Here is a 57,671-nt window from a genome sequence, read left to right as displayed (position 1 = left end):
TGAGCCAGAGCATCGTCTTCATGTGTATTTAAGTAATTTACTTAAAGCGATACGTGAGCACGAGAGTGTTGAAGTGATGTGTCATCCTGGCTATCTTGATTTCGATTTATTTGAAGGATCAGCATTATTAAAGAATCGTGCGTATGTAACGCAATTTTTAATTCACTCCGACTTTGCAAAAAAATTAAAAATGGATGAAACGATTTCGTGTGTTACCTATGCGGATATCTAAATCTTCGATAAAAAAGAGCCTGATTCAAGTCAGGCTCTAAATATTGATGTCACGTTTTTGGAAATGATACATCCCGAAGCAGAAAGTACCGATTGCGAGCAGACTCCATAAGCCAATGGAAAGGAAATCTACAGTACCCGCGTAAATTTGATCGGGCATGCTCGTATGTAGAATTGAGATGAATTTTAAAGGTTCGAGTGCCTCTACCATTTGTGCCATCATTCCCAAGACATACGGAATAAATACAACCGCCATAGCAACACCCATTGTGGATAAAGATGTCGGAAGCAATAACGATAAGCCAGTACCTAAGACTAAAAATACTTCGGCAAGGATCCAAAAAGAAGCAAAGACGGGGAGTGATTGCATCACTAAATCATTCAGAAAAATACCGGTTGGAAGAAAAATTGCAAAAGTAAGACAACTTACCAAAATCATGACGGTGGTAACAATTGTTAGAACGAGTGTGTTGGCTGCCAGTTTTTGGAGTACAAGTTCCGAGCGTGTGATTGGCTGCGCATACAGAAATTCAATCGTGCCATCACGAACTTCCTTACTAAATGTATTCAACCCCAAAACAATGGCATAGACTGCAATTCCCATCATAATGTACTGCATAATATAACCGTAAAAAACCTCTATCTTACTAAAATCAGGGAAATGATCAAAACCAAGTACTTGTAACATTGAATCCGGGACGCCTTGGATGAGTGCTTGCATCGAAGTATCGGCCATAGTTGGATAAAAGGCCATAAATCCAACAATCATTGCGGATAAGGTAACGATCCAAACAACCATACTTTTCATGTTGAGCTTAAAGTGAAGTTTCATGAGTGTTCTCCTTATAGTATTCAATGAACTGATGTTCGATGGACACATCCTCAATGATTAGGTCTTGTAGGTCACGGTTGTGCAATGTTGTCATTAAGTCATTAAGAGGTAAAGTAAAAATTGCAGCAATACTTGTTGCGTCTTGAGATAAAACTTGGGATGCCAATGCTTCCAAACCTCGAATATCTCCTTTAACCTTGACAAATTTTCCTGATAAAGGAAGTGACTTCAGATCAATTGTCTGGATAATTTTTCCTGACTTGATAAAGATTGCGCGGTCACAGTGTTCCTGAATTTCCCGAAGATTATGACTTGAGATGAGGATTGCCGTGTTTTTAGACGCTGCATGTTTTGTGTATTGAAATAACATTTTTTGAATGAGTGGATCAAGTCCGTTGGTTGGTTCATCCATGATTAGGACTTGAGGCTCAATTACTAAAGCACACACAATCGCAACTTTCTTCTTGTTTCCTAAAGAGAGTTCCTTCATACGCTTGTGGGTATCAACTTGGAAGTCGTCACACAAAGTATCACGTAATGTAATGTTGGTACAGTTATGGGTACGCATGGTGTGGTTTATGACCTCCAGTGCTGTGAATTCAGGATAGAAATTCACTTCGCTAGGGACATATCCAAGCACGTGCTTAATTTCCTTCGATTTAGCGACACAAGACATATTCAGAATTGAGGCATCACCGTGGTCAGCAAAAATGTAGTTTAGTAATACTTTTATGGTTGTTGATTTACCTGCACCATTCGGACCAATAAATCCAACAATTTCTCCAGGATGGACGTCAAAGGATACATTATCAATGGCTTTTGTTGTGTGGTAGGATTTACTAATGTTGTGAATTGAAATCATACAAGAACCTCCTGATAGTTTTATTATAGTCCGTTGAACTCATAATACAATTACTTTCGTGTTATAAAGAACAGATATTTAGGTTGGCGATTATGAAGAAAACGTATACAAAGATAATGTTTGTGTATGGAATTGCAATTATCTAAAATTATTGTGATATTTATGTGAAATTAGATGTGAATTACTGTGAATTGGAATAGTTAGGGTTTATGATAGACGTATACATAAGGGGGAAAACAAAATGGAATATACAAATGAAAAAGATAACAAATTAAAGAGTGTTATTGTCGGTATTTTATATGTCATCTTTGGAATCATCGTTGTGATGAATCCAATGACAACACTTTTATCAATTTCACTAATTATTGGGTGGGGAATGCTTGCTGTTGGAGCAGTCCTAGTATTAAACGGAATTCGCTTACGTGCGTTCCCACAGATTTCAACTATGAATACAATTGAAGGAATCTTGTTATTGCTCTTAGGGGTTATGTTCTTATTTACAGACTTCATTAAGAGTACGCAAATTCTTGCATACCTCATGATGTTCTGGATTATTACAGATGCAGCATTACAATTACAGTTCGCATCAATGATCCGTACCGCATGGGCACGTTATGTTGTTATTATTGTGGATGTCATCGTGATTGTTTATGCCGTTTCAATGTTATTCAATCCATCAGCAGTTGAGAGCTTCATGGTTCTCATGCTTGGATTTGGATTTATTGTTCAAGGTGTGAACCGCGCATTATCATCACTTTAATCGATAAAGATAAAAGGAAGTACGACAGTACTTCCTTTTTTTTTTTTTTTGTTTGCTCATTCAAAGAATTTTTCAAATTTCAATTGTTTCTTATGTGATGCATAGTCATTGTGTTGATAAAAACCATGTGCATTGACGCGGTTTTCTGACGATAGCAAGCGAATACCAACTGTCTGCTGTTCGCGCGCCCATAATTCCGCCGCATTGAGCAGTATCTTTCCAATACCTTGTCCCCGATAATTTTGATCAACGGCAATTGCCATGATATTAGTCATTGCAGGACCAAGCAATGAGTCGTAACGATTCACATGAAGAAAACCGACCACTACATTTTCAAGCACTGCAACCTGTATCTTATGATTTGGGTCCGTTCGTAGTATTCGGAAGTTAGACTGAAGGGTATCAAAATCATAATCATATCCAAGTTCAATTCGCGAGAGATTGTGAATGGTTGCAAGATCTTCCATGGATGCAGGCCGAACGAGTACTGTATTAGTCATTGATAAACCTCCATATTCTATATTAAAATTGTAACTCAATTTGCATCAAATAGCACCCCTAACAAAACTGTATTTTTCTGAAAACATTTCACGCAATACACACATAAAGCGGTTACAATTGAACTTGCAGAATAAACTTGCTAAAATGTATAAGCATTAAATACACAGTTTAATAGAAAAGCGATTTACGCAGAGCTCAAGTAGTTCTTTTTCAGTCATAAAAGGAGAAAAATATGATTAGACAAGCAACGAAGCAAGATGCAGAAGCCATTAAGCTTATTGTCATGCTCGGATGGGAACAAGCGTACAGTGACCTCATTCCCCAAGATGTGCAAGAAAAATTTATGGAACGATTCTATACAATCGAAGCCATCAAAGAGCGCATTGAAACACAAGAATTTGTAGTGGCAACGCAAGATGACTATGTTGTCGGATTCGCAAACTATGATATTCGTGAGGAAGACACCCGTCTGTTATCCCTTTATGTGTTACCGACCCACCAAAAAGATGGTATTGGAACACAACTTATGGATTATGTTGAAAATGATCCCCGCGTTCAACATCGAATCCTTGTGGTAGAACTCGAAAATGGTAATTTTATTGGTGAGACGTTCTATAAACGTAAAGGCTTTGAAGAACTTGAATATTTAGCTGATGATGTCTTTGGATATCCAGTTAAAACAATCATTTTAAAGAAAGCAATCAAATAACAGAAACTAGAGGAAGTTATGAACAAATTGGTTCGGTATGGATGGCTCTGTTTAGGGGCATTTTTGTCTGGATGTGGTATTGCGATTGCAATGAATACAGGTTTGGGTGCGGACCCAATAACAGTATTCTTTGATGGTTTATCCAAAACGTTTGGGATAACAGTTGGCATGGCTAGTAATTTTACAATGATGGGCATGGCACTGATTGCCCTTATCCTTGATCGTAAACAAGTAGGAGTTGGGACCCTTATAACACCATTTTTTGTCCAAGCGGGTATTGATCTTACCATGCCTCATTTTCCTCAGGTTCAAATGTTGCCATGGAATTACGTCATGATGTTTACGGGGTTGGCGGTATGTGCGTTTGGGATTGCGATGGCAATCTATGCAAATGTCGGACAACAAGGGACCGATGCGATGATCTTGTCATTGAGTTATCGTTTGAATCAACCGTATCATCGGATTCGTTGGGGAACAGATTCCAGTCTCCTCGTAATTGGTGTGCTCCTTGGTGGTCAATTTAATCTTGCCACCGTGTTGGCGACTTTAAGTCTTGGAAAAATGATTAGCTTCATTTACTCCAAAGTCTTTGATCAAAATCATACAATTTAAAACGACCTCAGTGGGGTCGTTTTTTGCGTGTGAACATGTTTAACGTTAACACAGAATTATCAATGTTTTTTCTTTGTATTCTTTGACTATACAAGGTTCATTTGATAGAATTATAAACATAAAGGGAGTAGAAGCCTGTCATACAGGTCGCGTTGTCGTCAATACGACTGATAAGTCCGGGAGCGCGTTCAATTCGAGACTTTATCCATGTATTAAGGGCGCGGATAGAGTTTTTTTTATTGCTATCCAAGTTGAAAGAAGGAGGTTGCCCATGGAAGATAAAAAACTATATACGAAATCCTTAGACGAATTGTCTAAAGAGATGGATCTCGTAAACGGTTTGACTGAACAACAAGTCATTGAATCCCGTGAAAAAAACGGAGAGAACAAACTTGTTGAGCAAAAACGTCGTTCACTTGCAATGCGTTTTATAGATCAGTTTAAAGATGTAATGATTATCATCTTACTTGTTGCTGCTGTAATTAGTGGTATTGCAGGTGAAGGTGCTGATGCAATCATTATTATCGCAATTGTTGTGCTAAATGCAATTATTGGTTTGGTACAAGAGGATAAAGCAGAAAAATCATTGAAGGCACTACAAGATATGTCGACACCCCATGCGAAAGTCATTCGCGGTGGACACGAACAAACAATTAGTTCACCAGAATTAGTGGTTGGAGACATACTCGTTCTCGATGCTGGGGACTTAGTTGCAGCTGATGTTCGGGTTATTGAGTCGAACTCACTCCAAGTGCAAGAAGCATCCCTGACTGGAGAAAGTGTTCCAGTTGAAAAAGAAGAAGACATCGTGTTGCCAGAAGATGCAGTCTTAGGAGATCGTAGAAATATGGCGTACTCCTCAGGAACTGTAACTTATGGTCGTGGTCGTGGCGTTGTATCGGCAGTAGGAATGAATACCGAAGTTGGTAAAATTGCGACACTTCTAAATGAAACCAAAAATGATCCAACACCACTCCAAGTTCAACTGAACCAATTAGGTAAAGTCCTTGGTATTGGTGCAGTGATTGCATGTAGTGTTATTTTAGTGGTTGGGGTGATGAATAATCATGACCTTCTCGAAATGTTCCTTACAGCCGTTTCTTTAGCTGTAGCGGTTGTTCCTGAAAGTTTACCAGCTGTTGCGACCGTTGTCTTAGCTTTAGGTGTTAACCGTTTGGTTGAACGTAATGCAATTGTTCGTAACTTGCCATCTGTTGAAACACTGGGATCTGCAACGGTCATCTGTAGTGATAAAACGGGAACGTTGACACAAAATGTTATGACAGTGCAAGAATTCTGGACTGAAAACAGTCAAGAAGAACTTTCACGAGGATTGCTCCTTTGCAATGACTCACGTAAAATTGATGGAAACTGGGTTGGTGATCCAACTGAAACAGCACTTTCTGTTTGGGCAGAAGTTGTTGGCCTAAATGCTACGGAGCTACTTGCAAAACATACACGTTTAAACGAAGTTCCATTTGATTCAGGACGTAAACGTATGAGTACCATTAACGATATTGACGGTGTCAAAACAGTCTTCGTTAAAGGTGGTGTTGATGAAATTTTAAGTGTTGTGAAGTACATGGAAGTTAATGGAGAAATTCTTCCAATTTCTGATGACTACATTGCACGTATTCAAGAAAATAATAAAGCAATGGGTAGCAAAGCACTCCGTGTCCTTGCACTCGCTAAAAAAGTTGTGAACGAAACAGAACTTGAAGCATCCGAAATCGAGTCTGATCTCGTATTTGTAGGGATTGTAGGGATGATTGATCCGCCACGTCCAGAAGTTACAGAAGCGATTGCATTAAGTAAAAAAGCTGGAATTCGTGTTGTTATGATTACCGGAGACCACGCTACAACTGCAGAAGCAATTGGACGAGATATTGGCTTACTAGAAGATGGCCAAATGGTTGTGACAGGTAAAGAAGTTGATGAAATGTCAGATGATGACTTATTCAATCAAGTCCAACACATTGGTGTTTATGCGCGAGTTTCACCAGAACATAAGATGCGTATTATCTCAGCATGGAAACGTCATGGCGATATTGTTGCGATGACCGGAGATGGTGTTAATGATGCACCAGCATTGAAACGTGCTGATATTGGTGCTGCGATGGGTGTTGTTGGAACGGAAGTTGCGAAAAGTGCAGCGGATATGGTCTTAACTGATGATAACTTTGCGACAGTTGTTGTTGCGGTTGAAGAAGGTCGTCGTATTAAAGATAACATTATCAAATCGATCGCATACCTTCTATCCTGTAACATGGGTGAATTAATCTTACTTATGGTTGCAATCTTAATGAACTGGGATTCACCATTATTACCAATTCACTTACTATGGATTAACCTAGTCACAGATAGTCTTCCAGCATTGGCACTTGGTGTTGATGAAGCGGAAGATGATATCATGGATCGTGCACCAGACCGCAGTAACTCAATCATGTCAAAAGAATTGATGTGGCGTGTTGCTTACCAAGGAATTGTTGTTGGTGGCGCTGCATTGTTTGCTTACATGTATGGTGCTGGTTTACTTTGGGAAGCTGGAAATACAGAAATGGGTCGTACTATGGCATTTATAACATTGGGATTCTCTCAATTAATTCATGCATTTAGTGTTCACTCCAAATCTAAATCAGTCTTTACATCATTCTGGAAAAACAAATACCTCATTGGGGCTGTTATCTTGAATGCAGCAATGATGTTGGGTGTTCTCTTCATACCAGCAGTTAATGATGTATTCTCATTAGGTTACTTAGATGCTCACCACTGGCAAGTTGTGTTAACAATTATGTTCGCACCTCTAGCTATTGTAGAAATCATGAAATTGTTAAAATTGAACGGAAATAAATAAGTTAACGAGCAAAGTGTCATAATTAAGGCACTTTGCTTTTTTAATTAACAGATTACACATTAAATTCATACACTATTAATAGAATTGTGATATATAATTGTAGTATAGAACAAATCACCTGGGGGGGTAAAAGATATGAAAAAGACTTTTAGAACATTATTGTCATTTTTTCTTGTCGCAATGATTGCAGTATCATCGATGAATGGTATCGCTGCAGATAATACGCCACAAGAACCAAAAACAGTCAATGTTCGTTTCACAATACCTACAAGTATTGCGAAGAAAAAAACGAACTATACATTCTCAATTCGAGAAAAAGGTAAGCAAGATTGGACGTTCCATGGTCTGTATGAGACAAGTGAAGGTCTACAAATAAACCTTAACGTGTCTGAGAACACAGACTATGAATATGTGCTTAACTATTTTGATAACAGAACTTACTACAAAGTCATTGGCGATACGTTGTCAGTTGATGGTGAAACTGCCATCACGAACACGACACGCGAAAATGGATTAGTGTCATCAGAATTAGTGAAAAACGAAAATGAGTCGTATTGGAACTTAAAACAAGAAAGTCATCCAGTCACGAATAAGTTTGAAGCAAATAGCATGGTGATGCTTTCGGTGGACCCAGAAAATGCGACACCGTACTTAAATGTTTATGATTACGACGGGTCGTTAGTTCCTCTTGAACGCGGTTACCGTTATACCTTCTATAAACCATCATATAAGAACATGCCTGATGGGGTTGATTTCCGATATGAAATAAATGCACCCGGTTACGAACTTGCGACTGGTGCAATTCATTACAATCAAGGAAATGATGGAACCGGTACATTTATTGACACTGTAGGCCATGAAGCTGTATTTTCTGGTCCTTTCGCAACATTTACATTAAAACGAAGCAATGTAAGTGTTGATGTAATTGTCCCTAATTTGTTAAATGACACAGAGGTTGCAACGTCTTCGCTCAAAGATACGACAACAGTTAAATTTGAACAAGACCGCTTCAACATTGATCTAGGTGGTCAAACAGAAGATACAGTTACAATGACGTTTGTTCTCGAGAACTATGTTCCTGTGACAATGATCGTGAATGTCAAATCAGATGGTACCGTTACGGTTATCAACGAAAATGAGTTGTCCACTGCTGTTAAGAATCTCAACATAGTTGACAATAAAATCTCATTCAATCAACTTCGACAAGGCCCAATTACAGAAAATCCTGACGGGTCCGGTGTTGTTGCTTTTGGCAACCTAAAAGAGTATTTTGGAAGTACAGGTAGTGTAATTCCTGGACAGGTTAACTCACATCAATTCCGAATTACAAATCCAAGCAATAACCGTTACCGTATCATCGGTGCAGAACTCTTTGCTAATAACGATGCAGTATTTGCAAATGGTATGTATCGAACAGAATCAAAAATCATCAAATCGTACTATGAGCACTTTAATCCAACTTACGAGCTTAAAGAAGGCAGTGCAGCCTACCTTTTTGATTTTGAAGCCATTAATGGTATCTCACTTTACGATGGAATTTTAAAAGAATATCAACGTACAAAGCCTGAATTGGAACGTCTTGAAGATCTTCCAGCAGATGAACTGTTGAATATCTTTACAATGAATTTTGAATTTGACAGTAGTGTATGGGAAGGAAATCCCAATGCAGACTATGCTGTGCAAGTATCTCCGGGTCAGTTCGCGATTCGTGAACAAGATCCGAAAATGCTGGCATTGGGTCAACATCACCTTTTCAACAATGCCCTATACCTATCGTTTGATCAATCCTTGTATCCATTAAGTTCAGTCGCTTCAGGTATGGCAAGCAGTTTACAATTTAACGAATATCTTGAAGGTACACCTGAAAATCGAGAAATGACCCAAGCAATTTTTAAAAACATTGGCGTCATTGAAAGTGGAACCTATGTTGATTTTGACAATTTCGGATATGTATTGGATGGAAACATGGTTCCTAACGCATATAAGCCAACCTTTAATTCTTTTGATTTTGGTTTTAACCTTCAGTTAGGAATCGTAGGAATCGATGGATATGCCTTCCATGATTCGGATCGTGATGGTTATCAAGATGAGAATGAAACGGTAATGGCAGGCGTAGAGCTTGAGTTACTCTCAAATGGCGTAGTTGTTGCATCGTCGCAAACCTCAGACAGTGGCTATTATGCATTCCCAAATGTGGATCCAGGGAACTATCAAATTCGGGTGAAGATTCCGGAAAATTTCAATATCACAAGCAAAGTGAATGCGTTGTTAGGAAACCGTTTTGATGCTTCAGGATTGTCGGATACAGTTACTGTTGTCGATAACGAAAACTATCACTACCGGGTTGGTTTTGTTTCGCCACTACCTGTCGTGAATGGGACAGTCGAAGCCAAACATGTTCTTGTTGACGAAACGGGAACAATTGTTGAAACGTTGGATGTTGAAACAATAACTGGAAAAGTAGGAAGTGCTTATTCATTAAGTCCAAAAACATATGATGCATATGAGTTTGTCCGTCATGAGGGAGCACCGGCAAATGGATCATTTACCGTCGACAGTCAGAATATGACATTTATTTATCGTAAAAAGGCTGCAACATTGATTGTTAATTACGTTGATGAGAATGGTAAAACAATCGTCCCAACAACAACATTAACTCACAAAATTAATGATACTTACACGGTCTCGATTCTTGATATTGATGGCTATACCTTTAAATCGATTCAAGAGGGGTCAGCTCCTTTAAGTGGAAAATTAGGAGCAGGGGATACGGTAGTAACCTTAGTTTACGCACAAAATACAGGTCCGGTTATTCCCGATGCTGTTGTTCTTGAAGTGAACTATCGTGATGAAAAAGGACATGTTATTGCACCGCAAGTGCAAACAACACATGACTTAAACAGCCCTTACGTTGTAACGCCGATTGCTATTAAGGGATATACATTCAAACGCATTGATGTGACTTCAGAGCCGTTGGAAGGAACACTCACAAAACCGAAAACAGTTGTAACATTGGTTTACGAAAAGAATGAAAGTGATAAAAAACTTCCGAATACAGGAGTGTCTCAATCTCATCTTGGATTTATCTTAGTGGGTGTGGGTCTTGTAATTATCGGTATGAAACGTCGCAAGCGTGAAACTGTCTAGATTTATCAATGATCAGTCGTGAATGGCCATCATTAGGAAAGCGCACCAAACAGGTGTGCTTTTTTTTATCTTACGGATATTTCAGACTTTTGATTTGTGATATTATCGACATAAATTATCCACATACTTCATATATAAAGCCTATATAAATTAGGAAATTTTGTTCAAATCATAATTTGTAGTCTTACTAGAATTCGCATATAGTTTATATATAAAGGAATTGGTGAAAGTATGAACATGCAAAGAAGCAAACATGCCCGTCAATCTGGTTTATTAACAATTGTCTTGGTTTGGGTTGTTCTTCTGACCTATCATTACTCATCGGTATCAGCGAAAACTCCCGATCCGTATAATCAAGCCTTAAACTCAGTTGAAAGAAAACAGAAGATGGATGATGACCCCATTGAATTAGAACGTATCCTGACAATTGCAGGAATTGGTATTGCAATGGTTGGTGTTGGTCAATATCTGATATCGCATGGCAAGTATCGTATTCGTTAAAAAAACATAGCAACGCTATGTTTTTTTATAGGGATGAATAAAAGCTGTCAGTGGTTCCACAATATCTTTAAAAGCAGTGGTATCGATCTCGTGGATGCGTTGCGTGCTGTGATGGAGTTCAGCGTGTGGTGCATGGTCAACGATGTATTTGGATTCACGGAAGGGGACATCAGGATCGAAGATGCTATGCCAAAGAAATGTCGGAGGCAAGAGTGTTGGGTCGATCGATGGGGGTGTGGTTTGAAGTTGCTGTAACCATGTTCCTGTTTGTCGTGCGTTTACATACAGTGCGTATCGCGATTCAACCGTTGATCGATATGGCGGAATCGTTTGAATCATGCGTGCTAATGATGAGGGGTTTAGTGTTGGGTATTGCATGTAATGTTTGTTGGGCTCTAGAAGCCATTGGCGATCACTAATCGTATAGCCATAGAATGCGATAATAAATTCAGGTGCAAAATAACGGTGTAATTGAAAGGCGAGAAATGCGCCTGCAGAACGTCCGAAGAAACTATATTGCGTCAGCGCGTCGGTGTCGATACATAATCGAATCGTGTCCCTTAATGATTTAATAATATCGTCTAAGGTTGCTTCAGGTGCCAAAGGGTAATCAATGGCGATGATATCGTAACCGTGTTGGTGCCAATAGTCGCGAATATCTTGCGGCAAATCGTCGCGATTACCAAACATCAATCCGCCACCGTGAAAATAAAACAGGGTTGCATGTGCATGTGGCGCGCGAAAGTATGTTGTGTGATTGGGTGTCATAATCAAAAACCATCCTTATACACGATATCATAATCCTAATTAAGATGAATGCCCTTAGCCATTTAAGGGAAAAAAACGAAAGATATTGCATGTTATGAGCAATGACAGCATGTTTTTTTAGCTCTAGTGTATAATTAAGACTAAGGACAGGTGATTGTATGATTTATAGAGTCAAAGATGTACTTGATATTCCATCACTTCAAACCGCAACGTTACTTTCGGGTAAAGAGGGGTTATACAATGAAGTGAGTGATGTGATCGTCATGGAAGCACACGATATTGATAACTGGTTAAAGCCAGGTCAACTTGTGTTGAGTAGTTTGTATTCATTGCAAGAAAGTACACGTCAGGAATATACTGATTTTGTGGCGGGCTTACGTAAGCATGGTGCAAGTGGCATTATCGTGAAGATGGGGCGCTTCATTGATGAAATTCCTGCGGGACTCATCGAAGGGTGTTCTGATCAAAATCTTCCGTTAATTCAAATCGATGCAACGGTATCGTATCGTAATATTATCTTGGAAATCATGCAAAACTTGATAAATCAAAAAGCAGATATGCTTGATGTATACCAAAATGTCCACCATGAATTCAAAACGCTCGCAATGAAAGAACCAGAATATGTCGATGTTATCAAAGTCTTAAAGAAAATAATTGGTCGTGATGTCTCGATTTATGACGAAAACAATCATTGTCTTGCATCCACAGAACTTCACCCGATTGACTTTGAAATTACCAATGCTCGCGAGTTGTTTCCTGAAAAATATATGCATTACGACTATTCGCGTGAATTGGTGATGGTGTCCGATACGTTACAGTCACGTCTAATTTGTAAAGTCCCAGGTATGGATGGCCACACAATTTTCTTAGCGATTCGTGAAGCACAAACATTTGTGGAAATGATCGACTATATGGCAATTGAAAATGCAGCAAGTACCCTTCAATTTGAAAGTATCAAACAAGTTGCATTGTCGCGGGAAAAAGAAAGTCATATTAATGACGTTGTGGACCACATCTTAAACGGTAAATACAAAAATACGGAAGAATTGAATGAGAATGCCTTAATTCTCAAGTTATCGCTTGATAAAAAATATCGGGTTGTTACGTGGCAACATTTCCAAGGAAAAGTTGCCAGTGGAAAACGCTCATTCCAGGAACATACCGATTATATGGCATGTACGACGGGATTAATTCATGCAATCAGTTCAATATGGCCAAAGAATGCCTATCGTATCTTCTCGAATCGGATTACGTTGATTGTCGAGGATAATTTTACGACAGATCAATCGTTCAAAGATTATGTTCAAGAAACACTCAAGCCCATCTACGAAAATCATAATAAAGGGGATTTAGTATTACGTGTCGGGATTAGTGATCAAGGGCAACTGAGTGATATTCCTAAACTTGCAGCACAACCGTTGCGCGTCGTGCAACTATCAAACATGATTAAGCAGGATGCCTTTGTGATGCTTTATAAAGATCTAGGAATTTATCGTATTCTGTTGGAACTATCGAAAGAAAATGACTTAAACGATTATATTTCCGACAAGATTCGTATGCTTCAAGAATATGACCCTGAGTATTTTGAAACAGTTCGGGTATTTTTAGATTCAAATCAAAACTATAAACAAACATCAGACATACTCTTTGTTCACCCGAAAACAGTGCGCTATCGGATCGAAAAAATCAAAGAGTTAACCAATCTCGATTTTGATAATCCCGATGAAATGTTGCAAGTGATGATTGGGATACGTATCTCGCAACTCTTAGGTAATTACAATAAAGACTGAACTGTTCATGATTGAACAGTTTTTTCACATTATCCATAATGGACAAAAAAGAGATTTTTTTTATCTTAATACGGAAAAGCAATAGACCAGAACCTAGGATAGAATAAAAATACAGAACAAACACTATGTCTCTGTAGCGTTATGAACTCATAACAAAGGAGGAATTTATGAGACTCAAAGGGAGAAAGTTATGGATGTCTTTAACTCTTGTCTTTGCATTAACTTTAATTTCAATGCAAAGTGTGCTCGCACTTGAAATTAGTGAAATCGGTGCACCTACAGGAATTCAAGCATTCCTAGTATTAATACCACTTATTTTGGTATTGGTGCTACTATTTTTAAAAGTTGATATGGTACTTGCGGGTGCGATATCAGCAGGGGTAGCGATGCTAATTGGTGGAATCACAATTGCCCAAGTGAATAAAGAAGTATTGTCAGCCATTCCCACAATGATGACAATTACAGTTCCAATTATTAACTCTGCTGTAGCGATGGCTGTCTTTACCGCTGGAAGTTATACATCATCATTGGAACTTGTTAACCGTGCTACAAAAGGGAAGGTGGAATATGTTTCCGCATTCTTAGTTATCCTAGTGGCTGCCGCAACCTATATGTCAGGTATTGGTGGTGGTAGTGCCATGGTTATCGCACCGCTTGCTTTCGCAGCTGTTGGTGCAGTTCCAGAACTTATTGCTGCTATGTCCATTGCTGCTGCAGTGTCGTTTACGACATCACCGGCATCGCTTGAATCAAGTATTACATCACAATTAGGTGGCTTTGAAGTTTCGACATATGTTAGCACTATGATGCCTTATTGGTTACTTTTCCTAGGGTTGGCAATTGTCTTAGCTTTCTGGGGTGCGAAACGTCGTAAACTTGGTTTCCGCAAATCAGAAGATGAAACGTATGCCAAAATGACAAACGGTCAACTTTTCAAAAATACGATTCCTGCCATTTATTTACTCTTTGCAGTAATCTTTGGACCGCTTGTAGATAAAGCAACTGGTTTCCCACTATTCTCACCAATAATGTATATGCTTGTAACCGTCATCTTAATCTTTGTCTGTACGGATACAGGGATCAATAAAGCATTTAGCTCTATGATTGATGGATCAAATTATATTCTGACACGTCTATTCCAAGTGGGTATCTTCTTAGGATTTATTAATGTTATTGCAAGTACAGGTACGTTTGCAGTTATCGCTAACGTTGCATCAGCAGCTCCTGCTGCATTGGTGGTTCCGGTTGCGGTGCTCACAGGTATTCTCATTGGTATTCCGGCCGGAGCGTATGTTGGATCCATTCTAACCTTAGTTCTACCAGTTGGTGTAGCGTTAGGATTCTCCCCACTTGCACTTGGTTTTGTAACGATGGGTGTCGGAATGGGAAGTCAAATGAGTTTTGTTAACATAACGATGCAAGCCTTGTCATCAGGATTCCAAATTCCGATTCTTGATGTCGTTAAAGGAAACGTTAAATGGGTATCAATTGCTGCAGGGATACTCATGGTTATTTCATTTATTGCCGTTTAATTTAGAGGAGGACAAGAAACATGGATTTAATTTTTAAACAAGTTCGTATTGATCAAGATGGGGCATTGAAAGATGTTGCTGTTGAGAATGGTAAAATTGTTGCGATTGAAGACACCATTGATACTTCCGCAACACGTGTGATTGATGGTAGAGGGCGCGTACTCGTTCCAGGATTTGTCGAAAGTCACATTCACTTAGATAAAGCATTGATTGCAAATCGCAAACCCAATCTATCAGGTACATTAAAAGAGGCAATCGAAGTGACCGCATCCCTCAAACCAACATTTTCCGCAGAGGATATTTATACACGTGCCAAAACTGCGCTTCAAGAGTTAATCATTCCCAATGGTGTAACGTTTATGCGTACGCATGCAGAATTCGACCCATCGCAAGGATTTACAGGATTCGAAGTAATCATGAAACTCAAAGAAGAGTTTAAAGATTATATTGATATTCAAGTGGTTGCATTCCCGCAAGAAGGTATTTTTAAAGCACCAGGAACAGAGGCCATGATGGTTGAAGCAATGGAACGTGGTGCAGATGTTGTCGGAGCAGTTCCTTACAACGATCGTGATGCAAAAGAGCATATCGATTATGTCTTTGAGCTTGCGAAACGTTTTGATAAACCACTCGATTTACACCAAGACTTTGCGGATGATGCTGACAAAATTTCAATTGAATACCTTGCAAAGAAAACAATTGAAAATGGCTACCAAGGGAAAGTATCTGTGGGTCACTTAACAGCGATCGCGGCTTTACCTCCCGAAGAACTGCAACCAATTCTTGAATTAATGGCTGAAGCAGGGATTAGTGTTATGGCGCTTCCAGCAACTGATTTACACTTAGGTGCTCGTAACGATACTTACAATGTCCGTCGTACTGTGACACCAATGCGTAAACTACGTGATGCAGGTGTCAATGTATGTATCGCAACCAACAATATTCGTAACGCCTTTACCCCTTATGGAACTGGCGATATTGTCCAAACAGCAATGTTAGCAATTCCTGTTGCTCACTTAGGTGGGGCGGCAGATTTACCAACCGTCTTACCCATGATCACAACAAACCCTGCGAAAGCATTGGGTCTTGAGGGTTATGGAATTGCAGTTGGTAACAATGCGGATATGGTCCTACTTGATACAACGTCATATGGCGATGCAATTATTGATTTACCGACTAAATCAGTGGTTGTAAAATCGGGTCGTATCACTGTTGAAACAGAAAAGACTGTTAAATTTGGTCTTCAATAATATCATTAAAAAAGACGTTTTAGATTTCCAAATCTGAACGTCTTTTTGCATCTTAAGATATCCATATTTTCTAAAAAAATCGTCGATTTCGGATAAGAATTGCCTATTTGTTTATCTAGATTGGATAATGACTCGTTGTAGTTGACCGATTAAGATTAAAGTACATAAAGCAGGAAAGGACATGTGCTATGTTAAAAACAATAATTAAAAAGAATGCATATAAAGATTCAGTTGTACTCATGTTGTTGACGAATGAAATTGCCGCACTTGAGGGTGTCAATCGTGTATCAATCATGATGGCCACAGCTGCCAATAAAGATATCTTTGGCCAAGCTGATCTCTTAACAGAAGATGTTGCGAACGCAGCCGCAGATGATATCGCAATTGTTATGGACATCAATGAAACAGAAACTGTGGATGTTGTCATGGAGGCAATTGAAGCATTTCTCAATAAAAGTGATAAAGAGGATGGCGCAACGCAAACGACCGTTGTTCGTAATTGGGACAATGCACTCAAAGCGTTACCAGATGCAAATCTCGCTGTTTTCTCGATTCCAGGGATTTATGCTGCCGACGAAGCGGATACAGCATTAGACAAAGGCCTTAATGTATTTTTGTTTAGTGACAACGTTTCGCTCGAAGATGAAGTGCGATTAAAAGAAAAAGCACATCAATTGGATCTTCTTGTTATGGGTCCAGATTGTGGAACAGGAATTATTGCAGGTGTTCCAATCGCCTTTACAAATAAAGTACAACAAGGAACTATCGGCGTTGTTGGTGCATCAGGAACAGGTATCCAAGAAGTAACAACACTTATCGATAAAGCAGGTGAAGGTATTTCAAGTGCTCTTGGAACCGGGGGGCGTGACCTGAATGAAGCCGTTCAAGGTATTACAATGCTCGATAGCATTCACCACCTTCAAGCGCAAGCTGATACCAAAGTGATTATGGTTGTTTCAAAACCACCTTCAAAAGTCGTTCAGGAAAAAATTGAAAACTACTTACGCACGTTAGACAAACCGGTTGTCGCACTATTCCTAGGAGCGAAACCAACGCATCATGAAAGTAATATTTATCATGCGTATACCTTGGAAGAAGCTGCAAAAGCAGCAGTCGCTTTGTCTGAGGGAAAAAATCCACGTGACTTAGATATGAACCGTCCGGTGGTAGCACCGATCGCAAGCTTAGAAGGATCAGTCATTAAAGGTTACTACTCTGGAGGAACGTTAGCATCGGAAGCAGCAATGCTGATCGAAGAAGCGCTCGAATTGCCGAAAGGTGGTAAAAAACCACACGGGTTTATGTTGAACCATGATGGCTTTGAAGTCATCGACTTGGGGGATGATGAATACACCCAAGGACGTCCGCATCCAATGATTGACCCAAGTAAACGGATTGAATTAATGAAAGAAGCTGCTAAAGATCCCCGAACAGGTGTTGTGTTGTTTGATGTAGTTCTAGGTTATGGATCTCATATTGACATGGCGGGTTCACTTGCACCAACCATTCTTGAATTAATGCAAGAAGCACGTCAAGCGAACCGCGATTTACAGTTTGTTGCAACAATTTGTGGCACACAACGTGATCCGCAAGACCTTGCTGCCCAAACTCAAATTCTTCAAGATATCGGTGTCTTTGTCGCAGAAAGTAATGCCCATGCAGTCTTGACATCATTACAATATCTAGGCTATAACGTTCAATACGCACAATTACCCGTCGAAGATAATGCAATTACCGAAAAGATTGAATTACCTTATTCAGAAGCAATCACCGATCTTATCTCAGCATCACCTAAAATCATTAATGTTGGACTGAAAAGTTTTGCAGATAACCTAGAGGATGCTGGCGCAACAACCATTCAATTTGATTGGAGACCGCTAGCTGGTGGTAATCCAAAAATGATTAAAGCACTAAAATTCTTAAATTCATATCACTTTAACTAAGGAGGCCTCACATGACATTTAAAACAATTGAAGATGCAAACCAGGCAGTTATCGATCGTATTAAAGCAGGAAGTCCTGTCTTAGTCGATGTTGTACCTGCTAAATCAGTAATTAATGAGTTAAACGGAAAAGTACTCTTGCATGCGGGTCCGCCAATTGAGTGGGCAAACATGCCTGACCCAATGCAAGGATCTTGTGTTGGTGCAGTACTCTTTGAGAAATGGGCTGCGACAGAAGCCGAAGCGCGTGAACTATTATCAACAGGGCGGATTGCTTTTATTCCATGTCACCATGTGAATGCCGTCGGTCCAATGGGCGGAATCACTTCCGCAAATATGCCTGTGCTTGTTGTTGAAGATCGCAAACATGAAACAACAGCATACTGCCAAATGAATGAAGGAATTGGTGCAGTCTTACGTTTTGGAGCCTATTCCGAAGAGGTTATCACACGTCTTGAATGGATGCGTGATGTTCTGGGACCAGTTCTTGGGAAAGCGATTCGTGCGATGGAAGATGGTCTCAGTGTGAACCCAATGGTTGCACGTGCGATTGCAATGGGGGATGAATTCCATCAACGTAATATTGCAGCATCCTTAATTTTCCTAAAAGAAGTGACGCCAATTATCGCAACACTTGAGATCACGGAAACAGAACGGGCTCAGGTACTTAAATTTTTAGCTGACACCGATCAATTCTTCTTAAATATCATGATGGCATCCGCGAAAGCTGTTATGGACGGTGCCCGTCAGATTAAAGAAGGCACGATTGTTACTGCAATGTGCCGTAATGGCGAAAACTTTGGGATTCGTATTGCGGGGATGGGAGATGAATGGTTCACTGCTCCTGTAAATACACCCCAAGGTCTTTACTTCACTGGATATTCTGGAGATGACGCAAGTCCCGATATGGGAGATAGTGCCATCACTGAAACATTTGGTGTCGGTGGAATGGCGATGATTGCAGCCCCTGCAGTTACCCGTTTCGTTGGAACTGGTGGTTTTGATGATGCCCTTCGTATTTCCAATGAAATGGATGAGATTGTCATGGATCATAACCCTAACTTTATTATTCCAACTTGGAATTTCAAGGGAACTCACTTAGGCATTGATGCTCGTAAAGTCGTTGCAACAGGAATTACACCGGTAATTAATACAGGAATTGCGAACAAAAAAGCAGGCCTTGGCCAAATTGGTGCGGGAACAGTACACCCACCAATCGAATGCTTTGAAAAAGCAATTGCTGCCTATGCACAAAAACTAGGAATGGAAGGATAGTTATGATTCGCTTAAAGGCACAGTCAGTATCACAATCTGTGGCTACTTGGTTAACACCAATACCACTCAAAATAACGGTACACAGTGTTTTTAAGCATGGTCTTAACCTTCTTGTGAATGAACGCTTAATCTTTATTAGCGAGGCATCCATGCCTCATGGCATCACGCTCATGAAAGGGTCGATGTCAAAACTTGCAACGGTAGATCTTCAAACGATGGTCCTTTATACCCATAACAGTCTTCACTTTCGTAACATGCTTACTCCAATCGTGATTGACTTGCAAGATGTACCAATAGAAACTTACAATCCACAACCGCTTGTACCGGCGCGTGCCACGCTCATACAGCGGTACCATCAAATCGTGCATTACCCATCAATGACCGGATTTGACCAAACAATATACGATACATTACATATACCCAAACTCCAATCGATATCTCCAAACAATTTTGATGATGTTATTACATGGCTCCTTGGTAGAGGGCGTGGTCTAACACCAACTGGGGACGATATTCTCTTAGGTCTATCCATAGTCCTACATACTTTCAATAATCCGTATCGTAACGCATTTGATGCAGCCTTAACATGCCAATTAAGTCCCTCTGCGACAACTGCGGTCTCGTTTGAATATTTAAGCCATGCGTCAGAAGATATGTTCAGTCATAGTCTCCTTAACTTTTTATCAATCATGAACGATGGTGATGACGCTGCGTTTCAACGCGCCCTTCTTAATCTCAAACATTACGGTCATACATCCGGCATTGATACACTTACAGGCATTGCAATTGGACTTGCAATGCTCTTATTTTAGAAGAGGTATTTATTGTGAAACAAAAAATAGTTATAGCATTGGGGGGAAATGCCCTCGGGGATAACCCTCAAGAACAAAAAAATGCAGTTGCAGTTGCAGCGCAAAGTATCGTTGATTTAATCGCGGGTGGTGATGAAGTCATGGTGGTTCACGGGAACGGACCACAAGTAGGAATGATTCATCTTGCGTTTGATGAAGCACATCATGCCAATAATGCCGTACCAGAAATGCCGTTTCCTGAAGCTGCGGCAATGTCTCAAGGATATATCGGCTTCCATCTTCAAAACGCGATCGCTAATGAATTACGACGTCGAGATATTAAGAAAGATGTTGCTACTGTATTAACACAGGTGGTTGTTGATGCGGATGATCAAGCCTTTACAAATCCAACCAAACCAATCGGACCATTCTATACAGAAGCTCAAGCAGCGACATTAGCGGCTGAAAATGGATACACATATGTTGAAGACTCGGGACGGGGTTATCGCCGTGTCGTACCATCACCACAACCCGTAACAGTTGTTGAGCGTGGTGCTATTAAAGCGTTGATGGATGCAGGAACGCTTGTTATTTCGAATGGTGGCGGGGGTATCCCTGTCCTTGATCAAAATCACCAATTTATCGGTGTTGATGCTGTTATTGATAAAGACAACGCTGCGGCTAAGGTTGCAGATGAGATTGATGCAGACATTCTTGTTATTTTAACAGGGGTTGATCAAGTTGCTATTAATTTCGGGACGCCTGAACAAAAGTGGTTAGAATCATTGAGTATAGCTGAAGCCAATCTATATATTGGTGAGGGTCATTTTGCTCCTGGTTCAATGTTGCCCAAAGTTGAGGCATCTGTCCGTTTTGCAGCATCAAAACCATCCCGCAAAGCAATTATTACATCTTTAGAGAATGCCCATCTTGCCGTTTCTGACGGAAAGGGAACCATTATACAATAGATTTATTACGAAGCAACCACACAACGTGGTTGTTTTTTTATGGATAGAACACACTTGTTGCAAAAGTTTCGCAACAAGTATTGACAAATCGACAGAAAGTTTGTAATACTGTTGTTGCGAAACTTTTGCAACAAACTAAAGTGTTGATAAGATAGAGCTCATCTTATCAAACTAAAGGAGTCACTATGAAACGATTACTAGCCCTTCTTGCCACAACATCCCTTATGTTTCTCGCAGGTTGCCAGGCCCAACAAAAACCTGATATCACCGTAACATCATTTATTGGATATGACATTGCCCATGCAATCGTCGGTGATAAAATGGTGGTTGAAAATATCATGCCATGGGGTTCGGAAATGCATAACTTTGAACCCTCAGCACGTAATATTACTGCCATTAAGGATTCAAAACTCTTTATCTTTGTAGGAGAAGATCAAGAGCCGTGGGTTAAAACACTTGGCACACAAGACCACGCCCTAGACTTATCCAAATCTTATGAATTAGCAGCCCATAACCACGCGCATTCTGAGAATCATGAAGACACTGATCATCAGCATGATGAAGCAGCGCATACGCATGAGGAGGAAACAAAGACCCATGAAACTACAGAACATGACCATTCACACGAAAAAGACCATTCACATGAGGGTCATGAACATGATCATGGAAGTCTCCATTATTGGACCGATCCCACTACATATGTCCAACTTATCGAAAGTGTGAAAAAAGAAATTATTAAAGTTGATCCGACCAATGCGACTTATTATGAAACACAAGCATCTGCATATAGTACGCGTATTACGACAATGCATACAGATTTTGACCAATACATGCAAAGCCAAGACCACCCAACCGTTTATTTCTCGGGACACAATGCGATGGATGCCTTTGCGGATCGTTACCATTTAAAGATTGTGTCACTGACACAGGATTACCGCCCGAATGCGGACTTAACGGCACAACAAATTTTATCACTCAAAACATCCTTGAAAGATGCTCAAGCAACAACATTGTTTATTGAGGAATTGGTTGAACCCCGTGTTGCGAAATCAATTCAAGATTCGTTACGCCAAGATAACATAGAAATTGAAATAAAAGAATTGCATGGTTACCACAACATTAGCCACGATCAATTTAAAGCACATGTTACGTATGCGGATTTGATGCACCAAAACATTGAGAATTTAAAACATGCCATCAATCATTGATGTTCAAAACGTGTCATTTGGCTATGGGAAAACATGGGTCCTTAATGATGTAAGTTTTACGATTGAAAAAGGATCTTATGTTTATATTGTCGGTGACAATGGTGCAGGGAAATCAACGTTGGTGAAACTGTTTATGGGACTGTTAGACGTTACGCGCGGAAATATTAACCGAAAATCCAGTGCCCTTTCGTATGTTCCTCAACTTAACACAGAAACTAAAATACCGCTGAGTGTTCACGATGTCATCGCGTTAGGTTTAAAACCGACATCTTGGTTTCTGAGTAAACAGGATAAGCAGCGAATTATTGATGTTGCCAATCAGTTTGGGATAGGTCATTTACTACACCGTAAATTTGGGGATTTGTCAGGCGGACAGAAACAACGTGTTTATCTTTCACGCGCCATGATTTCCAATCCTGAAATTTTGATCCTCGATGAACCCTTGTCTGGATTGGACCAATCGTCACGAGATCAACTCGAAATGATCATTGATGGATTACATCGTGCCGGTACAACGATTCTCAACGTGACACATCACTTGACAGAAAATCCACCGTCACACCGAAAAGTTTTAAGTGTCGGTGAAGGCCAATGTGTCTTTAGAAAGGATACCTATGTTTCATGATCCCTTTTTAGTCAATGCAATGATTGTGGGGCTATTACTAGGAATTAGCGCAGCCCTGATGTCCCCATTTCTTGTCTTCAACAATAAATCAATGATTGCGGATGGACTGTCGCATGTTTCCTTTACAGCAATTATTTTGGGTTACCTCTTTTCCAATCAACCCCTGTTATTTTCAATTCCGTGTGTCATACTTGTCTCATTTCTATTAACGCTTCTTATTGAAAAAACAGCAATAGAAGCCGATGCTTCCATTGCTGCAGTATCAGCCCTAGGGTTGGCGATTGGTTTGATTATTGCGACGGTAATGCCTGGATTTAACCGCTCGATTGAATCACTTTTGGTGGGGAGTATTCTGACTGCAAGTGCTGACGACCTAATTGTTAGTGGTGTCATTGTGATGGCGACGGTTGGTGTTATTTATACATATTACTGGCCACTGATTGCGACTGTATTCGATGCAACTTATGCGAAGTCCCAAGGGATTCATACCTTTCGAATGAATGCCTTGGTGAATGCCATGATGGCGGTATTTATAGTTGTCGGAATTCGAATCGTAGGGACATTGCTCATTTCCTCACTCGTAGTTTTCCCCGCACTCATTGCATCGCGACTTGCACATGACGCCAAACGAACACTTACCGTAAGTGTACTGGCCTCAATCATTGCTATAATTACAGGTATGATTGTATCTTTTAGAATCGGGTGGCCAACAGGACCAACAATTATTGTTGTCTTCGCGCTACTATTCTTAATCGCAATGCTCTACAGTAAATACAAGGATTATGATATAGCAACAAACACCTCGAGACTCTAATATTTAGCCTGTCAAAGAGGCTTAATTTGAGAAGATAAATATGATATAGTTAGAGAAACACATTTTGAGGTGAATTATGAAAAAAACGAAAGTCCCACATGGGTATCAATCAACATTAGGTATATACGAAACACAAACAGCGATTGGATTTATCAAGCGTTGGTTCGAAGAAGCATTAACGGGTTCATTAAAATTAAAGCGTGTATCAGCACCCTTATTTGTTGCGAATAATTCTGGTTTAAATGACGATTTGAGTGGTGTTGAACGTGCCGTTCGTTTTGATATTCCAGCAATCTCAGGAACTGAAGGAGAGGTCGTCCACTCGTTGGCAAAATGGAAACGCAAAGCATTACATGACTATGATTTCCACGAAGGAAATGGCTTGTATACAGATATGAATGCAATTCGTCGTGATGAAGTCCTTGATAATTTACATTCAATTTATGTCGATCAATGGGACTGGGAACGTGTTATCAACAGCTCCCAACGTACCGAGGCTTATTTGCGAGAAACAGTTCAAGGTTTGGTGAATGCAATCGTTGAAACATCAAGTCGCATTCGAACCAAGTTTCCAGATGTTGATGTGATTATTTCACCTGAGGTGACCTTCATTACGAGTCAGGAGCTTGAAGATCTCTATCCTAACTTGAGTTCGAAGGAACGTGAAAATGCATTTGTTAAAGACCACCCTACAACCTTCATTATGCAAATTGGCGGTAAACTCAAAAGTGGTCAACCGCATGATATGCGTGCTCCAGATTATGATGATTGGAGTATGAATGGCGACTTAATGTTCTGGCATGAGCCACTCCAAATGGCCATGGAATTATCAAGCATGGGAATCCGAGTTGATCGCGACGCAATGTTAGAACAACTGGAACTTGCCAATGCAATGCATCGTTTAGATTTTGATTTTCATAAAGGTGTTGTGGACGGAACATTACCACTCACAATCGGTGGTGGATTGGGTCAATCAAGAATGTGTATGTTACTTCTTGGGAAAGCTCATATCGGTGAAGTGCAAGTGTCTTTATGGGATGATGAAACATACGAAACCTGCAAAGGAAATATCGAATTACTATAATCACAAAACACGATGGCATTGCGCATCGTGTTTTTCTATATCCTGAAATATGGGATTGTTGTAAATGCGAAAGTTTCTCATTTACATTTCACGTTGGTTTGTTATAAAGATACGGAAGGGAGTCAGATTATGACCAAACGAATCCGTTATCTCGTAATGATGACATTATTGATTGGGATGTTTTCTATAAGAGGTAATCCCATAGATGTCAAAGCGGAAGGAGCCTACACATCCTACTGCGAAGCAAACAGTGATGATGCAAAATGCCAAGATTTCGCATCCTTAAAAAACACCAAAGTAAGCCTTGCTGAAATCACTGCAAAAATTGATGATTATGCGATGTCTCTAAATGAATACCATTTACTCGTTGGGGACCTTAACAAAAATATTGAACAAACGGCTACTGAAATATCAAACTTAGAAGGTAAAATTACATCGCTACAAGCAAATATTGCACAGCAAGAACAAGAAATAGCGAATAAGAAACAAGACATGCAGCACTATATGCGTGCGAGTCATGCAACGATGCGTATCAACGGCTATATTGATTTTATCGTGAATGCCAAGGATTTTTCGGATATATTTCGCCGGGTTGAAGCGGTCAAAGTCATTCGCAAATCAAACGAAAATACGATCAATGAATATCGTGAACTGGTGACGCAATTAAATAACGATAAAACAGAAATTGAGCAAACGGCCGCATCATTAAAAACAACACAAGACACTTACAACAAAGAACTCAGTGATGCAATCAATGTTCAAGACAATATCAACGCCATTATGAGTGTGCTCCAACAAGAGAAAGCACATCTTATGATTGAAGAAGAAATGGCCATCCAAAAAGTTGCGATTGCAGAGTCAAACTTCTCAGCAATCGCTCCCCCAAGTAATCCAGGAAGCTTAGGCTATCCGTTAGCATCTAATTACTGGGTATCAGCGGGAACCTGGTCCTATCCATGGGGTGGTACGCATTTAGGCGTTGATCTTGCACCCACAAATGGAACAGTCGGAATGCCGTTGCTTGCACCGCAAAATGGAATGGTAGTAGCGTATCAAGGCGGATGTCCGACGTGGGGAGGATATGGCAGTGGCTGTAATGGTGGCTACGGTAACTATATGAATTTAATCGTGACAGACGGGACAACGGTTTATGGAATCCTCTATGCTCATCTTCATCAAAATGGTGCTGTTGCATCAGTTGGGGATGTCGTCACCATGGGACAAACTGTCGCAATCCTTGGGTCGTCTGGAAGTTCGACAGGACCTCATGTACATGCAGAAGTCTACAATCTCGGTACAGGAACGGTTCAGTCTGCGTATCAACAATGGAACGGTAGTAACACATTTGGAACACAAAGTGCATCAAGTGGTGGTATCAACGCAATTTGTGACGTTAAGGGACCGCCTTGCCGGGAAAACCCTGCAACAATTTGGGGCTACCAATATGGAAATCGCTATTAAAAACGAAACAAGTATTTGTATATTTCAAGCACGAACATTCCCCTGATATTTGTGAGAAATTATTGAACTTGTACAAAATTTGCATTTATTCAAACAATGTTAGCACAATGTTAACATTGTTTGTTTGTAATGAAGACGATAGTCTCAAATACAACAGATATGTTCTATAAAGTATAGTTATACGGGGGGAATACAGTATGAAAAAATTATTAGTAGTATTAGCGATGGGGATGCTCTTGATTACAGGATGTACATCCACAGGGAAAGAAACAGTATATGAATGCAAAGGTGCTGATATGCTCGGACTCCCAGCAAAAGTTACACAAACAATCACGACCAATGGTGATAAAGTCAGTACACAAAAAATTGTGACTGTTTTAGATATTAAAGCTCTTTCTGATATTGCAGGTTTATCAACTGAAGAAACAAGCAAGTTAATGCTTGATCAAGTTAAAGCGGTTCATAAAGACCTTGAAAAAATTGCAGGGCTTGAAGTAGCAATTGAAACGACAGATACATCCTTAACCGAAATCAATATTATTGACTATGCTAAGGCTGATTTGAAAAAACTTCAAGAACTTCAACTCATTGAAGGGCAAGGCGATAAGGAAGCTAAGTTTGTAAGTTGGGAAGCAACTAAAAAAACGCTTGAATCAAACGGCTTTACATGTTCAGAAGGTAAATAAAATAAAGGCTTACGAAAGTAAGCTTTTTTTTCTAGGAGGAGACACGAATGAAAAAATGTATTGTCTTTGCAACGTTAGCACTCGTATTGTTGAGTGGTTGTACGAAAGAACCAGAAGTAAAACCTCAAGAGGTTGCAACGCAACAGGAGAAGGTACCAGAAGAGAAAATTGAACCCGTCGAAATTATAGAAAACTATGTTTGTAAGATCGAAGTGCCTGTAGATGAGATTCAAAGCCAAGTTACAACTGAATATGAAGTTAAGGGCGGTTTTGTAACGAAACAAAAGACCACATTATCAATGGATGTTTCCCCATTCCAAGGGGATTCAGACATCCCTGTAGAAGATGTGATTGCAGGAATGAATTTGGAAGAGATTTATGATGATAGTGAGTACCCAGGAATCACAACTACAGCTTTCTTTGAAGGGACGATTTTTACATACGTGATGTCAGCTGATTTTGAAATTGCGAGCGCAGATGATTTAGTGAAAATTGGACTGTTTAATGAAGGTGCTACTGATTTCGATCGAAAACAATCTTGGATTGCGACACTCATGTCCGTAAAACAAGAAGGAGCGACGTGTGAAGCGGTTCAGTAGAAACTATAAAATATTCGCAATTGTTAATCTATTTACGATTCTAATATTTTTACTTATCAATGCAATCCTTGACAATCGGGGTGTAGCTTTACGAAGCACCTATGCGAAACTTCATATTGGATTCATGTTTTTTCCATTAATGATACTCATCGGATGGACCATTTTCAGTTTGGTTAATACAAGCCAAAAACTTCCCAAAATGATCCGTTTGTTGGTTAAGGGAGTGGGTGTATTCGTTGTTATTGGATTTATGAGTGCATTTAGTTTATATTGTCTCTATTCCATTGAGGATCCAGAAACAATTGACGGCGACCTCTATGTTACAGATTACTATTCAATGTATGATCGAGTTCGAGTTCCACGCTTTTATACCAAAGTTATCAATACGTATCTCAAAGAAAAGGATTATTCCTATTACTATTGGCCTGAACAACAAGAACCTGTCGAGCGGGGTCAAGAACCTCTGCAATCACGGCAAAGCAAGCACTAAGTTGCACAGAAGGATACCATGAAAACGTTATACGATACAATCAAAGAGAATCTAGAATTGCATGCATCCAAATCTAAAAGGCATTTCGATGAATTGCATGGATATTGGGATACATATCCCCAGTATCGTGTTATTAAGCGGGAGCTTTGCGTTAATTACATCGATGAAGCAGGTAAGTATGTCAAGGACGCCATTATAACTCGGCCACGCGATTTCCCAGAGAATAGGAACTTTGATAATTTAGTAACACTTGTATGGCTAACGGGACTCAAAGACATACCGAAACAACTTGCTGATATTCGCGTTGAACCGCTTATTCATAATATGCCGAATATTGTGAATGAATTATGCAGTAACAAGATTCGTGTACTATCTGGAGAGTTGCGATTGACGGATGACATGGTCGACCAAATGTATATGGACATTGCATCTGCATTTGATATTGATACGAGCAAGTAACATGGTTTTACATGTTATTATCCAATGGAAAGCTTCTAAATGGGAATGCTTGATCGCTTGATTTTAAGACCCAGTAAAACTTTCTCTAAATAGTTGCAATTTATCATTGAGTTCGTAATTGGGCTATGGTATCATATGAGAGCAAATGGACCATTAGCTCAGTTGGGAGAGCGCATCCTTGACGTGGATGAGGTCAGCGGTTCGAGCCCGTTATGGTCCACCATTAATTGAATAACTATCAAAGATCAGTGATAAATGCACTGATTTTTTTTTATTTTTACTCTTAGTTCTTGCAATCTACAATTAAACGAAGTTCGATTAAAAACGATAAATGTGGTATAAATTGTGTATAACAGGAGACAACAATGGCCGTAGAACTAAACTCAGGATTCCTTATTTATGCTTTAATCTATTTGATTGTGTATTTTAAATTACTAAGGACAAAGCAATTCAAAGAAATATTTTGGCTGTCCTCTTTTCTAATTTACATATTTATAGTCGTGGATGTTACGCTATTACCACTCCCGCTATCTTTGCAAAGTATAAAAAATAATTTTTATATTAGAAGTGGAAATCCAATTTGGAATTCAGTTAATCTCATACCGACCTTAACATTAGAAAATATCTTGTCACGAAATTTCTATTTAAACATGGTGATGTTTGCCCCTTTTGGCTTCCTCATCAATGTGCTTTTTATAAAGGAAAATCGATACTTCAAAACACTGTACTATTCGTTTGTATTTACTGTTTTAATCGAAACGTTACAATTTTTACTTATCTATTTTACAGGGTCATTCCGAATAGTCGATGTAGATGATATCATTGCAAATACAATTGGTGGGATGATAGGTTTGTTAGTGTATCAGTTAGCCACATTTTGTGTTAAGAAAATCTCTAAAACTCAAAGCTAAATATTCAAACGAGTTGAATATTTAGCTTTTTCAATTCATGATTAAGATCGATTGCTGTATGTCTATGTGAGTGTGAAAACCATTTGCTAGTCTAAGGAAAAACGCTGTGCTTTTTTATAATAAAATTGCTTTGTTTATTGATTTCGACTAATCCACTTTCGAAGACAAGCTATTCATATTCCGAACGCCATGAACTTGCCGCTCAAATCATGATATCGACTCAAGTCGTTATGCTAACATCTTTGTATATTTTGTAGTATCTATGACACGAGGTGTGTTATAATACTAGTGCAACGCCACACCGGTGATAAGATGGGAGAAAAAAATGGATCAAATTTCGAATTATCTTATTTGGTTACTTATTTCGATTGCATTTTTTGGTGGAATAAAAGGGGTAAAGTCATACTATTCAAAAGATGAGAAGTAGAAGTTAGTAACCATCTTCAAGGAGTCAAATTATTTTGAATAATAGTGAATATGAGAAGAGATACGATAATGTATCTCTTTTTTGCTGTTTACACTGAAACGACTTCAAATTGTTTAGAAAATGGGGCATGCAAGCAGAACTAACAGAATATGCTGAAATTGATCTTGGAAAATGTTGTTTAGTACAGATTACCCTCCATCTGTAACAGTAATGATGGAAAACGCACACAGCTCCAATACAATAAATACGTATCGTATACATAATGCGTGTAAGTTTACACACAATTGGTGGATTGCCGAATAGCAAACTATTTTCTTAGAGTGTGTTGTATTGTTTCATCGATGATTTACCTTGGGGGTTGTGCTGGGTGGTTTTCTGAAATTAGATATCAATTGTTATGTCTCTAAGGTCTGAAATGCTCACAGTTTGGAAGCCAATGGTTGTTTAGAAAAGAATAGAGGGAAAGAAAAGGGGATAAAAATGAAGAAGAAAATTTTAAGTGTATTCACGGTCATCGTGGTTTTAGTTGCAACTCAATTTGTTGCCGTAACGAATGCTGAGGTGTTGTGGACAGGGACACCTGGGCTGGATGCTACAATGGATTTACAAATTTTTGGGATCGGTGGAGTACGTCCAGATCAAACTACTGGAAAAGCAACCTTCCGGGCACTGATAGGTCGTGGTGTAACTCAAGATGAACGTTATGAAAAAACACCTATTAAAGATGCAACGATTACAGTTTATGATTCGATTGGGAGCAAAGTAATCGCAGATTACGAAAATGAAACACCCATTGCAGTTTACAACACAACTGATCCTTGCCAGTTTGATGAAAATGGAAGTCCAGAGTACCAACAATACCGTAATGCGGAAGTTGAAATTGAGGGCTTTGTTGGTAGGGATCGAGATTTATTCTTTGTTTCAAGCAAAGAAGGATATGAATCTCGCGCATCCGAAGGTTTTATTTTTCCTGTAAATACATACACAGTAACTTTTGAATCAAATGGCGGAACGCTCATTGATTCAAAAGTATAATTTATTAATTGATAGTCATGCAGATGAACCTATGGTACCTCAAAAAGAAGGGTATGAGTTTGACGGTTGGTATCGTGATGACTCTTTCGAGAAAACATCACGGTGGGACTTTGAATTTGATACGATACAGGGGAATACAACACTTTATGGGAAGTGGCGCGTCGTTGAGGTGCCGATTCAAATGTTTACCGTAACGTACCAAGATGGTAGCGACAATGAGTCGTACTTTGTAAATCAAATTTATGATGTTGCGGAAGGCACAACGACACCGGCCTATCTGGGAATACCAGAACGAGAGGGTTATGCCTTTGTCGGGTGGTCACCAGAAGTTGCGAATGTTGTAACTCAAAACGTTGACTATAGAGCACAGTGGGTTAGTAAATCAGTGCCGATTCAAACGTTTACGGTTACGTATCTAGATGGGAGCAACAACGAATCATTTTTTGTAAATCAAATGTATGACGTTGCGGAAGGAACGATGACGCCGCACTATGTGGGAACACCAAAGCGAGAAGGCTATACTTTCGCGGGATGGTCACCTCAAGTCGCGGATGTTGTAACTCAGGATGTTGAGTATATCGCACAATGGCAAAAAGAGCCGGTGAAGCCAGTAGAAGAAAATCGTGAAGAATCATCTGTGGAATCCTTGCCGTTGACGGGAACACCTCACAATAGCGCAGGTGTCTTGACGATGTCTTCAGGAGCTGTACTGTATTTAATTAGTGTTCTTAAGCGCAAACGTAATGATATGATTTGATCGTTATATGAGCATTTCATTTCAGCTTTAAAATTATGTCTGAGTATAAAAAAGAGATTGGTAGCCGTATAAATGGCAAGCCAATCTCTTTTGGTCTAGATTTGGACCGGTGGTTTATTGATTATTAATGGTTTCGTAAGAAGCAATAGCGATAGCGACATCGAGAACGCACGATCCTACACTCTCATAAAGTGTTATTTCATGATCGTTTTCGCGTGCGATGATGTTTCCTGCAAGGACATCACCAACAGATCCGACTACTTTGTCTTTACTTACAAGCCCTTTTTCAACGGGGATGATTATATCTCCCGCTGCAGCCCATAACCCATCAACGTGTTCAGTGATTATGCGACTTGCTTTAACAACGACCTCATCTTCAATTTCTTGCATGTAAGGTGTAAACGACCCGATTGCATTGACATGCGCCCCTTCACGTAGCACGTTTGCACTGAATACTGGTGTATGAGATGTTGTACATGTACAGATGATATCTGATGCTGCGACGCAAGCATCGGCACTTTCTGCAGCGATAATTTGGTAGGGTCTGTTCTGAACAGTACGAATGCGCTCAATGAAGGCATTGATATATTCTTCCTTAATGTCATAAACATAGACTGCTTCAAGTTCACGAACTTCTTGAATAGCAAGGACTTGCGTAAATGCTTGTAATCCAGAGCCAATGATTCCCAATGTTCGAGCATCTTTACGTGCCATAACATCAGTTGCAACACCAGCACTTCCTCCCGTTTTAATGGCTGTAAGATAGTTTGCTTCCAACAATGCTTCCAATTCCCCCGTTTGATTCGAGTAAAGACTGATTGTAGAAATAACACTGGGTAGCCCCTTCGTCAAATTCTTTGGAAAGACTGAAGAAAACTTAGAACCAAAGTAAGGCTTTGTTTTGCTAATTGCGGTTAACCATTGTGCGCTGTTTTCAACATCGATGATTGGCATAACAATTCGATCACCTGTATAGATAAGCCCTTGGACGTTCTCAAGATATGCTTGGCGGAAAATATCCAATGCCATTGGCATGGTTACAACTTCTTTGATTTGTGCTTCTGTAATATACTTCATACTAATGCTCCTTTGTATCGTTTTCTAATGCATCCATTTGTGCATTACGTTCCATATATTCGTCCCATTTCTTACCATCATGCTTAAAGAAGGCGATGAAGATGATGACAATAATAACCATGGTTAATATTCCGGTGGATAAACTAATGGTTTGGATTGGTCCTAAACCACCAATAAAAATTAGAACGAGTCCCAAAGCACCAAGGGCAATAGCCCAGAAAATGCGGTTGGTACGACCCGGTTCTTCATTTGCGGGAAGATCGTTTGTTGATACGATTGCGAGTGTATAGGCAGCACTGTTGATAACTGTGACGGTCGATACAGCCATAACTGCAAGCATTACGACAAGAACAACGGTTGCGAGTGGCATCGTCTTGATAATTGCGATAATAGCATCCGTGATGCCTTGTGTTTGGAATATTTCAATCACATTCACGAGTCCAGTTTCATAGGCATTCATACCATAGTAACCAAGAATAATGAAATGTAACCAGCAACCGACACACGATGCACCTGTGGCTCCAAGAACGAGTTGTTTAATGGTTCGTCCACGGGAAATACGCGCTAGGAAAATACCTGTATTTAAAGCATATGCTGACCACCATGCAAAGAAGAAAATGGTCCATGATTGTGGGAAAGTTCCTGCAGAGTGGGGTTCAGTTGTCATCATCATTCTAAAATAGTCACTGACAAAGGTTCCCATGCTGTCTGTGAAGTTATTAAGCATGTATGACTTTGGTCCAATTAAAAACACAAACGCGAGTAATCCAATGACCATCGCAAGTTTAATGTTACTAATTAGTTTCATTGATTTTTGTAGACCACCATAAACTCCGAAAACAAAGAATATCGTAAAGAAAATAAGTATGCCAGCATCAATCCATAAGGTATATTGAATGTTGAAAAGATCAACGATAATGGCACTAATTAATGGTGTTGATAAACCAATGGCTGCCGAGACTGCCCCGATAATTCCCATCATGTAGACAATATCAATAATTTTTCCAAGCAGTCCTTTTGCATTTTTCTCTCCAATAACTGATGCACAAGCAGTACTTGGGCGGTTTGTGTTCTCACGTTTTACGAAGAAGAAAAATCCGAAAACGACAGCAACCGTTGCGTATAATCCGTATGCGGAAGGTCCCCAGTGGAAGAAACTATAGGTTGATGCATAAGTCATTGCTTCGCGGGAAAGGGGAACAATGTCGAAAGGAGGCGCAGTGGCATATTGGAACCATTCGCTAAATCCCCAATAGATAGCGACGCCTGATGTTCCAGCAGCAAAGAGCATTCCTAACCAAACAGGGGTGCTGAATTCTGGTTTTTCGTTACCGAGCTTCTTGTTACCATAGTGACTAAAGGCAAGGTAAACCATAATAAATGTGTTGGCTAAAAAGAACCATTGGAGTGCCCACCCAAAGTTTCCAGTAATGACGCCAAAAATTCCGTTAAAAGCATTCTCCGATGCTTTTGGGAATAGTGCAACTAATGCACAAAATATGATGACAATAGATAAGGGTATGAAAAACAGACCTTTATCGATACTTGCCTTTTTCTTGGATTGTGTATCCATATCTTCCTCCTTGATAGTTTTCTCTCAAACTAATCACATGACCATTATATAATCAAGTGATTAGAAAACACGGAAATATTTGAAAAATAGTGAAATATATCACATGTTTTGACAAAAATGGGCGTATTTTGACGTCATTTGTTCGGAATCGATAAGATTTCACACTGTTTTTGTGTTTGTGTTGATGCAACTGCTATAATAAAACAAAGAAAGAGGCTGGCCTATGAATCCGAGAATTAAAGTGAGCAAACAAAAATACCGCACAATGCGATACTTCATTGATGCCACAAAAGAAATTGCTGAGGTTGAAGGTATTGATAAATTAACCATCCGCAATATTGCAGACCGCGCAGGGTATAATAGCGCAACAATCTATAACTATTTTGAAAACCTTGATAGTTTGGTCGCGCTCGCAATGATTGATAGTGTGACTGATTATCTCTACGGATTTGATCAAATCCTTAACAGTGACTATGATCCGATTATGGCGTTATTACTATCATGGCGTGTTTATGCTGAATGTTCATTCCCCAATCCAGAAGTTTACGAGTATGTATTTGCTTCGAAGCATTCGGATTACGTTTTATCCAAACTTGAACTTTATTTTGATACGTTTCCCATTGATACACGCCACGTCAACACAATCGTGACCAATCACGATATGCTGACCCGTAATCGACTGTTGTATGCACCTTGCTTTGAGTTAGGATATTTTCACGCTAAAAAAGAGGATTACATAATTGACTTCTGCTACATCCTACACGGCGGCTTTTCAAAACGTATCTTTACTAAGAATCAAAGCACTGAGGAAGCAGTTGTGCTCTTCCTGCAATATTTGATCGAGTTTTTGACGCATCATACTGAACGTGATGACATCCAGTGTCCATCCCTTGAAGCGGTATTAGCAATCGAATACTAATGGTTCTTATTCATTACAACCCAACACGAAGATTGGGCAAACATGATTTTTAGCTATTTCAAGTAAACCAAAGACTGTTGAAAAATTTCGACAGTCTTTTCTATTTACAAGGCAAAAGGTCTCGCTTTAGCAAATTACAGTAAGTGTTGGATATGTACCATTCGACGTTATTGCTTTAACAAAATAAGGAAATATTAATTTTTGGTACAATTATTCATTCTTCTGTAACAGTGAGGAGCGTCCTTTAGACCCTAAATTCTATAATTGAGTTAGATACATAAAATAGATGGAAAGGGAATTTTTATGAAGAACAAGAATAGAAACATGTTAGTAACACTGTTCGTATCGCTATTTCTAATATTTGGGTTGATTCCAATTCATGCAAGTGAAACGGATGTGATTACGACGGTCGATCGTTTAACACAGGCGATTACTGAGGCTGAAGATGGTGCAGTCTTAATCTTAGACAAAGCGTTTGTGTCAAATGATATTCAAATTGATGTTGCTGGAAAGCACTTAACGATTGAGGGAAATGACGTTGTTTGGTCAACTGGAGGCATGACATTTAGTGGTAGTGGTACAATTACGGTCCAAAATTTGGAAATAGACGGGACAGCAATTGAAAGTCGACTGATTACAAATAAAATGGAAACCGGTACGTTAACGCTTAAAGGCATAACTTTACACAACGCAACGTATGGTGCTCTTGATGTTGATACGAAGCGTGATGCTCAAACAGAAATTATCGATACCGCAATATCGAATAATACTGCGGGGAGTGGTGCTGCAATGTATTTGGGAACACAATCCAATGTCTTAATTCAGTTTTCGACAATCGAAAACAATAAAGGAACAGCAGGTGGGTATGAAGCAGGAGCTATTGCATCCAAAGGATACAGTGCAAACCTTGATATTCAGAATACTGTTTTCCGTAATAATATCAATAGAGCACCCTTTACGGGAATCTTTGGTGGCGGTGGTGGTGCCATGTCAATGCATTATCTCACAGGAAATGTTTCAATAGATCAATCCTACTTTGTGGGCAATGAGACTAACGGAAAGGATATTGCACCGGCAAAGACATTTGATGGCGGTGCTATTTATGTTTTTGATGGTCGCGATGGAGCCACATTTACCATTAGCAATTCTACCTTTGCAAATAATGTTGCGTATGATGATGGTGGTGCAATCATGTTCCAAGGAACAGGAAATCCGGGGCTTACAACATCGATTTCCAACAGTACTTTTTATGAAAATAAGGCCTATGGACAAGACGGTGCTGGATACAGTGGGGGTGCCATTCAATATTTTAAAAATGGTGGATCGTCGCGAATGATTAATGACATTCAAGGGTCGACGTTTATCGGGAATCAAAGCGGTAATGAAGCTTCGACGATGGAACAACGCGGGGGCGCTATCGGATTGAGTGGCGCCGGTTTATTCGCGACTGCATCCGTATCGCGAAACAATAGTCTGTTTTTGGGGAACCGTGTTTATGATGGCAACGGAACCTTGAATCATTTAAGTAACTATAAAGATATTTCAAACTCACAAACAACACAAGAAGGAACTGAGAATATTATTAATGTTGATAAAGGTGTTGAACCAACCGCCATCTTTGAAGAGATTCTAGGTATTGGTGGTGGAAACTTAGTATCCAATCACACGAATATTACAGCAGGTGTTGAACGGATAGCAGTTCCTACCGTACCTTATAAACCAGAAAGTATGGCAGATAATACCTACAGGGGTTCAAGCGCCTTATTACAATTGGATCAGCGTCAATTTGAACGCAATCAATCACAGGGTGCTGTACAAGCGTCATGGATTCGATATGATGCGAACGGGGGATACTATGATCTCGCCCTACGTGATACATATGATGGAAATACTTATTACGAAGTGGGACCAGATTCCAAAATCGAGACGTACTATAGTCTCGGATTTATCCAGGAACTTGGAACATTACTGAGTGGTGCGTCCATAAATCTGACACGCGAAGGGTATGCGTTTACTGGATGGTCAACTAATGCGAAGGCCACGGAATCCGATCCGCGCTATGCACAACTTGAAGCCGTAACTTACCCATCCGAAAACCTGGTGCTTTATGCGGTTTGGGATGAAATTATTCCCGTTCAAATGCATACAATCACATATACTGATGGGGTTAGTGATGCTGTGATTTTTGAAGATGAGCATCACACAGTGGATGCGGGGACCGATACTCCAGCTTTTACCGGTTCATTGGATCGTGAAGGCTATACATTTGTTGGGTGGTCACCAATACTAAGTGAAACGGTAACGAAGGATCAAATTTATACCGCGCAGTGGGAAAAAAATACCTATACGATAACGTATGAATCAAATGGCGGAACTGTGGTAAGTTCTGAGACGGTACCTTATCTGGAACGCTTCACACAACCAGTAGATCCCCAATTGGAAGGCTATACGTTTGTTGGGTGGTTCAGCGATAAGGAACTTACGCAAAATTATGATTTTAATAAGCGTGTGGTTGCGGACGTGAACGTATATGCCCAATGGCTTGTTAATGAAGAACCAATTACGAGGTACACGATACGGTACGAAGATGGCACAGAAAATGAAGCAGTATTCAATACGCAATCATACACTGTAGCGTCTGGTAGTTCAACGCCATTATTTGTCGGAACACCGACACGTGAAGGTTACACATTTATGGGATGGAACCCCGAGCTTCAGACCACTGTGAGTCGCAATATGACCTATCAGGCACAATGGCAAATGAATGATGGTACTCCCAACCCAATCGATCCAATCACACCAGTAGAACCTCCTCAACCAGAAGATTCAAACAATTCAAAGGATGAACTACCCACAACGGGTATCGCAACCAATTTGAGTGGTGTCATTCTTCTGAGTGCAGGAATTGTTGTTACTGGAATCTATAGCTATCTACGATTTAGACATGAGCACACTGAATAGGGACAAATCAGATACATAGATACTTAAAAGTTACAATGCACAAGACGTGCTCTCTTTTATCTCTTAAGTTTATAATAAAAATAAAAGGAGGGCTCTTATGTCAACAATGGTATTTGTTAATTTTCCTGTAACTCAATTGGACCGTGCGATTCAATTCTACACAGCACTTGGATTCAAACAGAATCTTGAATTTTCAAATGATCAGTCTGCAGCCATGATGTGGGATGATAATTTCTGGATTATGCTCCTCACGCATGGATTCTACAAGACCTTTATTGGAAAGCGAACGATTGCTGATACCCAAGCGCAAAGTGGTGCACTCATTGCCTTTAGCCTGGAAAGTGCGGATGCGGTTAAGCAATTTGGTGCACGTGCAGAAGCACATGGTGGCACAGTCTATCACGTAGATATGGGCATCCCTGAATCAGTCATGTTTGGATTAGAAGTTCAAGATCCAGATGGCAATATGTTGGAACCATCATGGATGGCAATGGAAGGGTAATATCCTTCTCTTAATCTTAGTAAAAACACACCTCACATTGGAACGGTATCGTTCACTGTGTAGGTGTGTTTTTATTTAGGGAGTATCCACAAATTATAGGTCTTCTCTACATTTCATAGTACTTGTTATGAAAACGTTTACAGTGTTTGAGACTGGGTGTACCATAACTATAAACAATAGGAGGTAGTTATGAAAAAACTAACTAAGAAGTTTTCATTGATTATGTTTATTGTACTGATGGGAATGGGAAGCTTAATTCCGGTTCACGCACAAACCCGTGGGGTGGGTCCAGAAATGAACTACGAAGAACCAATTATGATGGCTTATTATCGTACGTGGCGTGATGCTGCAATGCCTCATGATTCCAATTCCAATCTACCAGATGCTAATGTCATTAAAATGACGGACCTTCCGAAAGAGATTGATATTGTATCGGTCTTCCACTATGTTAATCCAGGAACTGATCAGGACTTATTTTGGGAAACATTAAAGAATGACTATGTACCAACACTACACGAACGGGGACAACGTGTTGTGCGTACGCTTGATTATAAAGAACTACTCAAAATTAAGACCAACACAGGCAAAGATAGTACGACGTTAACTGACGATGATTATCATGCATTTGCTCAGACGTTAATCGATACCTATATGACACCATGGAATCTTGATGGATTGGATGTTGATATGGAAACAAACTTAAACAGTGAAGAAGTGGCTATTATATCCAATGTCTTTATCCAACTTTCAAATATTCTTCAAATCAAAGAAGGTAGTGATAAACTCTTAATTTATGATACAAACAAAGATAACCACGAGCTATTTCGGGAAATAGCACCACATATTTCGTATTTATTCATTCAAGCGTATGGCCGTAATCCACAAAGTCTTGATCGAACATGGGAAACTTACCAATCAGACATTAGTTCGACACGGGTTTTATTTGGGATTTCGTTCTATGAAGAACAAGACAATACAAACTGGAATGATGCTTTAGGTCAGTTCAGTGAGGAAAAATATCTTGCAAGTCGCGCATATCAGTATGCAAAATGGCAACCTAAAGATGGTGAAAAAGGGGGCATGTTTGTCTACGCAGTTGACCGTGATGGCAAAGACTACAAAGAAAATACAATCAGCGAAACAGATTTCGCATGGACAAAACGGATGATGCAAACACTCGAAGAAAGCCGTCTTGAAAAAATTGAAGACATTACAATCGAGTTTAAAAATTCTCGCAATGAACTGCTAATGTCAAAGTCTCTAAAAGCGGCATATAATTCAGAAATATCCATCGAAATTCCGAATCTTGCAGGGTATGTCTATAATGGGGATTTGTCAGCCTTGAAATACACTGTGAAACAAGGACCACAAACGGTTGTCGTGACATTATCACAAGTGCTAGATGTAACGTTTGAAGTAAATGGTGGAACCGCAATTTCGAATCAAACAATTGTTGAAGATGGGCTCGTGGCACGACCAACTGAACCAACGCGCGCCGGCTACACATTTGATGGCTGGTATGTAGATGAAGCATTCACATCACGATTCGATTTCGATACAACAATAAATAAAAATATGACGCTCTACGCAAAGTGGCATAAACAGGCTTTATCTTACACCTTGTCATTTGAGACGGGAGAAGGCTCCAAAGTTTCGCCACAGACAGTCTTTGAAAATACAACTGCAACGATACCATCAGCACCAACCCGTGAAGGCTATACATTTGATGGCTGGTATACAACTGATCAATTCACAACAAAGTTCGATTTTAACTTGCCACTAAATGCTGATACGACAGTTTATGCAAAATGGCAAATAATAAGTCCTACTAAACCAACAGAAGTGTTGCCGGCAACAGGGACTGCAAATACATTGATGAACGTTGCTCTCACGATGAGTGTGCTGGGAGGATCCTTCATAGCACTTAACGCCTATGTAAAACGCAAATCAAATACAAACTAAAAAATGAAAAAGTGATACATGGGGGATGTATCACTTTTTGATGTAAGGGTTATGGGGATAACACTCACGATAAGCTCATAATATCTCGTGGCTCGTGAAATGTTTTGGTAGTGTAGATATGGGGTACATTTCAGTGAAATTGAGGTTTTCAGATTTACAGGGGTGATCATCTGACGTGTTAATAAGCTGAGTGTTGAAACAGTGTGTAAGCAAAGTTCCAACTTTAAGTGTGCCACTTATTGAGATATTATTAGAAATTATAAGTGTCGAAGCAAGCGAATACATGAAATGTTTGGGGCATCTAAATGTAATGAAAACGAATTGCTTGCTTCAACAAAACTATCATACTCGTTTGATGAAATTCCGTGGCTGATTTGTCATGAACCCAACGCATTTTGTCATGAAATAAAGATGTTATTAATATATAAAGTATATATGTAATTAATTTAAGATTTATGAATGAGACCTTCATAATACAACCTTGAATGGTGGCTTTACGGGTTGTGTATCGTTAACGAAATGTGAAAGCGTCGTAAAAATGTTGTGTTATCGATGGTGAGTTTATGCAAGGGGCATAAAAAAGTGGTAAGATAAAAAGACAAGGAGGGTAATCATGAAAAAATTTGGATTTGTCGTTTTGGGTGCTGTTGCCGGTGTCGCAATCTATGAGACACTACGTCAAGCAGGATACCTCGATGAAATAACAGGTGCTGTGAAACGAACCGCAGGTGAATATCTTGATGATCCAATGATGCAAGTAGATGGTTGGGTCGATACTGGAAAAGGAAATATAAAAAATGCAGTCCATAAAGCAGATGATACCATCTCAAACTTTGTAGAGGATGTAAAAGATAAAGCACAAACCGTTCAGGAAACTGTCGAAGATGCTGTCGAACAACCTCAGGACATATCTGAATAAAAAAAAGTGTTAATTGCGCTATCGTGGCAATTAGCACTTTTTTTTGAAGACATATGTGTCAAAAATGCAGGATAATCTTGAATATTTGAAAACTTTAGAAAATCTTAAGAATTGCACCAACGGTTTCCTAAGAATTCTTTGACATAATAGCAGTCGAAAGGGGAATGGTATGGATACACTATTTTTAGTTCTATGTTTAGCACTGACGGTGTTTGGTGCAATTGTACATTCTGATCAATAAAAACTATAATAATTATAATGGAGGCAGCAGTAATGACACATACAATATTGGTGGTTGAGGATGATTTGGGAATCCGCGAAGCAATCGCGATTAATTTAGAAAAACAAGGTTATACAGTCCTTCAAGCATGCAATGGAAAAGAAGCACTCGACGTCGTTAATAACAGCACGATTCATCTCGCGATTGTTGATATCATGATGCCGGAAATGGACGGTAGTACCTTTACAATGCATGTAAGAATGAAATACAATTTTCCAATCATGTTCTTGAGTGCGAAGTCGGAAGAAGTTGATAAAGTTCAAGGGTTAAACTTGGGTGCCGATGATTACATGACAAAACCATTCAGTAGTATTGAATTACTTGCGAGAGTACGATCTCATTTGCGTCGCTATGAACAGACGTTGGACTTGCATGCACAATTGAGTCAGAAAACGAATCCGAAGTTTTATCAAGTGGGGGGATTGGTACTCATGCCTGAATTGAAACATGTTGAGGTGGATGGCGAGTCGGTTCATTTAACGCCGAAAGAATATCAAATTCTAGAGCACTTAATAAAACACCCAGGTCATGTTTTTTCAAGTGATGCTTTGTATGAAGCGGTATGGCAGGAAACGGCAATTTCAAGTGAAACCATTATGGTCCATATTCGTAAAATCCGCGAAAAAATTGAAATTGATCCCAAGAACCCGCGTTACCTCAAGGTGGTTTGGGGCGTAGGCTATAAAATAGAAAAAGATACCGAGTAAACATATGAAAAAGAAACTATTATTTACGACATTACTATTACTTTTAATTGGTGCATTGAGCTATGGCTCCAATGCACTCATGCAGCCGAATGCGATTATTCGTCCGGTTAGTTCGCAGGAAATGATGAGTCATTATCCGCATTCAATGACTATCGTTGCAGCGAATTATTCACACAACAATGATAAGCAAACCGTAGTTCTTGAGAATCTTGAGAGTGACGTCAGCGATCCCAACTATAAACGCTTGGTTTATAAGAATATGGAGGAAATCTCCAAACAATTTGTGAATGACCCCGCAATCCGATTTTGGCTAGTAGACAAAAACACACAAGAAGTGGTTGCAGGTTCGGATGCGGCCGATTTTGCGAAAAGAGATGATAAGGATTTGTTTCAGTGGTCACAGACTATCAATGTGCCTGAAGATTTTCAACCCTTTATGGATACGAATCGATTTCCTTACGAACGTCTGGGAATCGGGTATTCAGACAATCCTGAGTTTAAGGGCTCATATTCACTAAGTGATAAATACGACTATGTATTCGCACTTTCAGCAAACCAAAAAGAACTTCGAAATTCTGAAGTCATTAATACAATTACATCCGACTATTATTCACGACAAAATACAACCGCCACATTACTCATGTTTGGCGCGATAGTTCTGGCAGTTTTTATCGTAATCTATCCGATCAGAATTGCGGCAGAGGTTCCACCATTTAAAAATATTTGGAACTTAAAAGGTGAACTTGCCGTCATTTTGCTGGCACTTCTGGTTTCATATGGAACGAGTCTAACCTTTACATTGGCGTCAGTTTACACGTATCAAATTGATGCTGTTATGATGACGCTCTCGGTGGGACAATCGATCACCTACGGTTTCGTCGCATCTCACATGTATCTATGGTGGGCGATTATCTTTGGTGTCTACGTACTTGCGCTTTTCTACGTGAAACGTGTTCTAACATTTGGTATTTTTAGAACGTTCAAGGAAAAAACCTATACAGGACGTTTTATGGCACGGGTAAAACGGAATTCTACGACCTTCTTGACATCACCCTTAACGACAAAGTTTAAGAACCGTATCATCGTGTTAATTGCCATCAATACATTTATCATTATTGTGCTGATTGGTTTAGGCACATTTGGAGTCATACTTGCACTAGTCTATGGTGTTGTGTTGAGCTACTTCAGTATCCGCTTGTTGACGGGGGTTAAGACGGATTATTTGGCGTTACAAGCTCAAGCTGCTCATATTGCTCAAGGCGATTTTGATACCGTTGAACCGATGAAAACTACACTATTTAAACCAATACTTGATGAGCTTTCAACAATCAATAAAGGCTTTGATCATGCCGTTAAAGAAGCCATGCAATCACAACTTACAAAGACAGAGTTAATTACAAATGTGTCCCATGATCTTAAAACGCCCCTTACGGGAATTCGAAATTATAGTGAGTTATTGCAAGATCAAACATTGGATGATGCGACACGCTTAGAATATACGGTTCGCTTAAATAGTTATACTGAGCGACTTACAAAACTCATTGAAGATCTTTTTGATATCAGTAAGGCGAGCTCTGGAGAAATTAGACTTGATGCACAAGAACTCGATATTGTATCGTTGGTGGAACAAGCGTTGATTGAACACAAGGATGCACTGGAAAGCCGCGATATTCAAGTTGTGACCGAGATTGCAGAACAACCACTAATGGTTAATCTGGATGCAGATAAGACGTTCCGAATCTTTGATAATATTATTCAAAATGTTGTTAAGTATGGGATGGAACATACGCGATTCTATGTCGATGTATCCGTGCGGGATTCAAATGTCCGTGTATCGATGAAGAATATATCGGCATCACCACTCAACTTAAAGCCAGATGAAGTTGTGGCGCGGTTTGTTCGTGGTGATAAGTCACGAACCGAAACGGGAAGTGGGCTTGGACTCGCGATCGCACAAAGCTTTACTCAAATTCAAACAGGGCAATTTACCATTGGGATTGACGGTGACTTATTCAAAGTTATCATCGAATTTCCTTGTATTCATTAAAAACCACCGTAAGGTGGTTTTCTTTTGTTATCTTGACGAGCTGGCTATTTGTGACTAAACTGAAAGTAATTGGAGGACGTACTCATGATTGAAAAAAAATACTTTGGGTTGGATCAAGTTGCGGATGAAATTCGCTATTTGGAAGCTAAGGAGGGGTATATCCTCAAAACGTTTGATGGAGAGCGTTATACGTTTGAAGCGACTGATGAAGGTCCTTTTACCTATGCAGTTCACTTCTCCGTGGAACCTGCATCACTACAAAACTTTACCGATGTTGGCTTCACAGTGTGTTGTGAATACTTGGGGAGTCAAGGAGGTTATTACTATTTCTTGACACGCCCTCAAACAATAACCCAACCGGTTCCCCACAATTATGATGACCGCAAAGATGCCATTCAACTCAAAGTAAATCGTGTCGACCGATTTGTAGGTGTTGTGTTGATTGCAGTAATCTTTTTGTATGCCTATTTCTTTATGAAAAATATGAATGGCTTATACCTAATTGTCCTGATTCCGACACTGGGATTAACGGCATATGTCTATACCGTACGTCAACGGTATCTTCGATTCATAAAAAACAACTAGATATTTTACTAAAAATTTACTATAGTGGTATCAGGAGGCATGATTTATGGCTACATTAAAAGATATCGCGAAGTTAGCGAAGGTAAGTACATCAACCGTTTCACGTATTTTGAATGATGATCCAACGCTAAATGTAAAAGAAGAAACCCGAGAGGCAGTTTTATTGGCTGCACAATCTCTAGAATATAATACAAAGTCAAACATGATTAATAATTCGATTGCTATTATTCAATGGATATCGAGTGAAGAGGAAGAAGAAGATCCTTACTATTATGCATTGCGCAAGAGTGTGGAAAGTTTTTGGATAAAAGAACGATATCGGGTACATCGGTTTTATAAAGATAATATGGAAGATGTTTATACCCAACAATTTGATGGCTTAATCTGTCTTGGGAAGTTCTCGATGGAACAGGTCGAGTCATTATCTCAAGCGAATTCAAACCTCATTTTTGTGGATTCAAATCCCGATGAAGCACGCTTCACATCCGTGGTTCAAGATCTTGAAATGGCGTCAGAACTAGCTTTAGAACACTTATGGTCTCTTGGTCACACAGCAATTGGATATATCGGTGGGAAAGAATTTATGGGTCCAGAACAAGCGCCATATCAAGATAAACGAGAAAAACATTATATCGAAATGATGGATTTAAAAGGCCCATCCAATTATAAAGAACACATTCATTTTGGAACATTTAATGCGCGTACAGGGTATGACGCAATTATTGATGCAGCTAAAGCCAATCGGTTAGCGACTGCATATTTTTGCGCATCCGATACAATTGCAATGGGTGCCATTCGCGCATTAGGAGAACTTAAGAAATTAGATGCTGTGTCTATAGTGGGATGTAACGATATTGCAACATCACGCTATTTGAATCCGCCACTTACAACCGTTCGACTCAATACAAAATTGATGGGAGACATTGCATCGTCACTGCTTCTAATCCAAATAAACACTGGACATAATACACCCAGTAAAACCCAAATTGTTCCGAAACTCATTAAACGTGAATCCGCGAAATTGGTAAACGTTTAGTAAACTTCGTTGACAAAAGCGCTTACATTTCATATTATGAACGTACACAAGCAATATACTTTTGTCAAAGGGAGGACAATAGAATGAAGCAATTGAAAAAAGTACTCGTCATATTATTTGCGTCTGTACTGCTCGTAGCATGTGGTGCAAACAATGCCAAGACCGATGGGTCTTCTGGTTCTGGAAAAACATATAATGTTGGTGTTGCGATTTATCGATTTGATGACAACTTCATGACACTCTACCGTCAAGAGCTTGAAAAATACTTTGGTGAACTGGGTGCTAAAGATGGTAATACCTATAAGTTAGACATCCAAGATGGTAAACAAGACCAATCTACACAAACAGAGCAAATCAATAATTTTATTGCTCAAGGAAAAGATGTCATTATTGCTAACTTAGTTGATCCTACGGCTGCAGCATCTGTTATTAATTCAGCGAAAGCTAAGGAAATACCTGTTGTCTTAATTAACCGTGAACCTACCCCTCAAGATTTAGAAATCTGGCCAGGTAAAACAACCTATGTTGGGGCTGACGCAACGCAATCCGGAACCATCCAAGGTGAAATGATTGCAGGTCTTCCAAACAAGGGAGATATCAACGGTGATGGCAAAATCTCATATATTACATTAATGGGTGACCCTGCAAACGTTGATGCCCAACAACGGACTGAATATTCAATCAAAGGCTATGAAGCTAAGGGCGGCGCAGTCAACTTACTGGCCCAACCTTACCAAGCAAACTGGGACTCTGCTAAAGGACAAGAATTCACAGCGAGTGCGTTGGAGCAATTCGGTAAAGATCTTGAAGTTATCTTCGCAAACAACGATGGAATGGCAGTTGGTGCGGTGACTGCAATTAATGCTGCTGGACGTAAAGTTGGTGAAGACATCTATATTGTTGGTGTTGATGCAATTCCTGATGCACTTGAACTTCTCAAAAATGCACAATTGACTGGAACAGTACTCAATGACCACTTTAACCAATCACATACAGCTGCAGACGTTGCGGTTGAATTAATGCAAGGAAAAGATGTGGAAGCATACTACTGGCATGATTATGTTGGTGTAACGAAACCTGAAGATGCAGAATTGAAACGTGTAGACGCACGTAAAGAAACAATCGCAGAAATTAAAGTACGTTACGCGGAGCGCGGATAGAAACATTAAAGTGTGCTTCGGCACACTTTTTTAATAGGTAGGTAAATTATGGAAACAAACATACTTGAAATATCAAACTTAACAAAAGAATTTCCAGGTGTTAAGGCATTAGATAATGTTCAACTGGCACTCAAACCCGGAACCGTTCATGCACTGATGGGAGAAAACGGCGCAGGTAAATCAACGTTGATGAAATGTCTCTTTGGCATTTACCATCGCGATGCCGGGACAGTTATTTATAATGGACAAGCTGTTGACTTTAAAAATGCTAAAGAGGCTATGGATGCAGGCTTAGCAATGATCCATCAAGAACTTCAACCCATTCGGAAAATGACAATCGCGGAAAATATATTTCTTGGGAAATATCCACTGAATCGCTTTGGTTTAGTCGATCATAAGAAAATTAATGCATGGACCAAAGATTTACTCGAAGAGGTTGGTTTAGACAAAAAACCAACCGCACTTCTGGAAACATTAACGGTTTCGCAAATGCAATCGGTTGAGATTGCGAAAGCGATATCGCACAATGCCAAAATTGTCATTATGGATGAGCCCACATCGTCATTAACAACGTCTGAAGTTGAAATGCTCTTTAGTATTATTGACCGCCTCAAGCAAAAGAATATTGCGGTCATCTATATCTCTCATAAGATGGACGAAATCTTACGAATTTCAGATGAAATTACCATCATGCGAGATGGCCAATACGTGAATACATGGCCCAGTTCAGAAATGAGTGTTCAATCCATTATCAAAAATATGGTTGGTCGGGAGCTAACAAGCATGTTCCCTGAAAAAACTAACGTCCCTCATGAAAATGTTATTCTTCGCGTTGAAAACCTCACATCTACAGATCCTCTATCATTTAAAGAATGCTTCTTTGAACTCCAACAGGGTGAAGTTCTCGGAGTCGGAGGACTGGTTGGAGCACAGCGGACTGAGCTAATGGAAGCAATTTTCGGAATCCGTCCTATCGAACAGGGGTTAATAAAAATCAACGGGTCACAAACGATTATCAAACATCCCAACGATGCCATCGCCAATAAAATTGCGCTGGTAACCGAAGATCGTCGTAGTACTGGAATCTTTGGTGTCTTATCTGTTGAAGATAACATCGCGATTACATCTATTAATGACCATATTAAATACGGACTGATTAATGATAAAAGTGTGGATACGATGGTTACGGACTCAATAGAAAAACTCCGAATCAAAACCGCATCGAAACGCACGAAAATAGAAAACCTTTCCGGTGGAAATCAACAGAAAGTTATTCTTGCCCGATGGTTGGCAAATAATCCAGATATCTTGATTCTTGATGAACCAACGCGAGGCATTGATGTTGGTGCTAAATTTGAAATCTATCAAATTATCAACGATCTAGCGAACCAAGGTAAAAGCATCATTATGATTACATCTGAAATGGCGGAGTTACTCAATGTATCCGATCGAATTATGGTTATGTGCGAAGGGCGTATATCCGGATTCCTTGATAGCAAAGATGCTACACAAGAATCGGTGATGACACTCGCAACCAAATTTATGCAGGGAGAATAGTATGACAACTAAATTATTTAAAAAAGATAAAAAAATAGATATACAAAAAATACTAACAGACTACTCAATGTTTATCGTGGTAGCTGTAATGATTATTTTTACAGGTACTACTCAAAGCAACTTCTTTACCATTGGAAATGCATCAAACATTCTCGCTAACACATCAGTACGTTTTATCATTGCGCTTGGAATCTCAGGAACATTGATTATCCGTGGTACTGATTTATCGGCAGGACGGATTGTTGGTTTCTCCGCGATTTTAGCCGGAACGTTAGTACAACAACCTGATTTTGTTGGGAAGTTCTTTCCAAATCTACCGGATTTACCAATCTTTGTGCCACTCTTAATCGTTATTGCAGCATGTGCACTGTTAGGGCTTATGAATGGGATTATCATTGCTTACTTCCATGTTCCACCATTCTTGGCAACATTGGGAACTCAAATTATGATTTATGGATTCAATATGCTCTATAGTGGGAACCAACCAATTGGAACATTTAAAGACGCGTACATTCAGGTTGGTCAAGGGAAGCTCTTTGGAACCATTCCATACTTGGTAATTATTGCAGCTATAGTTGGGGTCGTTATGTGGGTTCTTTATAACAAAACCCGTTACGGGAAAAATATGTACGCAATTGGTGGAAACGAACAAGCTGCAGAAGTTTCAGGTGTTAACGTACCCCGCACTAAGATTAAAATTTTTGTACTCGCAGGTGCCCTTTACGGACTTGCAGGTTACTTGCTATCTGCAAAAACAGGATCAGTAGGGCCTTCATCAGGTACTAGTTATGAACTTGAAGCAATTGCTTCTGCGACCATTGGTGGCGTTTCAACAACAGGGGGTCAAGGTACGGTTCCTGGAATCTTACTTGGGGTCTTTGTCTTTGAACTATTGAAAGTGTGTTTAGCATATTTAGGGGTTAAACCTGATATGACAAACGTCATCCAAGGGATTGTGATTGTGATTGCTGTAGCGTTAGATATTCGTAAATCAATGCGTAAAAAATAGGTATATAGAGGCTTTTTAGGAGGGGCATTATGGAATTATTAGAAAATAAATTTGAGTCGGTTTTTGGGAAAGAGTATGATTACGCATTTTTTGCTCCAGGTCGAATTAACTTGATTGGTGAACATATTGATTACAGTGGTGGTAATGTGTTTCCATGTGCGATTACAAACGGCACTTACGCTTTGGTACGTGTTCGAGATGATCATGTATTTCGATTTGCGTCACTCAATGTTTCGGATACAGAAATCCTTGAAATCGACGCCTCAGACTTAGCATTTAACGACAATCACGGATGGGTAAACTACGCCAAAGGTATCATTGCGACCATTGCACAAAGAGGCCTTCCAGTCGATACTGGATTTGAAGTACTTTACTATGGTGATATTCCCAATGGTGCAGGATTGTCCAGTAGTGCATCGCTTGGTATTGTGACTGCAGAGTTTATTCGTAAGATTAACCATCTGACATTAAGTGACCTTGATCTTGTAGTTGTGACCAAAGATTCTGAAAATCAGTATATTGGCGTTAATACGGGAATTATGGATCAATTTACGGTTATGTTTGGTCAAAAGGATACGGCGTTGCGGCTAAATACCGAAACCCTTGATTATGAACGTGTCCCAGTACAATTAGAGGGGCACAAAATTGTAATCATGAACACTAATAAACAACGTGCGCTTGCCGATTCAAAATATAATGAACGCTTGGAAGAGTGTGCACGTGCCTTAACAATCATTCAGAATCACTATAACGTCAGTGAACTATGCCAACTCAATCGCGAACAGTTAGAAGCAATCGTTGATTCCTTTAAGGATGATATGGTGGCGTATCGTCGTGCACGTCATGCAATCAGTGAAAATGATCGTGTGAGCCGTGCCGTTCGAAAGCTGCGTCATGGTGAACTCATGGCATTCGGAAAACTTCTCAACGCAAGTCACAAAAGTCTTAAAGATGATTACGAAGTGACCGGAAAAGAACTTGATACCATTGTGGAAGCAGCATGGAATGAAGCATCGTGCATTGGAGCTCGTGTAACGGGAGCTGGGTTTGGTGGCTGTGCGATAGCAATTGTCGCTACCGATGCCATTCCGACATTTATCAAAAACGTTGGAAACAAATACAAAGAAGCGATTGGTTATGAAGCAAACTTTTATGTCGCAGAAATCGGTGACGGTTCACATGAAATTGAACGTTGAAGTATCGCATGAAGCGTTTACCGATGTAATTTCATTATCCAACGGTATCCTTGATGTTCGCGTGTTATCGTATGGTGCAACGTTAATTCATTTTGGATTTGTGAATGAACAAAACTGTGTTGTGCGATACCAAGACCTTGGTTTGTATGAATCCAATCCGGTATACCTCGGAAGTGTTGTCGGGCCAACGGCTGGACGCATCAAAGACGGCCATTTATGTGTAGGTAGGAAAGCATATGAACTTTCCATCAACAATACACCAAATCATCTTCATGGTGGTTTTCAATCACATGCCTTTCAAACATTTTCGTATACGATACTCGAGGATGGCATTCGTTTTGAGTTGGAGGATACGCCTCATGATGGCTACACATTAACCGTCAAGACAACCGTAACCTATCAACTTAAGGATGCACAGCTAATCGTGACGATATCTGCCTATCCAAGCGAACCGTTCCCAATCAACATTACGACACACAATTACTTTAATTTAGATGGAAACAATTCCCTCGCCAACCATGCTTTAAAAGTTGAAGCCAATGAGATTTATACGGTTGATGCGAGTTTAGCGAATGATGGCAAGACGCTGCCTGTTGCCCACACCGCATTTGATTTTAGAGCTTGGAAATCAATCGAACACGCATTGACACAGCAGCATCCAGAATTTGAAAAAACACGCTTTATTGATCATGACTATCGTCTTGATGGAAAGCTCTATCTAAAAACGCAAACGCGTATGTTGGTGTGTGAAACATCACTGCCAGTATTACGGCTTTATTTTGCGAACTATTTTGATGAAACCTTTAAACAGGAATATGGTAAGGATGCACGCAATTACAGTGCCCTTGCAATTGAACCGCAGTACCCTGCGAATGCGATCAACTTTGGACAAGGCGACATTTTCTCCACGGACACTCCGTATTCCTCATGGTCGTCTTATACGTTGTATCGCCTTTAAAAGTCACTTTGTGACTTTTTTTTATTTGGTAAATAAAAGAGACCATGCTATAATATCGATAGATGATATCGTTGGTCGATATTGGAGGTGTACATGACAGAAACAATGATCTACGTTCTTATGGCACTGCAAGATCGTGATATGTTTGGGAAAGAAATTGTAGACTGGGTAGCAGAGAAAACGAATCGTCGTGTCGTCTTGGGACCCGGAACACTGTATACAATTCTCGCGAAGTTTGAGAGTGATGGCTTTATTTATGAAACGAACCGCGAAGGACGTGCTCGTACGTATACCATGTCAACCAAGGGTACCGACGCTCTCCATAATGCGATTGATAATTACAAGCAAATAATACTTGATGCTCAAGAGGTACTCAAAGAAAAATAAAAAGGAGGGTTGAAATGCTTGAATTTCGAAATGTAAGTGCATCGGCATACTTAGCGTATGAGGCATACTTGAATGAGATGGTTACGAAAGGATATCATCTCAAAAGTTTCAATCCGTTTTATCAACGATTTGAAAAAAATAAGGACGCTAATATTCGATATGAAATCATTCCCAAAGCCCACCGAAGGTATAAGGGATTTCTCGAAAATAATCGTGAGTTTAAAGCATTCGTTGAATCATTCGATCGAAAATTTATTGCTTGGTTTGGTCCTTTTGCTATTTTTGAAACATCAATGTCAAATATTTCAACGATGGACATTTCGTCGGATTTAGATCTTGAACCACTACAAAGACATATTCGACAAATGAAACGAAGTGGAGGGCTACAGCTAGGGGCCGTAATACTCTTTTTGCTCCAAATTGCTATCGCTACAGATCTTAATCTTCTGACCAGCTCATTAAAAGTCGGTTCGTTATTTTTGTTTTCCTATACATCGGTTGCATCTTTTAAAACCTTAAAAGACGCCCGGAATGATCTTAAATGTCTTCAGAATCGACAATTTGCTAAGGCTGTTCCTGGTTATCGCTATGAAGGAATTACTTCAATCCTTTCCATTGTGCTTTTGGTAGGGCTTATGTTCACAGGAATGTATGGCTTCATCAATCAATGGGGACTGGTACTTGGTTTATGGTTATTAGTTGGAACGCATACTTTAGATGCAGTTTATCGTATTAAATACTCAACCCAGCAAACAACCTCAAAGCCTGCCAAATATCTTGCTGTCAGTTGTATTAGTTTAATCCTTACACTAGGAATCCTGGTTGGTATTCAACCCGGTAAGAATAAAGACGTTCATTTACATCCAAACTACTACGAAACGGAATCGGTCTATGCTACGTTTGATGAATCGGTATTTGCGTCAAAATATACGGTACGGGAAGTACGACCGCAAGCTATGAGTCCAACTAGTTATGACGCAGCGACAATTATAGTTATGCGGTTGTATGCGCCGATGGTGCGACCCTTGTTGAATTATGAAATGATGCGCTATGCAACGACTTACGATTTCGAAGTTATTCAAGTATCATCGGATGTCTATGTGCTTCATAACAACGTAATGCCAAATCAAGAAATGATGAAACTGTTAGCACTAGAGGGAATCTCTATGGAGGAAAGTTATGATTGAATTCAGACGTATCAAATTGTCCCAGTATAAGCATTATGAAGTCTATCTTAATGAGAAAGTTCAAGAAGGGTATCATTTAAAACGCTTCACGTTGTTCTTCCAACAGTTTGAACGTAGTGACGATAAGACCCTTCGGTACGAATTAATTCCGATGCCATCACGAAATTCTAAAGGTTGGGGAAATAATGAATATGCATTTCGTGAATTTATGAAAACGTTTGGCAGAACTATCGTCGGATGGATTGAACCCATTGCGATTCTCAAAACGCATGAACCAGCATTTGAAGAGGCAAGTAATATTCAAGAGTTAGAGCTTGAACCGATTAAAAAACGCTTAAAGCGGAATGCGTTTCTATATTTAATGCTAATTGGAATGTGGTTGTTTACGATGTATACGTCGACCCAATCAAAGCAAATGACGATTACAAGTCAGGGAAGTCTTGCAACATTTCTACTCTATCCGTATTTGATTTTGACGTATTCGATCTATACATATTCTTATTTTAAGGAGTATCAAAATTTGAAGCATGGTCGATACTCTAATTTCAAAACAAGTAAAAAATATACGAACTTGCTCAATTTAATTACATCACTCATCATCTTATTCCTAATTATTGGTTGGGGTGGTATGTTTGGGAAGATAATCAGCATTAAGGGATTCTTATGGGTGGTCATCATTTCTCTGGTTATTGTAGGGGTTGTAAAGATTATTAAACATACAAAAATTCATAAATACCTGAAATATCTAGCTGTTGCGATCTCTGTATATTTGATATTCGTAGTTTCGTTTAACGTGTTGATTTTAAGTACATTGACGTCACTTGGAAGTCCCCGTGAAACCAATCCAGAGCATTCTGAAAATATAGGAAGTTGGTTCGAGGAATCTGTCATTGCCTCCGAGTATCGTGTCTACGATATTTCAGAAAAACCGAGTCCAGATAGCAGGTCATATAGAGCAGTGGTCCTTCACCTGAAAACACCATGGATGCGTCCGATTTTTGACTACCAAGCGAATCGTTATGCGGAAAACTTCAACTATAATCTGAAGAAAGTCGATGATACGCACTATCTTCTAGAGAGTGGTGAGAATCCGACACCAGAAATTCAAACACTCATCCATAAAAAACTCAGTCATTAATCTTTGGCTTTTCGAATACAATCATACTCCGTCGTATAAACGGGGTATTTTTTTGTTGGCAAGTATACCACTAAAAACGGCATAAAAAAGAGAGGTCGATGTGATAGGATAAATATACAAGTGAGGTATATTATGACAGAAAAAGAAAAAATGATTCAAGGCATGCTTTATGATGCAGGAGATCCAGAATTACAACGTGAAAATGCCTATGCTCGTGATATTGTTGTTCAAGCATCACAGATTTCAGATAACAAGACTCGAAGCGAACTGTATAAAAAGATAATAAAAACAAAAGGGTACGCAAGTTTTGGCGTGGGACTCAAATTAGACTATGGCTACAATGTAAGCGTGGGTGAGAACTTCTACTGTAATTACGATTGCGTGATGTTAGATGTCTGTCCGATTACGTTTGGCGATAATTGTATGCTCGGGCCTGCAGTTCAAATTTACACGGCAACCCATCCACTTGATGCGACCGAACGTAATAGTGGACTTGAATTAGGGAAACCAATTACGTTTGGTGATAATGTTTGGATTGGTGGTGCTGCGGTTATTTATCCTGGGGTTACGCTGGGGAATAATGTTGTGGTTGCTGGTGGCAGTGTTGTGACCAAGTCATTTCCGGACAATGTTCTTATTGGTGGCAATCCAGCGAAAGTGCTAAAAGAAGACATTTAAGCATATAAGTTGAGAAGGAAAATCATAAAATATATAATAACATGGTAAGGAGGTAGGTTATACTATGGAAAGAATTTTAGGACTACATCATGTTTCTTCAGTCGTTAAAAACGCACAAGAAAATGTTGATTTTTATGCAGGAATGCTCGGAATGCGTTTAGTTAAAAAGACACTAAACTATGACGATATTGAAGAGTACCATTTCTATTATGGAAATCATGATGGCAGTACAGGCTTATCCACCTATTTCCCAATTTCAGATTCTAAAGAAGGCGATATTGGAGATGGTCAGGTTGGATACGTTACTTATGCAGTGAATACAGGAGCACTCGACTTCTGGAAAGAAAGACTTGATCACTTTGATATTTTTAATTATTCATATGAAAGATTTGGTGAGCGTTACTTAGCATTCTCAGATCGTCATGGATTGGATATCGAGTTGGTAGAAACACCGTTAGGGCCAAATAGTCAATGGGCATTCAATGGTGTACAACCAAAAACAGCAATTAAAGGTTTGTATAATGCAGCACTCTTCTCAGAAAGACCGACACAAACGCTTGCGTTGTTTACCGATCTATTTGGATATACGATTGTGGCGGAAGATGATGAGTATTACCGACTCCGAATCCACGAAGGATTGGGTGGGTTGATTGATATCCGTAAACATACAACAACAATCGGCACCAAAGGACACGGAACGGTTCATCATATTGCATTCGCAATTGAACGCGGAACGGAAGAAGCATGGCGTGAAAAACTACTCGGTGCTGGATACTTCCCGACAGAGGTTAAAAATCGTAAATATTTTAATGCGATTTACTTCCGTGAGCGTGGCGGCATTCTCATTGAATTATCAACCGTTACACCAGGTGTAAGTGTTGATGAGCCTGTCGAAACACTCGGTGAAGCGTTTATCATTCCAGAACACTTTGAGGCACAACGTCTGATCATCGAAAGCAAATTTATGCCTGTATTCGTTAAAGAAATTGATACGTTAGAAACTTATGGTTATCGAAACCGTTACGAGTACGATATGATTACCAAACGAAATGAAATCCGTGAGTCTATTAATGCGATCAAAGCATTTGAAAAAGAACGACCATTGACAGATGATGAACAAGCGCAACTAAAAGCACTTCGTAAAGCATTTATCAAAGTACGTTAAGATTTAGAAAGAGGACAATAATGATAGTACATGCAAAACATGATGGTTCTACTGATCGCGTTATCTTTATGCTCCATGGAACTGGTGGTAATGAGAACGATTTGGCAAACCTCGCACGATATATTGATGAAACAGCAACACTGATTGGTATCCGTGGTGCTGTAGAAGAACAAGGAATGCTTCGTTATTTTAAACGTTATGCAGATGGAAGCTTTGATTTAAAAGACCTTGCAAAACAAACAACAGCACTTCATGAAGGAATGTTCCAACTCTTGGAGTATTATAAACTTCAGGATGCGGTAGTGTCCGTTATTGGTTATTCGAATGGGTCGAATATTGCGATCAATCTCTTCAAGGAGTTTGAGACAGATTTTACCAGTGCAATGCTCTTTCACCCCTCATCCGTAAGACCGGGAGTGCCATTCAAACAACAACCGGCTCTAAATGTTTATACAACGGGTGGTAAAATTGATCCATTCATCGCATTTGATAAATTTGAAGAAGCGGTTAAAGAGTTTGAAGATGCAGGAATTCCTGTAACAACAAATGTTCAACCAGGCGGACATCAACTCGTCGATGCGGAAGTTATTGAAGCCAAAAAATTCTATGAAGGTATCATTCAATAAATCTATCAAAAATAGAAACAGTTTCATGTTTCTATTTTCCTAAATTCAAATCTCAACCGCACCACCAAGGTGCGGTTGTTTTTGTATAATAAAAGGAGCCCACCCGACTAAAAGGAGCTCCCATATGAAGTATAAGCAATTAAATAAAAAAATAAAAGACC

General features: G+C 39.6%; 52 protein-coding genes and 1 tRNA gene (1 of these 53 running past the window's edge). 47 read left to right on the top strand and 6 right to left on the bottom strand.

All coding sequences use genetic code 11. The features are described 5' to 3' along the window. A protein-coding gene (locus tag GVV20_RS03770; protein ID WP_159740036.1) for a carbohydrate deacetylase crosses the window boundary here: on the top strand, positions 1–232 show its 3' end. Its footprint begins 518 nt before the window's first position; 232 of the gene's 750 nt are visible here — the last part of the coding sequence; its start codon lies off the left edge, out of view; its stop codon occupies positions 230–232. Positions 233–268: 36 nt separating this feature from the next. Here the strand turns inward: GVV20_RS03770 and GVV20_RS03765 are convergent, their stop codons facing one another. Further along, positions 269–1,063: an ABC transporter permease subunit gene (locus GVV20_RS03765; protein WP_159740037.1), complete on the bottom strand. Its 795-nt coding sequence runs from the start codon at positions 1,061–1,063 to the stop codon at positions 269–271. After that, entirely contained in the window at positions 1,047–1,925 is an 879-nt protein-coding gene (locus GVV20_RS03760) for an ABC transporter ATP-binding protein (RefSeq protein WP_159740038.1), read from the bottom strand. Before GVV20_RS03760 ends, GVV20_RS03765 begins: the two co-directional genes overlap by 17 nt. 241 nt (positions 1,926–2,166) lie before the next feature. Here GVV20_RS03760 and GVV20_RS03755 point away from each other — a divergent pair, with 241 nt between their 5' ends. Then, positions 2,167–2,685: a DUF308 domain-containing protein gene (locus GVV20_RS03755; RefSeq protein WP_159740039.1), complete on the top strand. Its 519-nt coding sequence runs from the start codon at positions 2,167–2,169 to the stop codon at positions 2,683–2,685. A 56-nt stretch (positions 2,686–2,741) separates the two neighbouring features. Here the strand turns inward: GVV20_RS03755 and GVV20_RS03750 are convergent, their stop codons facing one another. Further along, entirely contained in the window at positions 2,742–3,185 is a 444-nt protein-coding gene (locus tag GVV20_RS03750) for a GNAT family N-acetyltransferase (protein WP_159740040.1), read from the bottom strand. Positions 3,186–3,418: 233 nt separating this feature from the next. On the opposite strand from GVV20_RS03750, the gene GVV20_RS03745 reads away from it, so the two are divergent. The 5 genes from GVV20_RS03745 to GVV20_RS03725 all read left to right on the top strand — a co-directional run bounded on the left by GVV20_RS03745 (position 3,419) and on the right by GVV20_RS03725 (position 11,009). Further along, the gene (locus GVV20_RS03745; protein ID WP_159740041.1) at positions 3,419–3,895 is read left to right on the top strand and encodes a GNAT family N-acetyltransferase; all 477 of its coding nucleotides are present in this window, start codon (positions 3,419–3,421) and stop codon (positions 3,893–3,895) included. 18 nt (positions 3,896–3,913) lie between these two features. Beyond that, on the top strand, positions 3,914–4,507 hold the full coding sequence (locus GVV20_RS03740; protein ID WP_159740042.1) for a YczE/YyaS/YitT family protein: 594 nt from the start codon (positions 3,914–3,916) through the stop codon (positions 4,505–4,507). Between the two features lie 271 nt (positions 4,508–4,778). Further along, entirely contained in the window at positions 4,779–7,361 is a 2,583-nt protein-coding gene (locus GVV20_RS03735; RefSeq protein WP_159740043.1) for a calcium-translocating P-type ATPase, PMCA-type, read from the top strand. A 135-nt stretch (positions 7,362–7,496) separates the two neighbouring features. After that, entirely contained in the window at positions 7,497–10,508 is a 3,012-nt protein-coding gene (locus tag GVV20_RS03730; protein ID WP_159740044.1) for a MucBP domain-containing protein, read from the top strand. Between the two features lie 231 nt (positions 10,509–10,739). Then, the gene (locus GVV20_RS03725; RefSeq protein ID WP_159740045.1) at positions 10,740–11,009 is read left to right on the top strand and encodes a hypothetical protein; all 270 of its coding nucleotides are present in this window, start codon (positions 10,740–10,742) and stop codon (positions 11,007–11,009) included. A gap of 15 nt (positions 11,010–11,024) precedes the next feature. Here GVV20_RS03725 and GVV20_RS03720 read toward each other — a convergent pair whose 3' ends face one another. Next, positions 11,025–11,777, bottom strand: a complete 753-nt coding sequence (locus GVV20_RS03720; RefSeq protein WP_159740046.1) for an alpha/beta hydrolase fold domain-containing protein — start codon at positions 11,775–11,777, stop codon at positions 11,025–11,027. 158 nt (positions 11,778–11,935) lie between these two features. On the opposite strand from GVV20_RS03720, the gene GVV20_RS03715 reads away from it, so the two are divergent. The 20 genes from GVV20_RS03715 (at position 11,936) to GVV20_RS03620 (ending at position 31,881) form a co-directional block, all read left to right on the top strand. Further along, positions 11,936–13,567, top strand: a complete 1,632-nt coding sequence (locus GVV20_RS03715) for a PucR family transcriptional regulator (RefSeq protein ID WP_159740047.1) — start codon at positions 11,936–11,938, stop codon at positions 13,565–13,567. Positions 13,568–13,734: 167 nt separating this feature from the next. Next, positions 13,735–15,099: a citrate transporter gene (locus tag GVV20_RS03710; RefSeq protein WP_159649505.1), complete on the top strand. Its 1,365-nt coding sequence runs from the start codon at positions 13,735–13,737 to the stop codon at positions 15,097–15,099. A 20-nt stretch (positions 15,100–15,119) separates the two neighbouring features. Next, positions 15,120–16,349, top strand: coding sequence for an amidohydrolase family protein (locus GVV20_RS03705; RefSeq protein ID WP_159740048.1), 1,230 nt, complete (start codon positions 15,120–15,122; stop codon positions 16,347–16,349). A gap of 188 nt (positions 16,350–16,537) precedes the next feature. Continuing rightward, positions 16,538–18,292, top strand: a complete 1,755-nt coding sequence (fdrA, locus tag GVV20_RS03700; RefSeq protein ID WP_159740049.1) for an acyl-CoA synthetase FdrA — start codon at positions 16,538–16,540, stop codon at positions 18,290–18,292. An 11-nt stretch (positions 18,293–18,303) separates the two neighbouring features. After that, the gene (locus GVV20_RS03695) at positions 18,304–19,566 is read left to right on the top strand and encodes a YlbE family protein (RefSeq protein WP_159740050.1); all 1,263 of its coding nucleotides are present in this window, start codon (positions 18,304–18,306) and stop codon (positions 19,564–19,566) included. 2 nt (positions 19,567–19,568) lie between these two features. After that, positions 19,569–20,378 (top strand): oxamate carbamoyltransferase subunit AllH family protein, encoded by an 810-nt coding sequence (locus GVV20_RS03690; protein ID WP_159740051.1) that lies wholly within the window; start codon positions 19,569–19,571, stop codon positions 20,376–20,378. Positions 20,379–20,392: 14 nt separating this feature from the next. Continuing rightward, positions 20,393–21,325, top strand: coding sequence for a carbamate kinase (gene arcC / locus GVV20_RS03685; RefSeq protein WP_159740052.1), 933 nt, complete (start codon positions 20,393–20,395; stop codon positions 21,323–21,325). A 185-nt stretch (positions 21,326–21,510) separates the two neighbouring features. Continuing rightward, positions 21,511–22,533 (top strand): metal ABC transporter substrate-binding protein, encoded by a 1,023-nt coding sequence (locus GVV20_RS03680; protein WP_159740053.1) that lies wholly within the window; start codon positions 21,511–21,513, stop codon positions 22,531–22,533. Beyond that, positions 22,517–23,158 (top strand): metal ABC transporter ATP-binding protein, encoded by a 642-nt coding sequence (locus tag GVV20_RS03675; RefSeq protein WP_159740054.1) that lies wholly within the window; start codon positions 22,517–22,519, stop codon positions 23,156–23,158. The genes GVV20_RS03680 and GVV20_RS03675 overlap by 17 nt, the downstream gene beginning before the upstream one ends. Further along, positions 23,148–23,972: a metal ABC transporter permease gene (locus GVV20_RS03670; protein ID WP_159740055.1), complete on the top strand. Its 825-nt coding sequence runs from the start codon at positions 23,148–23,150 to the stop codon at positions 23,970–23,972. Before GVV20_RS03675 ends, GVV20_RS03670 begins: the two co-directional genes overlap by 11 nt. Positions 23,973–24,048: 76 nt before the next feature. Further along, positions 24,049–25,056: an aspartate--ammonia ligase gene (asnA, locus tag GVV20_RS03665; RefSeq protein ID WP_159740056.1), complete on the top strand. Its 1,008-nt coding sequence runs from the start codon at positions 24,049–24,051 to the stop codon at positions 25,054–25,056. 129 nt (positions 25,057–25,185) lie between these two features. Further along, positions 25,186–26,517, top strand: coding sequence for a murein hydrolase activator EnvC family protein (locus GVV20_RS03660; RefSeq protein WP_159740057.1), 1,332 nt, complete (start codon positions 25,186–25,188; stop codon positions 26,515–26,517). A gap of 197 nt (positions 26,518–26,714) precedes the next feature. Then, a complete protein-coding gene (locus GVV20_RS03655) occupies positions 26,715–27,203 on the top strand; it encodes a DUF1307 domain-containing protein (protein WP_159740058.1) in 489 nt (162 codons plus the stop codon). Between the two features lie 47 nt (positions 27,204–27,250). Continuing rightward, complete coding sequence (locus tag GVV20_RS03650; protein ID WP_159740059.1) at positions 27,251–27,802, top strand: hypothetical protein; 552 nt, start codon at positions 27,251–27,253, stop codon at positions 27,800–27,802. Beyond that, positions 27,786–28,292 carry a hypothetical protein gene (locus tag GVV20_RS03645; protein WP_159740060.1) on the top strand — a complete coding sequence of 169 codons (507 nt, stop codon included), beginning with the start codon at positions 27,786–27,788 and terminating at the stop codon, positions 28,290–28,292. Before GVV20_RS03650 ends, GVV20_RS03645 begins: the two co-directional genes overlap by 17 nt. A gap of 18 nt (positions 28,293–28,310) precedes the next feature. Beyond that, positions 28,311–28,751 carry a hypothetical protein gene (locus GVV20_RS03640; RefSeq protein WP_159740061.1) on the top strand — a complete coding sequence of 147 codons (441 nt, stop codon included), beginning with the start codon at positions 28,311–28,313 and terminating at the stop codon, positions 28,749–28,751. A 147-nt stretch (positions 28,752–28,898) separates the two neighbouring features. Beyond that, positions 28,899–28,974, top strand: a tRNA-Val gene (locus GVV20_RS03635). Between the two features lie 142 nt (positions 28,975–29,116). Next, a complete protein-coding gene (locus GVV20_RS03630) occupies positions 29,117–29,662 on the top strand; it encodes a VanZ family protein (RefSeq protein ID WP_159740062.1) in 546 nt (181 codons plus the stop codon). 907 nt (positions 29,663–30,569) lie between these two features. Continuing rightward, positions 30,570–31,124 (top strand): hypothetical protein, encoded by a 555-nt coding sequence (locus GVV20_RS03625; protein WP_159740063.1) that lies wholly within the window; start codon positions 30,570–30,572, stop codon positions 31,122–31,124. Next, the gene (locus GVV20_RS03620; RefSeq protein WP_159740064.1) at positions 31,108–31,881 is read left to right on the top strand and encodes an InlB B-repeat-containing protein; all 774 of its coding nucleotides are present in this window, start codon (positions 31,108–31,110) and stop codon (positions 31,879–31,881) included. Before GVV20_RS03625 ends, GVV20_RS03620 begins: the two co-directional genes overlap by 17 nt. Positions 31,882–31,995: 114 nt before the next feature. On the opposite strand, the gene GVV20_RS03615 is transcribed toward GVV20_RS03620, so the two are convergent. Together GVV20_RS03615 and GVV20_RS03610 are read right to left on the bottom strand one after the other, a co-directional pair. Next, entirely contained in the window at positions 31,996–32,958 is a 963-nt protein-coding gene (locus tag GVV20_RS03615; protein ID WP_159740065.1) for an ornithine cyclodeaminase family protein, read from the bottom strand. Between the two features lies 1 nt (position 32,959). Then, positions 32,960–34,531 carry a BCCT family transporter gene (locus GVV20_RS03610; protein ID WP_159740066.1) on the bottom strand — a complete coding sequence of 524 codons (1,572 nt, stop codon included), beginning with the start codon at positions 34,529–34,531 and terminating at the stop codon, positions 32,960–32,962. 223 nt (positions 34,532–34,754) lie between these two features. Between GVV20_RS03610 and GVV20_RS03605 the strand changes: the two genes are divergently transcribed. The 20 genes from GVV20_RS03605 to GVV20_RS03510 all read left to right on the top strand — a co-directional run bounded on the left by GVV20_RS03605 (position 34,755) and on the right by GVV20_RS03510 (position 57,510). Further along, positions 34,755–35,450 carry a TetR/AcrR family transcriptional regulator gene (locus tag GVV20_RS03605; RefSeq protein ID WP_159740067.1) on the top strand — a complete coding sequence of 232 codons (696 nt, stop codon included), beginning with the start codon at positions 34,755–34,757 and terminating at the stop codon, positions 35,448–35,450. Between the two features lie 303 nt (positions 35,451–35,753). Next, positions 35,754–38,411: an InlB B-repeat-containing protein gene (locus tag GVV20_RS03600; protein WP_159740068.1), complete on the top strand. Its 2,658-nt coding sequence runs from the start codon at positions 35,754–35,756 to the stop codon at positions 38,409–38,411. A 97-nt stretch (positions 38,412–38,508) separates the two neighbouring features. After that, the gene (locus GVV20_RS03595; protein ID WP_159740069.1) at positions 38,509–38,913 is read left to right on the top strand and encodes a VOC family protein; all 405 of its coding nucleotides are present in this window, start codon (positions 38,509–38,511) and stop codon (positions 38,911–38,913) included. Positions 38,914–39,102: 189 nt separating this feature from the next. After that, positions 39,103–40,875, top strand: coding sequence for an EndoS/ChiA family endoglycosidase (locus GVV20_RS03590; RefSeq protein ID WP_159740070.1), 1,773 nt, complete (start codon positions 39,103–39,105; stop codon positions 40,873–40,875). A gap of 613 nt (positions 40,876–41,488) precedes the next feature. Further along, positions 41,489–41,794 (top strand): hypothetical protein, encoded by a 306-nt coding sequence (locus tag GVV20_RS03585; protein ID WP_159740071.1) that lies wholly within the window; start codon positions 41,489–41,491, stop codon positions 41,792–41,794. 273 nt (positions 41,795–42,067) lie between these two features. Further along, positions 42,068–42,781, top strand: coding sequence for a response regulator transcription factor (locus GVV20_RS03580; RefSeq protein WP_159740072.1), 714 nt, complete (start codon positions 42,068–42,070; stop codon positions 42,779–42,781). Between the two features lie 4 nt (positions 42,782–42,785). Then, complete coding sequence (locus tag GVV20_RS03575; protein WP_159740073.1) at positions 42,786–44,828, top strand: HAMP domain-containing sensor histidine kinase; 2,043 nt, start codon at positions 42,786–42,788, stop codon at positions 44,826–44,828. 84 nt (positions 44,829–44,912) lie between these two features. Next, positions 44,913–45,413: a DUF2812 domain-containing protein gene (locus GVV20_RS03570; protein WP_159740074.1), complete on the top strand. Its 501-nt coding sequence runs from the start codon at positions 44,913–44,915 to the stop codon at positions 45,411–45,413. Between the two features lie 46 nt (positions 45,414–45,459). Then, entirely contained in the window at positions 45,460–46,449 is a 990-nt protein-coding gene (locus GVV20_RS03565) for a LacI family DNA-binding transcriptional regulator (protein WP_159740075.1), read from the top strand. Positions 46,450–46,532: 83 nt separating this feature from the next. Then, positions 46,533–47,609 carry a galactose ABC transporter substrate-binding protein gene (locus GVV20_RS03560; protein WP_159740076.1) on the top strand — a complete coding sequence of 359 codons (1,077 nt, stop codon included), beginning with the start codon at positions 46,533–46,535 and terminating at the stop codon, positions 47,607–47,609. A 48-nt stretch (positions 47,610–47,657) separates the two neighbouring features. Further along, entirely contained in the window at positions 47,658–49,166 is a 1,509-nt protein-coding gene (locus GVV20_RS03555; RefSeq protein WP_159740077.1) for a sugar ABC transporter ATP-binding protein, read from the top strand. 1 nt (position 49,167) lies between these two features. Beyond that, a complete protein-coding gene (locus GVV20_RS03550) occupies positions 49,168–50,175 on the top strand; it encodes a galactose/methyl galactoside ABC transporter permease MglC (protein WP_159740078.1) in 1,008 nt (335 codons plus the stop codon). A gap of 29 nt (positions 50,176–50,204) precedes the next feature. Then, on the top strand, positions 50,205–51,371 hold the full coding sequence (locus tag GVV20_RS03545) for a galactokinase (protein ID WP_159740079.1): 1,167 nt from the start codon (positions 50,205–50,207) through the stop codon (positions 51,369–51,371). Beyond that, on the top strand, positions 51,355–52,329 hold the full coding sequence (locus GVV20_RS03540) for an aldose epimerase family protein (RefSeq protein WP_159740080.1): 975 nt from the start codon (positions 51,355–51,357) through the stop codon (positions 52,327–52,329). Before GVV20_RS03545 ends, GVV20_RS03540 begins: the two co-directional genes overlap by 17 nt. 93 nt (positions 52,330–52,422) lie before the next feature. Continuing rightward, positions 52,423–52,716: a PadR family transcriptional regulator gene (locus tag GVV20_RS03535; protein ID WP_159740081.1), complete on the top strand. Its 294-nt coding sequence runs from the start codon at positions 52,423–52,425 to the stop codon at positions 52,714–52,716. 14 nt (positions 52,717–52,730) lie between these two features. Continuing rightward, entirely contained in the window at positions 52,731–53,903 is a 1,173-nt protein-coding gene (locus tag GVV20_RS03530; protein WP_159740082.1) for a DUF2812 domain-containing protein, read from the top strand. Then, entirely contained in the window at positions 53,896–55,041 is a 1,146-nt protein-coding gene (locus tag GVV20_RS03525; RefSeq protein ID WP_159740083.1) for a DUF2812 domain-containing protein, read from the top strand. Before GVV20_RS03530 ends, GVV20_RS03525 begins: the two co-directional genes overlap by 8 nt. Before the next feature lie 132 nt (positions 55,042–55,173). Then, complete coding sequence (locus GVV20_RS03520) at positions 55,174–55,719, top strand: maltose acetyltransferase domain-containing protein (RefSeq protein WP_201287495.1); 546 nt, start codon at positions 55,174–55,176, stop codon at positions 55,717–55,719. A gap of 64 nt (positions 55,720–55,783) precedes the next feature. After that, complete coding sequence (locus tag GVV20_RS03515) at positions 55,784–56,884, top strand: VOC family protein (protein WP_159740084.1); 1,101 nt, start codon at positions 55,784–55,786, stop codon at positions 56,882–56,884. A gap of 20 nt (positions 56,885–56,904) precedes the next feature. Further along, the gene (locus GVV20_RS03510; protein ID WP_159740085.1) at positions 56,905–57,510 is read left to right on the top strand and encodes an alpha/beta hydrolase; all 606 of its coding nucleotides are present in this window, start codon (positions 56,905–56,907) and stop codon (positions 57,508–57,510) included. Positions 57,511–57,671: the final 161 nt, after the last annotated feature.

The organism is Erysipelothrix aquatica, from assembly GCF_009828775.2.
GTDB lineage: Bacteria > Bacillota_I > Bacilli_A > Erysipelotrichales > Erysipelotrichaceae > Erysipelothrix > Erysipelothrix aquatica.
This window is presented reverse-complemented; position numbering and strand designations above follow the sequence as displayed.

What these genes read in the sequence shown, in the direction of transcription:
- GVV20_RS03765 (WP_159740037.1), bottom strand. Translation starts at nt 1,063, where the DNA reads ATGAAACTTCACTTTAAGCTCAACATGAAAAGTATGGTTGTTTGGATC.
- GVV20_RS03760 (WP_159740038.1), bottom strand. Translation starts at nt 1,925, where the DNA reads ATGATTTCAATTCACAACATTAGTAAATCCTACCACACAACAAAAGCC.
- GVV20_RS03755 (WP_159740039.1), top strand. Translation starts at nt 2,167, where the DNA reads ATGGAATATACAAATGAAAAAGATAACAAATTAAAGAGTGTTATTGTC.
- GVV20_RS03750 (WP_159740040.1), bottom strand. Translation starts at nt 3,185, where the DNA reads ATGACTAATACAGTACTCGTTCGGCCTGCATCCATGGAAGATCTTGCA.
- GVV20_RS03745 (WP_159740041.1), top strand. Translation starts at nt 3,419, where the DNA reads ATGATTAGACAAGCAACGAAGCAAGATGCAGAAGCCATTAAGCTTATT.
- GVV20_RS03740 (WP_159740042.1), top strand. Translation starts at nt 3,914, where the DNA reads ATGAACAAATTGGTTCGGTATGGATGGCTCTGTTTAGGGGCATTTTTG.
- GVV20_RS03735 (WP_159740043.1), top strand. Translation starts at nt 4,779, where the DNA reads ATGGAAGATAAAAAACTATATACGAAATCCTTAGACGAATTGTCTAAA.
- GVV20_RS03730 (WP_159740044.1), top strand. Translation starts at nt 7,497, where the DNA reads ATGAAAAAGACTTTTAGAACATTATTGTCATTTTTTCTTGTCGCAATG.
- GVV20_RS03725 (WP_159740045.1), top strand. Translation starts at nt 10,740, where the DNA reads ATGAACATGCAAAGAAGCAAACATGCCCGTCAATCTGGTTTATTAACA.
- GVV20_RS03720 (WP_159740046.1), bottom strand. Translation starts at nt 11,777, where the DNA reads ATGACACCCAATCACACAACATACTTTCGCGCGCCACATGCACATGCA.
- GVV20_RS03715 (WP_159740047.1), top strand. Translation starts at nt 11,936, where the DNA reads ATGATTTATAGAGTCAAAGATGTACTTGATATTCCATCACTTCAAACC.
- GVV20_RS03710 (WP_159649505.1), top strand. Translation starts at nt 13,735, where the DNA reads ATGAGACTCAAAGGGAGAAAGTTATGGATGTCTTTAACTCTTGTCTTT.
- GVV20_RS03705 (WP_159740048.1), top strand. Translation starts at nt 15,120, where the DNA reads ATGGATTTAATTTTTAAACAAGTTCGTATTGATCAAGATGGGGCATTG.
- fdrA (WP_159740049.1), top strand. Translation starts at nt 16,538, where the DNA reads ATGTTAAAAACAATAATTAAAAAGAATGCATATAAAGATTCAGTTGTA.
- GVV20_RS03695 (WP_159740050.1), top strand. Translation starts at nt 18,304, where the DNA reads ATGACATTTAAAACAATTGAAGATGCAAACCAGGCAGTTATCGATCGT.
- GVV20_RS03690 (WP_159740051.1), top strand. Translation starts at nt 19,569, where the DNA reads ATGATTCGCTTAAAGGCACAGTCAGTATCACAATCTGTGGCTACTTGG.
- GVV20_RS03680 (WP_159740053.1), top strand. Translation starts at nt 21,511, where the DNA reads ATGAAACGATTACTAGCCCTTCTTGCCACAACATCCCTTATGTTTCTC.
- GVV20_RS03675 (WP_159740054.1), top strand. Translation starts at nt 22,517, where the DNA reads ATGCCATCAATCATTGATGTTCAAAACGTGTCATTTGGCTATGGGAAA.
- GVV20_RS03670 (WP_159740055.1), top strand. Translation starts at nt 23,148, where the DNA reads ATGTTTCATGATCCCTTTTTAGTCAATGCAATGATTGTGGGGCTATTA.
- asnA (WP_159740056.1), top strand. Translation starts at nt 24,049, where the DNA reads ATGAAAAAAACGAAAGTCCCACATGGGTATCAATCAACATTAGGTATA.
- GVV20_RS03660 (WP_159740057.1), top strand. Translation starts at nt 25,186, where the DNA reads ATGACCAAACGAATCCGTTATCTCGTAATGATGACATTATTGATTGGG.
- GVV20_RS03655 (WP_159740058.1), top strand. Translation starts at nt 26,715, where the DNA reads ATGAAAAAATTATTAGTAGTATTAGCGATGGGGATGCTCTTGATTACA.
- GVV20_RS03650 (WP_159740059.1), top strand. Translation starts at nt 27,251, where the DNA reads ATGAAAAAATGTATTGTCTTTGCAACGTTAGCACTCGTATTGTTGAGT.
- GVV20_RS03640 (WP_159740061.1), top strand. Translation starts at nt 28,311, where the DNA reads ATGAAAACGTTATACGATACAATCAAAGAGAATCTAGAATTGCATGCA.
- GVV20_RS03630 (WP_159740062.1), top strand. Translation starts at nt 29,117, where the DNA reads ATGGCCGTAGAACTAAACTCAGGATTCCTTATTTATGCTTTAATCTAT.
- GVV20_RS03625 (WP_159740063.1), top strand. Translation starts at nt 30,570, where the DNA reads ATGAAGAAGAAAATTTTAAGTGTATTCACGGTCATCGTGGTTTTAGTT.
- GVV20_RS03615 (WP_159740065.1), bottom strand. Translation starts at nt 32,958, where the DNA reads ATGAAGTATATTACAGAAGCACAAATCAAAGAAGTTGTAACCATGCCA.
- GVV20_RS03610 (WP_159740066.1), bottom strand. Translation starts at nt 34,531, where the DNA reads ATGGATACACAATCCAAGAAAAAGGCAAGTATCGATAAAGGTCTGTTT.
- GVV20_RS03605 (WP_159740067.1), top strand. Translation starts at nt 34,755, where the DNA reads ATGAATCCGAGAATTAAAGTGAGCAAACAAAAATACCGCACAATGCGA.
- GVV20_RS03600 (WP_159740068.1), top strand. Translation starts at nt 35,754, where the DNA reads ATGAAGAACAAGAATAGAAACATGTTAGTAACACTGTTCGTATCGCTA.
- GVV20_RS03595 (WP_159740069.1), top strand. Translation starts at nt 38,509, where the DNA reads ATGTCAACAATGGTATTTGTTAATTTTCCTGTAACTCAATTGGACCGT.
- GVV20_RS03590 (WP_159740070.1), top strand. Translation starts at nt 39,103, where the DNA reads ATGAAAAAACTAACTAAGAAGTTTTCATTGATTATGTTTATTGTACTG.
- GVV20_RS03585 (WP_159740071.1), top strand. Translation starts at nt 41,489, where the DNA reads ATGAAAAAATTTGGATTTGTCGTTTTGGGTGCTGTTGCCGGTGTCGCA.
- GVV20_RS03580 (WP_159740072.1), top strand. Translation starts at nt 42,068, where the DNA reads ATGACACATACAATATTGGTGGTTGAGGATGATTTGGGAATCCGCGAA.
- GVV20_RS03575 (WP_159740073.1), top strand. Translation starts at nt 42,786, where the DNA reads ATGAAAAAGAAACTATTATTTACGACATTACTATTACTTTTAATTGGT.
- GVV20_RS03570 (WP_159740074.1), top strand. Translation starts at nt 44,913, where the DNA reads ATGATTGAAAAAAAATACTTTGGGTTGGATCAAGTTGCGGATGAAATT.
- GVV20_RS03565 (WP_159740075.1), top strand. Translation starts at nt 45,460, where the DNA reads ATGGCTACATTAAAAGATATCGCGAAGTTAGCGAAGGTAAGTACATCA.
- GVV20_RS03560 (WP_159740076.1), top strand. Translation starts at nt 46,533, where the DNA reads ATGAAGCAATTGAAAAAAGTACTCGTCATATTATTTGCGTCTGTACTG.
- GVV20_RS03555 (WP_159740077.1), top strand. Translation starts at nt 47,658, where the DNA reads ATGGAAACAAACATACTTGAAATATCAAACTTAACAAAAGAATTTCCA.
- GVV20_RS03550 (WP_159740078.1), top strand. Translation starts at nt 49,168, where the DNA reads ATGACAACTAAATTATTTAAAAAAGATAAAAAAATAGATATACAAAAA.
- GVV20_RS03545 (WP_159740079.1), top strand. Translation starts at nt 50,205, where the DNA reads ATGGAATTATTAGAAAATAAATTTGAGTCGGTTTTTGGGAAAGAGTAT.
- GVV20_RS03540 (WP_159740080.1), top strand. Translation starts at nt 51,355, where the DNA reads ATGAAATTGAACGTTGAAGTATCGCATGAAGCGTTTACCGATGTAATT.
- GVV20_RS03535 (WP_159740081.1), top strand. Translation starts at nt 52,423, where the DNA reads ATGACAGAAACAATGATCTACGTTCTTATGGCACTGCAAGATCGTGAT.
- GVV20_RS03530 (WP_159740082.1), top strand. Translation starts at nt 52,731, where the DNA reads ATGCTTGAATTTCGAAATGTAAGTGCATCGGCATACTTAGCGTATGAG.
- GVV20_RS03525 (WP_159740083.1), top strand. Translation starts at nt 53,896, where the DNA reads ATGATTGAATTCAGACGTATCAAATTGTCCCAGTATAAGCATTATGAA.
- GVV20_RS03520 (WP_201287495.1), top strand. Translation starts at nt 55,174, where the DNA reads ATGACAGAAAAAGAAAAAATGATTCAAGGCATGCTTTATGATGCAGGA.
- GVV20_RS03515 (WP_159740084.1), top strand. Translation starts at nt 55,784, where the DNA reads ATGGAAAGAATTTTAGGACTACATCATGTTTCTTCAGTCGTTAAAAAC.
- GVV20_RS03510 (WP_159740085.1), top strand. Translation starts at nt 56,905, where the DNA reads ATGATAGTACATGCAAAACATGATGGTTCTACTGATCGCGTTATCTTT.